The organism is Burkholderia sp. SR8 (assembly GCF_052851275.1).
Window position 1 is genome coordinate 1 of sequence record NZ_JAULUC010000010.1, and the last position, 57671, is coordinate 57671.

The 57671-nt window shown below is 60.9% G+C and carries 54 protein-coding genes (1 of these 54 running past the window's edge); 23 read left to right on the forward strand and 31 right to left on the reverse strand.

Annotated elements, in window-relative coordinates:
- A partial coding sequence (locus Q3A80_RS14850; RefSeq protein WP_446329726.1) for an ABC transporter substrate-binding protein occupies positions 1-574 on the forward strand: 574 nt, incomplete at its 5' end.
- 416 nt (positions 575-990) lie between these two features.
- Positions 991-1122 (forward strand): hypothetical protein, encoded by a 132-nt coding sequence (locus tag Q3A80_RS14855; RefSeq protein WP_446329727.1) that lies wholly within the window; start codon positions 991-993, stop codon positions 1120-1122.
- 517 nt (positions 1123-1639) lie between these two features.
- Here Q3A80_RS14855 and Q3A80_RS14860 read toward each other — a convergent pair.
- The 9 genes from Q3A80_RS14860 to Q3A80_RS14900 all read right to left on the reverse strand — a co-directional run bounded on the left by Q3A80_RS14860 (position 1640) and on the right by Q3A80_RS14900 (position 10760).
- Positions 1640-2860, reverse strand: a complete 1221-nt coding sequence (locus Q3A80_RS14860) for a porin (protein ID WP_446329728.1) — start codon at positions 2858-2860, stop codon at positions 1640-1642.
- A gap of 951 nt (positions 2861-3811) precedes the next feature.
- On the reverse strand, positions 3812-4258 hold the full coding sequence (locus tag Q3A80_RS14865; RefSeq protein ID WP_446329729.1) for a hypothetical protein: 447 nt from the start codon (positions 4256-4258) through the stop codon (positions 3812-3814).
- A 232-nt stretch (positions 4259-4490) separates the two neighbouring features.
- Positions 4491-5273 (reverse strand): class II aldolase/adducin family protein, encoded by a 783-nt coding sequence (locus Q3A80_RS14870; protein WP_446329730.1) that lies wholly within the window; start codon positions 5271-5273, stop codon positions 4491-4493.
- 103 nt (positions 5274-5376) lie between these two features.
- The gene (locus tag Q3A80_RS14875; protein ID WP_446329731.1) at positions 5377-6309 is read right to left on the reverse strand and encodes an electron transfer flavoprotein subunit alpha/FixB family protein; all 933 of its coding nucleotides are present in this window, start codon (positions 6307-6309) and stop codon (positions 5377-5379) included.
- A gap of 16 nt (positions 6310-6325) precedes the next feature.
- Positions 6326-7075, reverse strand: a complete 750-nt coding sequence (locus Q3A80_RS14880; protein ID WP_175929678.1) for an electron transfer flavoprotein subunit beta/FixA family protein — start codon at positions 7073-7075, stop codon at positions 6326-6328.
- Between the two features lie 38 nt (positions 7076-7113).
- Positions 7114-7830, reverse strand: coding sequence for an ABC transporter ATP-binding protein (locus Q3A80_RS14885; protein ID WP_006478054.1), 717 nt, complete (start codon positions 7828-7830; stop codon positions 7114-7116).
- The gene (locus Q3A80_RS14890) at positions 7830-8606 is read right to left on the reverse strand and encodes an ABC transporter ATP-binding protein (RefSeq protein WP_006478053.1); all 777 of its coding nucleotides are present in this window, start codon (positions 8604-8606) and stop codon (positions 7830-7832) included. The genes Q3A80_RS14885 and Q3A80_RS14890 overlap by 1 nt, the downstream gene beginning before the upstream one ends.
- A 23-nt stretch (positions 8607-8629) precedes the next feature.
- A complete protein-coding gene (locus Q3A80_RS14895) occupies positions 8630-9799 on the reverse strand; it encodes an ABC transporter permease subunit (RefSeq protein ID WP_446329732.1) in 1170 nt (389 codons plus the stop codon).
- Between the two features lie 10 nt (positions 9800-9809).
- The gene (locus tag Q3A80_RS14900) at positions 9810-10760 is read right to left on the reverse strand and encodes a branched-chain amino acid ABC transporter permease (RefSeq protein WP_446329911.1); all 951 of its coding nucleotides are present in this window, start codon (positions 10758-10760) and stop codon (positions 9810-9812) included.
- Between the two features lie 533 nt (positions 10761-11293).
- Here Q3A80_RS14900 and Q3A80_RS14905 point away from each other — a divergent pair.
- The 7 genes from Q3A80_RS14905 to Q3A80_RS14935 all read left to right on the forward strand — a co-directional run bounded on the left by Q3A80_RS14905 (position 11294) and on the right by Q3A80_RS14935 (position 19671).
- Positions 11294-13405 (forward strand): hydantoinase/oxoprolinase family protein, encoded by a 2112-nt coding sequence (locus tag Q3A80_RS14905; protein WP_446329733.1) that lies wholly within the window; start codon positions 11294-11296, stop codon positions 13403-13405.
- Positions 13406-13407: 2 nt separating this feature from the next.
- Positions 13408-15090: a hydantoinase B/oxoprolinase family protein gene (locus Q3A80_RS14910; RefSeq protein ID WP_446329734.1), complete on the forward strand. Its 1683-nt coding sequence runs from the start codon at positions 13408-13410 to the stop codon at positions 15088-15090.
- Between the two features lie 11 nt (positions 15091-15101).
- Positions 15102-15932 carry an NAD-dependent epimerase/dehydratase family protein gene (locus Q3A80_RS14915; protein ID WP_446329735.1) on the forward strand — a complete coding sequence of 277 codons (831 nt, stop codon included), beginning with the start codon at positions 15102-15104 and terminating at the stop codon, positions 15930-15932.
- Between the two features lie 39 nt (positions 15933-15971).
- Entirely contained in the window at positions 15972-17168 is a 1197-nt protein-coding gene (locus Q3A80_RS14920; RefSeq protein WP_446329736.1) for an NAD(P)/FAD-dependent oxidoreductase, read from the forward strand.
- A gap of 37 nt (positions 17169-17205) precedes the next feature.
- Positions 17206-17946: an SDR family oxidoreductase gene (locus Q3A80_RS14925; RefSeq protein ID WP_446329737.1), complete on the forward strand. Its 741-nt coding sequence runs from the start codon at positions 17206-17208 to the stop codon at positions 17944-17946.
- A gap of 35 nt (positions 17947-17981) precedes the next feature.
- On the forward strand, positions 17982-18734 hold the full coding sequence (locus Q3A80_RS14930) for an SDR family NAD(P)-dependent oxidoreductase (RefSeq protein ID WP_446329738.1): 753 nt from the start codon (positions 17982-17984) through the stop codon (positions 18732-18734).
- Positions 18735-18918: 184 nt separating this feature from the next.
- Complete coding sequence (locus Q3A80_RS14935; RefSeq protein WP_446329739.1) at positions 18919-19671, forward strand: FadR/GntR family transcriptional regulator; 753 nt, start codon at positions 18919-18921, stop codon at positions 19669-19671.
- Between the two features lie 362 nt (positions 19672-20033).
- Here Q3A80_RS14935 and Q3A80_RS14940 read toward each other — a convergent pair whose 3' ends face one another.
- From Q3A80_RS14940 to Q3A80_RS14990, 11 genes are all read right to left on the reverse strand, one after another.
- Positions 20034-21170 carry a porin gene (locus Q3A80_RS14940; protein WP_446329740.1) on the reverse strand — a complete coding sequence of 379 codons (1137 nt, stop codon included), beginning with the start codon at positions 21168-21170 and terminating at the stop codon, positions 20034-20036.
- Between the two features lie 118 nt (positions 21171-21288).
- Positions 21289-22461, reverse strand: coding sequence for a branched-chain amino acid ABC transporter substrate-binding protein (locus tag Q3A80_RS14945; RefSeq protein ID WP_446329741.1), 1173 nt, complete (start codon positions 22459-22461; stop codon positions 21289-21291).
- Positions 22462-22700: 239 nt separating this feature from the next.
- The gene (locus tag Q3A80_RS14950) at positions 22701-22967 is read right to left on the reverse strand and encodes a hypothetical protein (protein ID WP_446329742.1); all 267 of its coding nucleotides are present in this window, start codon (positions 22965-22967) and stop codon (positions 22701-22703) included.
- Between the two features lie 149 nt (positions 22968-23116).
- Positions 23117-23995, reverse strand: coding sequence for a shikimate dehydrogenase family protein (locus Q3A80_RS14955; RefSeq protein ID WP_446329743.1), 879 nt, complete (start codon positions 23993-23995; stop codon positions 23117-23119).
- Between the two features lie 79 nt (positions 23996-24074).
- Positions 24075-25106 (reverse strand): proline racemase family protein, encoded by a 1032-nt coding sequence (locus Q3A80_RS14960; RefSeq protein WP_446329744.1) that lies wholly within the window; start codon positions 25104-25106, stop codon positions 24075-24077.
- A gap of 64 nt (positions 25107-25170) precedes the next feature.
- Entirely contained in the window at positions 25171-26460 is a 1290-nt protein-coding gene (locus Q3A80_RS14965; protein ID WP_446329745.1) for an NAD(P)/FAD-dependent oxidoreductase, read from the reverse strand.
- Positions 26457-27473 (reverse strand): 4-hydroxyproline epimerase, encoded by a 1017-nt coding sequence (locus tag Q3A80_RS14970; protein WP_446329912.1) that lies wholly within the window; start codon positions 27471-27473, stop codon positions 26457-26459. The genes Q3A80_RS14965 and Q3A80_RS14970 overlap by 4 nt, the downstream gene beginning before the upstream one ends.
- A gap of 13 nt (positions 27474-27486) precedes the next feature.
- Complete coding sequence (locus tag Q3A80_RS14975) at positions 27487-28152, reverse strand: amino acid ABC transporter permease (protein WP_446329746.1); 666 nt, start codon at positions 28150-28152, stop codon at positions 27487-27489.
- A gap of 10 nt (positions 28153-28162) precedes the next feature.
- On the reverse strand, positions 28163-28834 hold the full coding sequence (locus tag Q3A80_RS14980) for an amino acid ABC transporter permease (protein WP_446329747.1): 672 nt from the start codon (positions 28832-28834) through the stop codon (positions 28163-28165).
- Positions 28835-28844: 10 nt separating this feature from the next.
- A complete protein-coding gene (locus tag Q3A80_RS14985; RefSeq protein ID WP_446329913.1) occupies positions 28845-29546 on the reverse strand; it encodes an amino acid ABC transporter ATP-binding protein in 702 nt (233 codons plus the stop codon).
- Positions 29547-29807: 261 nt separating this feature from the next.
- Complete coding sequence (locus Q3A80_RS14990; RefSeq protein ID WP_446329748.1) at positions 29808-30641, reverse strand: substrate-binding periplasmic protein; 834 nt, start codon at positions 30639-30641, stop codon at positions 29808-29810.
- 323 nt (positions 30642-30964) lie between these two features.
- Here Q3A80_RS14990 and Q3A80_RS14995 point away from each other — a divergent pair, with 323 nt between their 5' ends.
- On the forward strand, positions 30965-31186 hold the full coding sequence (locus tag Q3A80_RS14995) for a tautomerase family protein (RefSeq protein WP_446329749.1): 222 nt from the start codon (positions 30965-30967) through the stop codon (positions 31184-31186).
- A gap of 68 nt (positions 31187-31254) precedes the next feature.
- Here Q3A80_RS14995 and Q3A80_RS15000 read toward each other — a convergent pair whose 3' ends face one another.
- Positions 31255-31992, reverse strand: coding sequence for a GntR family transcriptional regulator (locus tag Q3A80_RS15000; RefSeq protein WP_446329914.1), 738 nt, complete (start codon positions 31990-31992; stop codon positions 31255-31257).
- A 185-nt stretch (positions 31993-32177) separates the two neighbouring features.
- Positions 32178-32960, reverse strand: coding sequence for an SDR family NAD(P)-dependent oxidoreductase (locus tag Q3A80_RS15005; RefSeq protein ID WP_446329750.1), 783 nt, complete (start codon positions 32958-32960; stop codon positions 32178-32180).
- A 608-nt stretch (positions 32961-33568) separates the two neighbouring features.
- Here Q3A80_RS15005 and Q3A80_RS15010 point away from each other — a divergent pair.
- From Q3A80_RS15010 to Q3A80_RS15045, 8 genes are all read left to right on the forward strand, one after another.
- Entirely contained in the window at positions 33569-35650 is a 2082-nt protein-coding gene (locus Q3A80_RS15010) for a hydantoinase/oxoprolinase family protein (RefSeq protein ID WP_446329751.1), read from the forward strand.
- An 18-nt stretch (positions 35651-35668) separates the two neighbouring features.
- Positions 35669-37390, forward strand: a complete 1722-nt coding sequence (locus Q3A80_RS15015; protein WP_446329752.1) for a hydantoinase B/oxoprolinase family protein — start codon at positions 35669-35671, stop codon at positions 37388-37390.
- A 68-nt stretch (positions 37391-37458) separates the two neighbouring features.
- Positions 37459-38250: a sugar phosphate isomerase/epimerase family protein gene (locus tag Q3A80_RS15020; protein WP_446329753.1), complete on the forward strand. Its 792-nt coding sequence runs from the start codon at positions 37459-37461 to the stop codon at positions 38248-38250.
- On the forward strand, positions 38250-38723 hold the full coding sequence (locus Q3A80_RS15025) for a RidA family protein (RefSeq protein ID WP_446329754.1): 474 nt from the start codon (positions 38250-38252) through the stop codon (positions 38721-38723). Before Q3A80_RS15020 ends, Q3A80_RS15025 begins: the two co-directional genes overlap by 1 nt.
- A 127-nt stretch (positions 38724-38850) precedes the next feature.
- Positions 38851-40134, forward strand: a complete 1284-nt coding sequence (locus Q3A80_RS15030; protein ID WP_446329915.1) for a glycerate kinase type-2 family protein — start codon at positions 38851-38853, stop codon at positions 40132-40134.
- Positions 40134-41408, forward strand: a complete 1275-nt coding sequence (gene eno, locus Q3A80_RS15035) for a phosphopyruvate hydratase (RefSeq protein ID WP_446329755.1) — start codon at positions 40134-40136, stop codon at positions 41406-41408. Before Q3A80_RS15030 ends, eno begins: the two co-directional genes overlap by 1 nt.
- A 58-nt stretch (positions 41409-41466) precedes the next feature.
- Positions 41467-42585 carry a tyramine oxidase subunit B gene (locus Q3A80_RS15040; RefSeq protein WP_446329756.1) on the forward strand — a complete coding sequence of 373 codons (1119 nt, stop codon included), beginning with the start codon at positions 41467-41469 and terminating at the stop codon, positions 42583-42585.
- Between the two features lie 118 nt (positions 42586-42703).
- Positions 42704-44026, forward strand: a complete 1323-nt coding sequence (locus tag Q3A80_RS15045; protein ID WP_446329757.1) for an MFS transporter — start codon at positions 42704-42706, stop codon at positions 44024-44026.
- Between the two features lie 201 nt (positions 44027-44227).
- On the opposite strand, the gene Q3A80_RS15050 is transcribed toward Q3A80_RS15045, so the two are convergent.
- A complete protein-coding gene (locus tag Q3A80_RS15050; RefSeq protein ID WP_446329758.1) occupies positions 44228-44653 on the reverse strand; it encodes a VOC family protein in 426 nt (141 codons plus the stop codon).
- A 584-nt stretch (positions 44654-45237) separates the two neighbouring features.
- Between Q3A80_RS15050 and Q3A80_RS15055 the strand changes: the two genes are divergently transcribed.
- A complete protein-coding gene (locus Q3A80_RS15055) occupies positions 45238-46128 on the forward strand; it encodes a LysR family transcriptional regulator (RefSeq protein WP_446329759.1) in 891 nt (296 codons plus the stop codon).
- A gap of 175 nt (positions 46129-46303) precedes the next feature.
- Here the strand turns inward: Q3A80_RS15055 and Q3A80_RS15060 are convergent, their stop codons facing one another.
- The 5 genes from Q3A80_RS15060 to ribA form a co-directional block, all read right to left on the reverse strand.
- A complete protein-coding gene (locus tag Q3A80_RS15060) occupies positions 46304-46828 on the reverse strand; it encodes a DUF4411 family protein (RefSeq protein WP_446329760.1) in 525 nt (174 codons plus the stop codon).
- Positions 46825-48039, reverse strand: coding sequence for an ImmA/IrrE family metallo-endopeptidase (locus Q3A80_RS15065; RefSeq protein WP_446329761.1), 1215 nt, complete (start codon positions 48037-48039; stop codon positions 46825-46827). The genes Q3A80_RS15060 and Q3A80_RS15065 overlap by 4 nt, the downstream gene beginning before the upstream one ends.
- 619 nt (positions 48040-48658) lie before the next feature.
- Positions 48659-48874 (reverse strand): helix-turn-helix transcriptional regulator, encoded by a 216-nt coding sequence (locus Q3A80_RS15070; RefSeq protein WP_446329762.1) that lies wholly within the window; start codon positions 48872-48874, stop codon positions 48659-48661.
- A gap of 470 nt (positions 48875-49344) precedes the next feature.
- Complete coding sequence (locus tag Q3A80_RS15075; protein WP_446329763.1) at positions 49345-50619, reverse strand: tyrosine-type recombinase/integrase; 1275 nt, start codon at positions 50617-50619, stop codon at positions 49345-49347.
- Between the two features lie 222 nt (positions 50620-50841).
- Positions 50842-51492, reverse strand: a complete 651-nt coding sequence (gene ribA, locus Q3A80_RS15080; protein WP_446329764.1) for a GTP cyclohydrolase II — start codon at positions 51490-51492, stop codon at positions 50842-50844.
- Between the two features lie 177 nt (positions 51493-51669).
- On the opposite strand from ribA, the gene Q3A80_RS15085 reads away from it, so the two are divergent.
- Positions 51670-52131 carry a CBS domain-containing protein gene (locus Q3A80_RS15085; RefSeq protein WP_446329765.1) on the forward strand — a complete coding sequence of 154 codons (462 nt, stop codon included), beginning with the start codon at positions 51670-51672 and terminating at the stop codon, positions 52129-52131.
- A gap of 150 nt (positions 52132-52281) precedes the next feature.
- Here Q3A80_RS15085 and Q3A80_RS15090 read toward each other — a convergent pair whose 3' ends face one another.
- Entirely contained in the window at positions 52282-52611 is a 330-nt protein-coding gene (locus tag Q3A80_RS15090; RefSeq protein ID WP_446329766.1) for a DUF4148 domain-containing protein, read from the reverse strand.
- A gap of 514 nt (positions 52612-53125) precedes the next feature.
- On the opposite strand from Q3A80_RS15090, the gene Q3A80_RS15095 reads away from it, so the two are divergent.
- A complete protein-coding gene (locus Q3A80_RS15095) occupies positions 53126-53524 on the forward strand; it encodes a GreA/GreB family elongation factor (protein ID WP_446329767.1) in 399 nt (132 codons plus the stop codon).
- Positions 53525-53726: 202 nt separating this feature from the next.
- Here Q3A80_RS15095 and Q3A80_RS15100 read toward each other — a convergent pair whose 3' ends face one another.
- Positions 53727-54827: a porin gene (locus tag Q3A80_RS15100; RefSeq protein WP_446329768.1), complete on the reverse strand. Its 1101-nt coding sequence runs from the start codon at positions 54825-54827 to the stop codon at positions 53727-53729.
- A gap of 618 nt (positions 54828-55445) precedes the next feature.
- Between Q3A80_RS15100 and Q3A80_RS15105 the strand changes: the two genes are divergently transcribed.
- Positions 55446-55823, forward strand: coding sequence for a hypothetical protein (locus Q3A80_RS15105; RefSeq protein WP_446329769.1), 378 nt, complete (start codon positions 55446-55448; stop codon positions 55821-55823).
- Positions 55824-56001: 178 nt separating this feature from the next.
- On the opposite strand, the gene Q3A80_RS15110 is transcribed toward Q3A80_RS15105, so the two are convergent.
- The gene (locus tag Q3A80_RS15110) at positions 56002-56613 is read right to left on the reverse strand and encodes a cysteine hydrolase family protein (protein WP_446329770.1); all 612 of its coding nucleotides are present in this window, start codon (positions 56611-56613) and stop codon (positions 56002-56004) included.
- A gap of 738 nt (positions 56614-57351) precedes the next feature.
- Here Q3A80_RS15110 and Q3A80_RS15115 point away from each other — a divergent pair.
- Positions 57352-57671: the 5' portion of a VOC family protein gene (locus Q3A80_RS15115; protein ID WP_446329771.1), read on the forward strand. The gene runs 214 nt beyond the window's last position; the window shows 320 of its 534 coding nt (coding positions 1-320); it begins with the start codon at positions 57352-57354; its stop codon lies off the right edge, out of view.

The following is a 57671-nucleotide window of genomic DNA, read 5'->3' on the forward strand; positions in this document are numbered from 1 at the left end:
GCTTTCCGCCGAGCTCGAGCTGGTGGTGTTCGATGCGGCCCGCAAGTCCGTGCAGGCGTTGACCGACGAGCGGGCCGATTTCGGGTTCTTCGCGGTCGATCCGCTACGCGGCGAAACGGTCGCGTTCACCGAGCCGTACGTGCTGATCGAAGGGTTCTATCTGGTGCGCGACGACTCGCCGATCCGAAGCAATGCGGACGTCGATCAGCCGCACAACCGCGTGGCCGTCGGCAAGGGCAGTGCGTACGACCTGTTCCTCACGCGCGAACTGAAGGCCGCGCAGATCGTGCGCGCGCCGACGTCGCCGGCCGTCGTGCCGACGTTCGTCGAACAGCAGCTCGAAGTCGCCGCGGGCGTAAAACAGCAACTGGAAGCCGATGCGTCGAAGACGCCAGGCCTGCGTCTGCTCGACGAGCGTTTCATGGTGATCCGTCAGGCAATGGGTGTGCCGAAGAGCCGCGGCGCAGCGGCGGCCGCGTTCCTCGGCGATTTCGTCGAAGAGATGAAGGCGTCAGGCTTCGTCGCGGATTGTCTGCGGCGGCACGGCATCACGGGCGCATCGGTCGCGCCGTAAGGTTAATGGCGACCTACGGCGATGCAATCTATCAACTTAGCGGTACCTAGGTCAGTCAACAAAGCGGTGCTGCCCTTCGGCTAACCGGTTTTCACGCGCTTCAATCTCGTACCGACGTTCATCATGTGCGTCGCGATGCCGTTCGTGCTGGCGTGGCTGCGTCCGCGTGATATCGATGCTGTGTCACTCGATACCGACCGCCATCCCGACGAGCCTATCCGCAAGAAACCCGGAGGCGGGCTGAACTTCGCAACAAAGTGCAGCATTCGTGGATCGGTAGCGCGTTCATCGTGCGGTGCGCGTCGGTCTGATCGTGTTGACGCAATTTCAGCACGTCGCGTTTTCCGGCGCGAATGCGGTGATCTTCTTGATGTTGATCGCAGGCGTGATCCTGCTCGGCTATCCGGTGGCGTATGATGCAGTCGTTCTGGGCCGCGCCCGTCTTCACGTTGGCGGGTGTCGGCATGCAACGGATGCTCGGCTTTACGGTCATGATCTTCGCCGCAGATCATGTCGTGTACCACGCGGTGCTGCTGATTTTTGACTAAACAGACAAACGATAATGGTAACTGCAACGCATTAAGTCCGCCGCGACAAGACCACCTCAAGGAGCGGTGTTGGCGTGTATTCGACTTGCGTGTCGGCGCCCCGCCGCTGCCTGCGCATCTGCTTGTGATCGCGGTGCTTGGATTGATTACGGCACACGGCAAGCGCGCGTCGAAGTAGCCGACGGGCATCGCACTCGTGGCCGTTGGCGGCCTCGCACGCGCCGAGCTCGCGCAGCGAATTCCGTGGACCCGGCACATCAACCCGACGCCGATCTTCGCGGCCTTTACCCCGTCGATGCTGCTCCGCACCAAACCTTGGGTCGGCGCCATTAACATGGCGGGCGACCGGATGGGGATCTGGCACGCAAGCGCACGTCCGACATCGGATCGTGGAACGCCGTCCAGCTTCGATCCATGGTAGACATGCAAGTCATCTCGTTAAGCGGCCGCGCCACGCTCCCAGCAGGGTGCCGGTAATCGTAGCTTGACCGGTCCGTCATATGACCGCGGGGTATTTTCAGAAAGAGTGCTTGATGCCGACGGAAGCCGCAATCTGCGACGACGTGTTCGAGCCGAGCTGATAGCCAATCTGTGCGTAATTCTCGAAGGCGCCGGTTTCCGGATTGATGCCAAGCCCCGCACCGGTCATCTTTTCCAGACTGCCGAGCACATAAAGTTGAGTACGTTTCGACAAGCTGTAGATTGCGCCCACCGACAGCTTGTGGATGTTCGTTTTCGAATCCAGCGCCCGGATCTTCGCCTGCGTATAGCTATAACCGAGACCCAACTGGAACGCTGACGTAACGTTGTACAACCCGCCGAGCTCTGCGGTATCGAAACGCACGTCGCTCACCGGCCCGCCCGAAGAAGCGAGATACCGGCTATCGACCAGGATGGAGCGCGTCAGCATCGCATTGAGCGCCAGCGCGCCCATCGTATAACCGGCGCCGAGACCGAACGTGCGCACCTCGCTTGCATCCTGCAGACCGCAGTAGTTAGCCGCAGGCTGCCCGCAGCTGAGCTCGCCGATATACCCCGAACTGCCGCCTAGGGCCGCCGTGAGCGGGTTGCGCAGCGATAGGTATCCCGCGCCCAATGAAAACGGCCCGTTCGTATAATTGACCGCCGCCGCCCACGCGCGATCGGTGGAAAACGCACCGGCGTGATTGCCAAAACCGAAGGTGCCGCTCACGTTGAGCCCGTGAAATGTCGGGCTCGTATATTGAACACCGTTGTTGAGGCTGAAGGCACCATTGACGTTGTCGATGTCCCCGAAGTGCGCTCCTGCCGCCCCGGCCCAGGTATTGCTGATCGCAAAGGGCGCCAGCGCATTGGTATACGAATCGAACTGCCGCCCTGCGGTCAGCATGCCCCAGGCATCGGATTTCAAGCCCACCATCGCGGTCGCATCGAACAGATTATTCGCCTGGAACAGCGCGCCGTTGTTCGACGGGAAATAACTCTGCAGGTTGAACACCACGCTCGCGCCCCCACCCAGATCTTCCGAGCCGCGAAGGCCGAGACTGGTCGGCGACAAGTTACCTGTACTCATCGACCACGCGCCCTTCCCCGAGACCCCGCCGGCAGGCGATGCAACCTGCTGGTTGCTCACATAGGTCACGCCCGTATCGATAATGCCATACAGAGTCACACTGCTCTGCGCATAACTGACCGGCGAACACAGTACCGTCATCGCGCCAACCATCCACCCTGCCTTCGTCGCACTATTGTTGAACACCGCTGTCTCCTCAAATGATCAAAACACACCGACTCGAGCAACGGTCCCTTTCCGGTCCTGCCAATTAATTCGGAGTACGATGATTTTTATCGGATGACTCGCACGTGAAATCAGTCGTTCGGATGAATTCGCGAAACTCGAGGGAAAGCACCAATCACCCCAGCGTTCTGACAATATCGTCAGTTGCGCGGCAAGACCAAACACATCTGCGCGCGAATATGGCGCATATGCAGGCCCGCCATCCGACGTCCCGCACGCGGCCGATGCCATGCACCCTGTGAGTGATCGCACCGGCTCGGGCACGGCATCGTCCGCTCAGCCGCCTGCATCACACGGTGCAGCGCGCGCCCCGCATCACGCAATTCGCCCTCGTCAAACATGCTCGGCGAGGGCGAATATCGTCGCACTACGCGGCGTCACGCTTCATCGAGCAGCCGGCCCATACCCTTGTACAGTTCAGGACGAGCGGCTTTCAGCCAGCATGCGAATCCCGCGCCGAACACGCCGACAGCAAGCGTTATCCACGGAAGCGATTCCGAGAACCACGAGTTCGTCCCGGTGAGCAGCGATACATTGCCCGTGATTTCGCAGACACAGAAAAACTGGTTCGCCGCTCAACACGGAAGGGCCGCGTAAATCTCTCAGCTATGGGATTCGCGAAACAGGGGCAAGGTCAGATCACGCCTGGCATATGCCCCGCTTGCCTCACTCGAACTAATATCAGCTTTTGGAAACATAGCCATCACCACTCGCCGCCGCCGAATACGGCAACATAGATCTTTCTCGAGAAGCAACAGAAATTTTGATTCCTGCCGATCCGGTCACCCTCGTCATTCAAAGCAGTTTCGCGCCCCGCATCATAATCGCTTCATACTGCCTTTATTACCAAAGTCCGTACGTTCTAAGCAGGCAGGAAATCGCCTCGCGATCCAAGGGAACGTTCTAGTTGACCTAACGCGCCGTGCCACACGCCATTGCCGCCGTCAAGGAATACCTGTCGCTGGCCTTCCCGGCGAAATGAAGCGGGGAATCGCCACTGGTCAAGAGGTGGTTCAATGCGCGACACCGCCGAAGCGCTGATTCGAAGCTGTACGATTCGCGGAAAAGGGCCATTTGCAGGAAACGTCGGCTCACGCCGAGTTTCATTGCCGTCGCTTCGATTGCCCAAGGGTAAGTCGGAAGGTTGAACATGCTTTGTGTAAGCGCAAGACCGAAACCAAACTTCGAACACATCAAAAGTTGCGCAAGATGGTTCCAGTCGGGTTCGGTCGACGCAACGTTGTCGGGCGCGTCGACTAAAAGCGACCCTGTTGCAGCACCCGACTCATCCGGTATCACTTCGACGTCAAACAGGCATTCTAACGGTACTTCGGTACGGGTTTTCCATTCGTTGATCAATCTTGGATTCCCTGCCACGCCGAGGAATCCCCTTTCCGTATTCCATACAACGGGGAAGGGAAAGCGCAACGCTCGGAAAAAAAATCCTCGAGTCGAGGCGAATTGGTACCGTTTCACTTCTCACCTAGAACGAGTTCGTCAATGCAAAAAACCATGGCTGCCCATTGACCTTGGGAGCGAGAGACATCCCTGTCCAGGACGGCTTCTCGCTCGCACACGTCTCGATGCAGCCTCAGGAGCGGTAATCCGACCCGTCACGCTCCAACAAACGCAGCAACGCAGTCCATTCCCGATCCAGATGAACGGTATCTAGGTACGCATAGTCGTCGTGTTGTTTGGCAGCGTGCTCACAGACCTCGGGCGAGGGTACCGTCACTTTCTGACCGGCCGACAAGGTAACCACCTGGATCTCGCAAGCCTTGTTCAAGTAATACATCCGCGTGAATGCCTCGGCCACGGAGCGCCCTGTGGTCAGCAAACCATGGTTGCGCAGAATAAGGTAGTCCTTTTCGCCGATCGACTTAACGATGCGCTCACGTTCGTCGAGTTCGAGTGAAATCCCTTCGTACTCGTGGTAAGCGACACGGTTGTAGAACTGCATGCTGATTTGGTTCAGTGGAAGCAGACCGCACTCCATCGCTGCAACGGCCATTCCGTGCGTCGTATGAAGGTGAACAACGCATTCGACATCATGTCGCGCCGTGTGCAGCGCGCTATGGATCGTGAAGCCCGCCGCGTTGACTTCGAAGCGATCATCGCCGATCGGATTGCCGTTGACGTCGATCTTCACCAACGACGACGCCGTGATTTCATCGAAGAACCAGCCGTGCGGGTTGATCAGGAATTGATCGTCAGTATCCGGCACTCGCGCCGAGATGTGCGTATAAATCAGATCGGTGAGACCAAATTTGGCGGCAAGGCGATACGCCGCCGCGACCTGTACTCGGGTGTCCCACTCCGCCTGCGAAATGTTGCGCGGCTTGCGATTGATATGAGGATCGGTCGTGGAAATCATAAGGGGTACTCTCCGTTAATGGAAGCAACTATCAAGGATTGTGATGCGGCTGCGTTACAGCAGGTGTCTGCATCACCGTGTTGTGATTCGCTCAGAATTTGGATTACAGGGTCCCGGCCAGTGTCGGAACGACTTCGAACAGATCGCCGACGAGGCCGTAATCGGCCACGCTGAAGATCGGTGCTTCCGGATCCTTGTTGATCGCGACGATCACCTTCGAATCCTTCATCCCGGCCAGGTGCTGGATCGCCCCCGAGATGCCCACCGCGATGTACAACTGCGGCGCGACGATCTTGCCGGTCTGGCCGACCTGATAGTCGTTCGGCACGTAGCCGGCGTCCACTGCCGCGCGCGATGCGCCGAGGGCTGCCGACAGCTTGTCGGCCAGCGGCTCCAGCACCTTCGTGTAATTTTCACCGCTGCCCAGACCGCGGCCGCCCGACACGATGATGTTCGCGCTGGTGAGTTCCGGACGGTCGAGCTTCGTCACCTCACGGCTCACGAACTGCGACTTGCCGGCGTCGGCCGCCGCTTCGATCTTCTCGACCGCCGCGCTGCCGCCTTCGGCTGCCACCGGATCGAAACCCGTCGCACGCACCGTGATGACCTTGATCGGATCGCTCGACTGCACCGTCGCGATCGCGTTGCCCGCGTAGATCGGACGCTCGAACGTGTCGGCCGAATCGACCGCCGTGATGTCCGAGATCTGCGCGACGTCCAGCTTCGCGGCGATGCGCGGCGCGACGTTCTTGCCGTAGGCGGTGGCCGGCGCGAGGATGTGCGAGTAGTCCTTCGCGATGTTCAGCGCGGTCGCCTCGACGTTTTCCGCGAGGCCTTCGGCCAGTTGCGGCGCGTCGGCGAGCAGCACCTTCGATACACCTGCGATCTTCGCCGCCGCGTCGGCCGCCGCTTGCGCGTTGTGGCCCGCGACCAGCACGTGGATGTCACCGCCGATCTTCGCAGCCGCCGCCACCGTGTTCAGCGTCGCGGCCTTGATCGACGCGTTGTCGTGTTCTGCAATCACCAGAATCGTCATTTCTTTGCGCTCCCTCTTACAGCACCTTGGCTTCGGTCTTCAGCTTCTCGACCAGCGTCTTCACGTCCGGCACCTTCACGCCGGCTGCGCGCTTCGGCGGCTCGGCCACCTTCAGCGTCTTCAGACGCGGCGTGACGTCCACGCCGAGGTCTTCCGGCTTCACCGTTTCCAGCGGCTTCTTCTTCGCCTTCATGATGTTCGGCAGCGTCACGTAGCGCGGCTCGTTCAGGCGCAGGTCGGTCGTCACGACCGCCGGCAGCGTCAGCGACAGCGTTTCCGCGCCGCCGTCGACTTCGCGCGCAACCGTCGCACGGCCGTCGGCGATCGTCACCTTCGACGCGAACGTCGCTTGCGGGAGACCTGCCAGCGCAGCCAGCATCTGGCCCGTCTGGTTCGAATCGTCGTCGATCGCCTGCTTGCCGAGGATCACCAGCTGCGGTTGCTCCTTGTCGACCAGCGCTTTCAGGATCTTCGCGACGGCCAGCGGCTCGACGCTGTCGTTCGACTCGACGAGGATCGCGCGATCCGCGCCGATCGCGAGCGCCGTGCGCAGCGTTTCCTGCGCTTGCGTCACGCCCACCGACACCGCGATCACTTCGGTCGCGACGCCCGCTTCCTTCAGGCGCACGGCTTCTTCAACGGCGATTTCGTCGAACGGGTTCATCGACATCTTCACGTTCGCGATGTCGACGCCCGTGTTGTCCGACTTCACGCGGACCTTCACGTTGTAATCGACCACTCTTTTCACTGGCACCAGGATTTTCATTTTCTGTCCTTTCGCAAAACAAAATCAATTAAAGCAATCTATTCGCCCAGATACGCGGCCCGCACCTTCGGATCGTCGAGCATCTGCTTCGCGTCGCCTTCCATCGTGACCGTGCCCGAATCCATCACGTAGCCGCGGTCGGCCGCCTGCAGCGCGAGGCGTGCGTTCTGCTCGACCAGCAGCACCGTGATGCCTTCCTTCGAGATCTCGCGCACCACTTCGAAGATCTTCTCGACCATGATCGGCGACAGCCCCATCGACGGTTCGTCGAGCAGCAGCAGCTTCGGCTTGGACAGGATCGCGCGCGACATCGCCAGCATCTGCTGCTCGCCGCCCGACAGCGTGCCCGCGAGCTGCGTCGCCCGTTCCTTCAGGCGCGGGAAGAAGCCGAACATGCGGTCGACGTCCTTCTTGATCTGCTCGTTGTCGTTGCGCAGGTACGCGCCCATCTGCATGTTCTCGATGATCGACATGCGCGCGAAGATCCCGCGGCCTTCCGGCACCATCGCGAGGCCGCGCTTGAGCAGCTCGTGCGACGGGATGCCCTTGATCGACTTGCCTTCGTACTCGATGTCGCCCGCCGAGTACGGCTTCAGGCCGGTGATCGCCTTCATCGTCGTGGTCTTGCCGGCGCCGTTCGCACCGATCAGCGTCACGAGCTCGCCCTGACGGACTTCCATGTCAACGCCCTTGACGGCCTGGATGCCGCCGTAGTTGACCTGCAAGCCCTTGATTTTCAACATTGCCGCTGCCATCAGTGCACCCCTGCGCCGAGATATGCCTCAATCACCTTCGGATTCTTCTGCACGTCCTGCGGCAGACCTTCGGCGATCACCTTGCCGTAATCGAGCACCGTCATCCGGTTGCACAGCCCCATCACGAGCTTCACGTCGTGCTCGATCAGGAGAATCGTGCGGCCGTCCGAGCGGATCTTGTCGAGCAGGCGCGTGAGTTCGACCTTCTCGGTCGCGTTCATCCCGGCTGCCGGCTCGTCGAGCGCGAGCAGCTTCGGGTCGGTCGCGAGGGCCCGGGCGATTTCCAGCCGACGCTGGTGACCGTACGACAGGTTGCGCGACGTGTAGTCCGCGTACTGCAGCACGCCGACGTATTCGAGCAGCTCGATCGCGCGTTCCTTGATCTCGCGCTCTTCCTGGCGTTCGGCCGGCGTCTGGAACACCGCGCCGAGCAGCCCGTGCTTGGTGCGCACGTGGCGGCCCACCATCACGTTCTCGAGCGCCGTCATCCCGCCGAACAGGCGGATGTTCTGGAACGTGCGCGCGATGCCAGCCTTGGCCACCTGGTGCACGGCCGTCGGCGTGTAGTTCGTGCCGTCCAGCTTGAAGTCGCCGGAGTCGGGCGTGTAGAGGCCCGTGATCACGTTGAAGAACGTCGTCTTGCCGGCGCCGTTCGGGCCGATCAGACCGTAGATCTCGCCTTCGCGGATCTGCAGGCCGACGTCGGACAGCGCCTGCAGCCCGCCGAAGCGCTTGTTCACGCCCGAGACGGACAGTCGGATTTGCTTGTCGCTCATGTGTGTATCCCCTTGTCCGTAGGTTAAGCGCGCACCGGCTTCTTGCTGTTGCGCTTCGCCAGTTTCGCGATCTTGTCCTCATGCTTCGGCGCGGGCCACAGGCCTTCCGAGCGGTACAGCATGATGATCACCATCGCGAGGCCGTACAGCGCCTGACGGATCACTTCGGTGTCGACGATGTCATGACCGAACAGCGCGTGCTGCAGCGGGCTCATCGTCGAGCGCAGGAATTCCGGGAAGATCGCGAGCAGCACCGCGCCCAGGATCACGCCCGGGATGTGGCCCATGCCGCCGAGCACCACGCAGGCGAGCACGACGATCGATTCCCAGAACGTGAACGACTCGGGCGACACGAAGCCCTGGAACGCACCGAACATCGAGCCCGACAGGCCGCCGAACGACGCGCCCATCGCGAACGCGAGCAGCTTCACGTTACGGGTGTTGATGCCCATCGCCTTCGCGGCGATCTCGTCTTCGCGGATCGCGGCCCACGCGCGGCCGATACGCGAGTGCTGCAGACGCGTACACACCCAGATCACCAGCAGCGAGCAGAGCACGAACAGGTAGTAGTACATGTACACCGACGGCAGCTGGAAGCCGAACAGCGTATGCGTCTGCGACAGGTTGAAGCCGCCGACGTGCACCGGATCGATGCCCGTGATCCCCTTCGGGCCGTTGGTGATGTTCACCGGACGGTCGAGGTTGTTCATGAAGATCCGGACGATTTCACCGAAGCCGAGCGTGACGATCGCCAGGTAGTCGCCGCGCAGGCGCAGCGTCGGCGCGCCGAGCAGGATCCCGAAGGTCGCCGCCAGCGCCATCGCGATCGGCACGATCAGCAGGAACGGCACGTGCAGCCCGTTCGGCGCGAACGCCGCGATCCACTCGAACTGCGAGGTCAGGTGCGGCGAGCTCAGGAGCGCCGCCGTGTAGGCGCCCACCGCGTAGAACGCGATGTAGCCGAGGTCGAGCAGGCCGGCGAAGCCGACCACCACGTTCAGGCCCAGCGCGAGCATCACGTACAGCATCGCGAAGTCGAGCACGCGGACCCAGTAGTTGCCGCCGGCCGAGCCGATGATGATCGGCGCGGCGATCACGAACGCGGCGGTCAGGATGCCGATGATGATGGTCTTCGTCGTGTTGCGCTCTTCAACGAGGGTCAGCGAAGGTTCGATCTGTTGGGTGGAATTCATCTCATTCTCCTTATGCGCGATCGGCCACACGCTCGCCCAACAGGCCGGACGGACGGAACACCAGCACGATGATCAGCACGATGAATGCGAACACGTCCTGGTAGTTGCTGCCGAACACGCCGCCTGTCAGATCGCCGATATAGCCAGCGCCCAGCTGCTCAATCAGACCCAACACCACACCACCGACCATTGCGCCGCCGAGGTTGCCGATCCCGCCCAGCACCGCTGCAGTGAACGCCTTGATCCCTGGGATGAAGCCCATATAGAAGTGCACGTTGCCGTATTCCGACGCCACCATGACGCCGGCAAGTGCCGCAAGCGCCGAACCGATCATGAACGTCGCCGAGATCACGAAGTTCGGGTTCACGCCCATCAGGCTCGCGTTATTGGGGTTCTCCGCAATCGAGCGCATTGCGCGTCCGAGCTTGGTCTTGTGCACGAGCAGCAGAAGGCCGGCCATCACGATGAACGCGACCGCGATGATCACAATTTCGGTCAACGAGATCACGGCGCCGGGCGTCGTGTCGGTGGCCTTGATCACGTTGATCGGGTCGGTCGGCAGCAATTGCGGAAACGGCAGCGGATTGCGCGACCAGATGATCATCGCGGCCGTCTGCAGCAGGATCGACACGCCGATCGCGGTGATCAGCGGGGCGAGACGCGGTGCGCGGCGCAGCGGCCGATACGCTACCCGCTCGATCGTGTAGCCCACGCAGGCGCAGACGATCGCGGCGATGCCAAGGCCGATCGTCAGCGTCGCGACGTTGCCCAGCTGCGGGAAGTGGTTCTGCAACACGGTAATGGCGGATAGCGCGACCATCGCGCCCACCATCAATACATCCGCATGCGCAAAGTTGATGATGCCGAGAATGCCGTACACCATCGTGTAGCCCAACGCGATGATGGCGTAGACACTGCCGAGCACCAGCCCGTTGAGGATCTGCTGTATGAAAATATCCACCGACACTCCATGACGCCCCACTTACCGGGGGCAAATTGAACGAACTCACCAGCGCCAATCGCTGACACAACAACGCAAGAAGAACCCACCCGGGGAAGCACGCCTACGGGTTTGCCCGAACACCTCCCGCCCTCGGCCGCGTCACATCTCACCGCCCTCAAAAATCTCCGAAAAAAATAGTTTTTGCAAATTTTGTGCGTCGCGTATAGTTACATGCCGAGGTTGTCGCGGGTCGCCATCCGCCACAACGCACAACAACAAATACCTTATAAAACATTGGTTTAAGTAGAAAAAGCAGCGCGCGCCGAGGTGCTTTAGCCGGAAATTTATTTGTCTCTGTTGACATTACTGTAAGACGTCACTCATCATATGTCAACGAGCAAAACAGCAGCTCAGCACGCTTTGATCGTCGTGTGCGGGGTCGGCAAGGATCGTGACGGGCAGCCACTGCGCCACCCCGCGATCCGGTGTTCGTGAATCGCGAATCTGCCAGGCGTACGCCAGGCGCATGCAATGGTTTAAACAGGAGAGTCATGGTGGCCAGTCACGACAAGGCACGAGTCGGTGTTGATATCGGCGGGACCTTTACCGATGTCGCGCTCGAGCTCGGTGGAAAGCTCTTTTCCACCAAGGTCCTTACGGATTACACCGCGCCCGAACGCGCGATCATCAAAGGCGTCAGCATCGTTGCAGGCAAGGCTGGCATCGAACTGAAGGACATCGGCGTCATCATTCACGGCACGACGCTCGCGACGAACGCCCTCATCGAGCGGCGAGGGGCAAAAACCGCCTTCGTCACGACGGAAGGCTTCCGCGACACGATCGAGATGCGAACCGAAAATCGGTTCGAGCAATACGATCTGAACATCAAGCTGCCGCCGCCGCTCATCGAGCGTTGCGACCGCTTCACGCTGAGCGAGCGCATCGATGCGCAAGGCGGCATTCTGCTGGCCCCGACGGAAGCTCAGGTCGACCGCGTCGTGGACCACATCGAGCAAGGCGGCTATGAGAGCGTCGCCATCGGCTTCATTCACGCCTACGTCAACGGCGTGCACGAGCGCATGATGCGCGACGCAATCGAAAGGCGGCTGCCACATGTCTCCGTGTCGATCTCGAGCGAAGTTTCGCCGCAGATTCGCGAGTTCGAGCGTTTCAACACGGTCTGCGCAAACGCCTATGTCCGTCCGATCATGAAGTCGTATCTGGACCGCCTGCTCGGCCAGGTGCGTGCGGCCGGCGCCGTGTGCCCGATCTTCATCATCCACTCCGGCGGCGGCATCGTGTCGATCGACAGCGCATCGGAATTCCCGGTGCGCCTCGTGGAGTCGGGTCCCGCAGGCGGCGCCATCTTCGCCGCGCATATCGCTGCGCGATACAGCCTCGACACCGTGCTGTCGTTCGACATGGGCGGCACGACGGCGAAGATCTGCCTGATCGACGATTTCACGCCCAAGACCGCCAACACGTTCGAAGTCGCGCGCACCTACCGCTTCAAAAAAGGTAGCGGTATGCCGATTTCGATCCCGGTCGTCGAGATGGTGGAAATCGGTGCGGGCGGCGGTTCCATCGCCTCGCTCGACGTGATGCGGCAAATCCGCGTCGGCCCGCATAGCGCCGCATCCGAGCCCGGTCCTGCGTGTTACCAGCGCGGCGGCACGCAGCCGACCGTGACGGACGCTGACCTTCTGCTCGGCCGCCTCGATCCGAACAATTTCGCCGGCGGCTCCATTCCGCTGTCGAACGCTAATGCGTCACGCGCAATGCTGGATGACGTCGGTGCCGCGCTGTCGCTCAGTGCGGAAGAAGCTGCATACGGCGTTGCGGAAGTCGTCGACGAGAACATGAGCAATGCCGCCCGCGTGCACGCAGTCGAAAGCGGCAAGGACATCAGCGACTACACGATGATCACGTTCGGTGGAGCCGGCCCGCTGCATGCCGCGCGACTGTGCGAGAAGAGCGGCATCCGGAAGTTCATCGTGCCGCCCGGCGCTGGCGTCGGCTCCGCGATCGGCTTCCTGCGCGCGCCGTTCGGCTACGAGAGCGTCCGTAGTGCGAGCATGCGGTTCAACGACTTCGACGCGCGTGCGCTCAACGAGATCGTCGAGCAGCTCAGCACCGAGGCCATCCACTTTGCGCGCCAGGGATCGGGCGATGTCGAGCCGGTGGTCGAGGTGAAGGCGTTTATGCGGTACGTCGGTCAGGGCTGGGAAATTCCTATCGCAATTCCCTATCGCCCGTTCGTGGCGGAGGATCGTGTCACCTTCTCCGAGTTGTTCACGAAAGCCTATACGCAATTCTTCGGTCGTCCGATCGACGGGCTGGATGTCGAGATCGTGAGTTGGGCAGTCAAGGCGAGCTCCCCGCTTCCGCCGGTCGAACGGTTGCAACTGGTCGATAGTCTCGATCCGGTCCGCGCCCCGAAGACCCGCGAGATTTTCGACGCAGCACTGCATCAATTCGTTGAAGCAGCCATCGTCGAGCGCGAAACGCTCGGCGTGGGTGAGACCGTCGTCGGCCCGGCGATCATAGTCGAACCCGAGACCTCGACCCTCATCACGTCCTCGTTCAACGCGACCGTCCAGCCCGACGGTTGCCTGCTCGTAACGTCCAAAGAATTGACCGCTGCTATCGCGAATCAGGAGTAACCATGTCACTCAACAACATTGACACCATCCGCATGCAGGTGATGTGGAACCGCCTGATCTCCGTCGTCGAGGAGCAGGCGATGGCCCTGATCCGCACGGCGTTCAGCACCAGCGTGCGCGAAGCGGGCGATTTGTCAGCCGGAATCTTCGACAAGAGCGGACGGATGCTCGCGCAGGCGGTGACCGGTACGCCCGGTCACGTCAACACGATGGCGGAAGCCGTCGAGCACTTCATGAACGAGATCGGTGTCGACCGGATGTACGAAGGCGATGTCTACCTGACCAACGATCCGTGGCGAGGGACTGGCCACCTGCACGACTTCACGGTCGTCTCCCCTTCGTTCCTCGATGGTGAATTGATCGGCTACTTCGCCAGCACCGCGCACGTGGTAGACATCGGCGGCCGTGGGTTCGGCCCGGATTCGCGGGAAATCTACGAGGAAGGCCTCTTCGTCCCGATCATGAAGTTGATCGAGCGAGGTGAAGTCAATCGCGATCTCATCAACATCCTGCGCAACAACGTTCGTGAAGCGGACAAGGTCGTCGGCGACCTCTACGCACTGGCTTCGTGCAACGAAACGGGACACAAGCGCCTGCTTGAAATGTTGAAGGAATTCGGGCTCCGAGATGTCGAAGGCATCGGCGAGTTCATTCTCGCGCGCAGCCGCGAAGCCACGCTCGAACGGATCGCCGCGCTGCCGAAGGGTACGAAGACGAACGACATGACGCTCGACGGCTACGACTCGCCGGTCAAGTTGAACGTCACGCTGACGGTTGCCGACGATCACCTGTTGGCCGACTTTGCCGGTTCGTCGCCTGCCAGCCCGTTCGGGATCAACGTTCCTCTGCTGTATGCGAAGGCCTATGCATGCTATGGGCTGAAGTGCATCATTGCACCCGAGGTGCCCAACAACGCGGCGTCGCTCGAGCCGTTCCGCGTACAGGCGCCGACTGGCTGCATTCTGAACGCGCAGCGCCCGAGCCCTGTCGCTGTCCGGCATGTGCTGGGACACTTCGTTCCGGACTTGGTCCTGGGCGCGCTCGATAAGATCCTGCCGAACCGCGCGCCAACCGAAGGCGCAGGCGCACTATGGAATCTGCATGTCAGCGCACGGCCGGCACGTGAGGACTCCGGCCTCAAGGGTGCCGAGATCCTGATGTTCAACAGCGGCGGCACCGGCGCACGTGCCGAACTCGACGGCCTGTCGGCGACGGCGTTTCCGAGCGGCGTCCATGCGATGTCGGTCGAGGCCACCGAACAGGTCGGGCCGATCGTCGTGTGGCGCAAGGAAATGCGCTCCGGCTCCGGTGGCGCGGGCAAACACCGCGGCGGTCTCGGCCAGATCGTTGAGATCGGCCCGCGCGCCGGTTATCAATTCCGCTTCAATGCGATGTTCGACCGTATCGACCACCCTGCCCGCGGCCACGCCGGCGGCAAACCCGGCGCGGCCGGACAGGTCGAGCTGTCCGACGGTACGAAGATGAAGGGCAAAGGCACGCAGGCTGTCGGCGACTATCAGCGCGTCGTGCTATCGCTGCCCGGTGGAGGCGGAGTCGGTTCGCCGGAACAACGCAGCAAGGAAGAGCTGCTGCGCGACATCCGCAACGAATACATCTCCGAAGCGCAACTGCGCGACGACTACGGCATCACGCTCGACGCCCTCGATGCGTCGGTCACCCGATAAGGAGCATCCCCATGACTGACATCACCAAACCGCCGTTCAAGAACATCCTAATCACGGGCGCCGGCGGTGCGCTGGGCTCCGTCCTGCGTGAATCGTTGCGCCCCTATGCCGAGACGCTCAGCCTGAACGGCCGTCAGTCGCTCGGCGAAGTGCGGGAAAACGAAAAGCACTTTATTTGCGACCTCGCCGATCGCGACGCGGTGTTCGAGATGCTGAAAGGCGTCGACATGGTCATCCACATGGGTGGCGCGCCTCGCGAGAACACGTTCCAGGTCATTCTCGACTCGAACATCGTCGGCAGCTACAACATCTATGAAGGCGCCCGTCAGGCAGGTGTGAAGCGCGTCATCTATGCGAGCTCCGTGCATGCGATCGGCTTCTACGAATGCACGCAGACGATCGACGCGAACGCGCCGCAGCGCCCGGACAGCCTGTACGGTGTCAGCAAGACGTTCGTCGAGAACCTGTCGCGCTACTACTTCGACAAATTCGGCATCGAATCCGTCTGCCTGCGGATTGGGTCGTGTTTCCCGAAGCCGGTCGACCGCCGCATGCTGGCCACTTGGCTTTCCTATGACGATTTTTCGCATCTGTGCATCCAGTCGCTGATGACGCCGAGCGTCGGCCACATGATCGTGTACGGCAACTCGAATAACAGCGCCAACTTCTGGGACAACACGCAGGCGGCCTATCTGGGATATCGACCGAAGGACACGGCCGACCTCTACCGCGCCGAGGTCTACGCGAACACAGGCACGCCCGACCCGCGCCATCCGGCGGTGCGGTTCCAGGGCGGCCAGTTCGTCGCCGACGGCCATTTCGAGGATCCGAAGGTCGATTGAGCACCCCAACCCGGCACGACACTTTTGGAAGGAATAGAGATGGCACAGCAAGCAGCAAAGACTCACTATGACGTTGTCATAGTAGGTGGCGCCGTAGTCGGGAGCGCGACCGCGTATTTCCTCGCGAAGAATCCCGACTTCAAGGGTTCGGTGCTCGTCGTCGAGCGCGACTGGACCTACGCGCAGTCCGCGACGGCATTGTCGAGCGCATCGATCCGGCAACAGTTCTCGAACCCGCTGAATATCAAGATCTCGCAGTTCGGAACGGAGTTCATTCGCAACTTCCACGAACGGGTCGAGGTTGACGGCGAAGCCCCGGAGCTCGGCTTCAAGGAAAACGGCTACCTGTACCTCGGCGACGCGGCCGGTGCACCGATGCTTGAGCGCAACTACCAGACGCAACGGGAAAACGGCGCCGACGTCGTACTCCTTGATCCGGAACAGCTCAAGCAGCGCTTCCCGTGGCTCAATACCGATCAACTGGCCAGCGGCGTTTACGGGCAAAGTGGCGAAGGCTGGTTCGACAGCTATGGTCTGCTACAGGGCATGCGCCGCAAGGCGCGATCGCTTGGCATCGAATACATCGAAAACGAAGTGGTTGACCTCGTCCGCGAAGGCTCGCGGATCACCGGAGTGAAGCTCAAGAGCGGCGAGACGATCGGGTGCGGAACGATGGTGAACGCCGCGGGCACGCGCGGGCCGGCCATGGCGCGTCTTGCCGGCCTCGATATTCCGGTTGAGCCGCGCAAGCGCTGCCTGTTCGTATTCGACTGCCGCACACCCCTCACGGGCACCGTGCCGATGCTTATCGACGCGACCGGGATCTTTTTCCGACCGGAAGGGAAATACTATCTGACCGGCTGCTATCCAGATCCGGATCCGCTCGCCGACGCCAACGACTTCGAAGTCATCCATTCCGAATTCGACGAAGTGATCTGGCCTGCGCTCGCCGATCGCATCCCGGCATTCGAAGCCATCAAGGTCGTCAGTTCATGGGCAGGACATTACGACTTCTGCGTGCTCGATCACAACGCCGTCATCGGACCGCATCCGGAAGTCACGAACTTCTTGTTCGCCAACGGTTTCAGCGGCCATGGTCTGCAGCAGTCGCCCGCCGTCGGCCGTGGCCTCAGTGAGTTGATCACCTACGGCGAATACCGGTCACTCGATCTCGGGCCGCTGGGCTACGAGCGCGTAGTCGAAAATCGGCCCTTCATCGAGGAAGGCGTGATCTGAATTTGCCGGGATATACGGCACAACGAAAGGCAACACCATGAATGTTCAACCGTACAAAGCTGCGCTCGTCACCGGCGCATCAAGCGGTATCGGACGTGCGATCGCACACCGACTGGCCAAGGAAGGCTTAAAGATCTATGCGCTCGGACGCGACGCGACGGCACTCGACACTCTAGCGGACGAATGCGACGCGACACCGATTGCCGTGGATTTGCAGGACACGTCGTCGTTGCAGATGTTGTTCGATCGCGTCGAGATCGACGTCGTCGTCAACAATGCCGGACTGCTGCCGGCGATCGCGAAATTCGGCGAATGTTCACCCACCGACATCGACAGCATGATCGACGTCAATTTGCGGGCGCCACTCCGCATCGCCCACATGGCCCTCGACGGCATGCAGAAGCGAAAGCGCGGCCACCTGTTTTTCGTCGGCTCTAGCGCCGGGCGCTTTCCGCATCCGAACACCGCGGTATACGGCGCAACGAAAGCAGCAATCAGCATGTTTTGCGATTCGCTGCGTTGCGACCTGCTCGGCAGCAAGGTTCGCGTGACGGAGATCGCTCCGGGGCGCGTACAGACAAGCCTGTATCGCACGGCGCTCGGCGAGACCGGCGCGAACGAGAAACTGTACGACGCTTACCGTTCGATTCAGCCTGAACACATCGCCGAGTTGATCGCGACCGCCATCGCGCTTCCCGACTACGTCGACGTGTCGAGGATGGAAGTCTTTCCGACGGACCAGGCGGCCGGCGGTTCGCAAATCGTGTCAGTCAGCTAGTCACCAAAGTCTTTCGGTACGGAGAAATCTGAATCATGAAGAATCAACGCGTTGTGATCGTCGGCGGCGCATCCGGCCTCGGTCTGTCCGTCGCAAAACTAATGCTCGCAGACGGCGCCGAGCGTATCGCACTCATCGACAAGAACGGCCCTCTGCTCGCAGAGACGGTCAGCAACCTGAGGGCAGAAGGCCACCAGGTCTTTGGCGCCGAAGGCGACATTACCCGCAAGGACTCCGCTCATGCGGTGTTCAAGCGGGCACTGGAAGCGCTCGATCGTGTCGATTCCCTCGTCAACAGCGCGGCAATCTATCCGCGACGTCCGCTGCTCGAAATTTCGGACGACGAGTGGGATCTCGAAAACGCGGTCAACATCAAGGGTACCTATCACATGATGGTGGCCGCGATCGAGCATATGCGCGCTCGCTCGAAGGTTGAAACCCACGTGGCCGGCCGCATTGTGAACATCACGTCGGTCGACGCGTTCAAGGCACATCCGCAAAATGGACACTATGCCGCCACGAAGGCCGCCGTTGTCAGCCTGACCAAGTCGTTTGCTCAGGAAGTAGCAAAGGACGGCATCCTGGTCAATTCCGTCGCACCCGCGGGCTTCGCAACCGAACGAGCAAAGAAGCTCGGCTTCCTCGGTGAGCTCGCGTCAGCCAACCCGCTGGGCCGAGCGGCGGAACCCGAAGAAATCGCGCAATGGGTGGTGATGATGGCAAGCACCCGCAATACCTACGCGACCGGCGAGAACGTGATCGTCAGCGGCGGCTATATCTACGCATGACGTAAGTCAGGGAACTCACACCCGCCTCGCATGCCTCTGCGACGCGGGCGTGAGTCCGCCTGCGAGTATGTTAAAGTCATAATATGTCATACGGCGCAGGTCACACACCGACGACCGGGCGCCAGCGCGGTACGCCTGCATCCGACAATTGCAGAGCCTTCCTATCCTGTGTGGAGTACACGGAATGTCTCTGGACGCTGAAACTCTCCTGAAGAATGCCGCCAGCTCCGGCCGGCGGCGCAGCCTGACCGAACTCGTCATTCAGGCGCTGAACGACAAGATCGACCGCGGGGAATATCCCCGCGGCTCCAAGATGCCGACCGAGCCCGAACTCTGCGCCGAATTCGGCGTCAGCCGGACCGTTGTTCGCGAAGCGGTCGCGTCGCTGAAGCTCGGTCGCCGCCTGATTGCGCGCCATGGTGTCGGCGTGTTCGTCACCGATGAAACCGATCAGGCATCGGAGCTGAATTTCATCGATTCGACGACGCTGAACAACTCGATGCACGTGCTCGAGCTCCGGACCGGGGTCGAAACGGAAGGCGCCGCGTATGCGGCCCGTCGGCGATCGGAGCCGCACCTGAAGGCGCTCAAGGAAGTCTATGCGCGGATGGAGATCGTCGCGATCGACAACGACGCTGAATGCGCTCGCGCGGACTTCGAATTCCACCTGGCCGTCGCAACGTGCTCGGAGAATCCTCACTTCGTGTCGATCCTGCGGTCGCTGGGCCAGGAAATCATCGGCGATCTGCGACTGAAGCACGCGAAAGCAAATCTGAAAGAGCGCAAGACGTACATCAAGCGCATTCAGAGGGAGCACGGCGACATCCTCGAAGCCATCGAGAACCAGGATGACAGCGGCGCCCGCCGCGCGATGCGACGCCATCTCAACGAAAGCCTCGAGCGCTACCATCATTTGACGAGCGCACGCTCGGAATAGGCAAGTCAATGGCGATGCGGCAGCGATGAATCCGGACTGCTTGCGCATCGCCGGTGCTGCTGCCGCGTCGCTTGCGACGTACCCGCCATCGGCACATCCGCAACCGCTCCAGTCATCTGCATGCACGCCAAGTCCAGTTTCGTTTGGGACTCGCGGGCCCTCATTCGGTACTGACGAGATACTGACAAGCGCGAGAACGACCACCATGAGCGGATGCATCACGCCAGCGCCGATCGTCCGTGGCATCCAACACATGTATGTCCGGGTACTTCCCCGGAAGTCGGCTTACAGAAAAAGCGGCTCCCGGACCACTCGCCCGGGAGCCGTTCAATGTCGCCTGGAGGACATCGTCGGAAGCGGTGTCAGAACCGGTGACGCAGACCCACCGTCACGATCGCTTGAGAACGCTTGCCGGCATCGATATCCATCGACCCGATCACGGCCTGTGCAGCACCGGCGCCATTCTCGCCCGTCGCATGCCCGTATGACGCAACCGTATAGACGTCCGTGCGCTTGCTCAGGTTGTAGTCGGCCCCGATGCTGAATTGGTGATACTTCGCCGACGAATCGCCTAACGACCGCAGGTAGTTGTAGCCGACTTCGGTCAATAGCGCCGGCGTGACCTGCCATACCCCATAGACCGAGCCATTGTGATATTTCTCGGAACGGCTGAACGCCGATGACGCATCCGGGTTGTACTGCGAATAGCTGTAGTAGCCACCCAGAGTGAAAGCGCCAAGTGTGTACCGGCCGCCTGCACGCGCGATGTTGACGGAACGCGCGGAAGCATAGAACGCGTTGACACTGCTGTTGAACAGCGAGTCCGCGGAGGTCTTCGCCCGTTGCGCCACCGAGCCGTTGCCATTGTCTACGTGTAGGAAGCCCGCCGCCACCGCAAGCGGACCGTTAGTGTACGCGGCCGCACCACTGTATGTCTGGCCGGAGCCGACCGCACCGGCGACGCCCCCGAACGAATACATCGCGGCGAATTGCAAGCCGGACCAGTTCGGGCTCGACCACTTGATGGCGTTGTTGACCCGAACGCTGTTGTCGGCGTTGTCGATATCGCCCGGCGACGAAAAGAACCCGCCGAGGTAGTTGTCGCCTTGCACCGGTTGCACGAGATCGATGAGCGGATCGTACTGGCGGCCGAGCGTCACCGTACCCCAGCCACTCCCGCTCGACAGCCCGACGTAGGCCTGCCGCCCAAACATGCGGCTGCCTTGACCGAGGCTGCCTGATGTCGAGCTGAATCCATTCTCGATCTGGAAAATCGCCTTCAGCCCCCCGCCAAGGTCTTCACTGCCCTTCAGCCCCCAGCGCGAACCCGATTCCGTTCCGCTTGCCATCATCAGCTGCGTCGATTTCCCGCCGCTGTTATGGACGTACATCAATCCCGTATCGACGATACCGTACAGCGTGACCGTACTTTGCGCATACGCATGCGAAGCGATCACGCCTGCGGAAATCGCCGCTAGTCTGAAATATGGATTCCTCATTATATCTTCCAAATTCCTGTTTCGTTTGTATTGTGGTCCGAGCGCTCACGCGTGAGAATCGGCGTCAGCGCGCGCCGGACCGTCGCCTCGAAGTGTCACCCTTACCGAGCCAATCCCATCAGTTCTTGATCGGTTCGACCTTGTCGCCAGTTGCAATGGCTTGCGGCACCCACTTTCCACCGATCACCTTGTAGAACGTCGCAGCGGGATCCTTCATGTCACCGTTCGGCATGAACGCGATGTTTCCGGAGACGCCTTCGAATGACACCGATTTGATGAGCGGCGCATAGATCTTGGGATCGGTCGAATTTGCCTTCTGCATCGCACTGATCAGCACCCAGGTAGCGTCATACGCGGACGGCGAATAGGCAACGACACCCTCGTTGTACTTGGCCTTCATTTTCTGGTCGAATGCCTTGCCTGCCTTCAGCTTGGTCAACGGCACACCATAGTCCCACGACATGGCACTTTCGGCACTTTCGCCCGCCACCTTCAGGAACGTTTCGTTTTCGAAGCTGCCACCACCCAACAGCGTCGCCCGGATGCCCAACTGGCGCATCTGCTTCATCACCATACCGGCCTGCTGGTCCAGCCCCGCCCAGAAGACCACGTCCGGATTGAACGACTTAATCCGGGTCAGCTGCGCGCGGAAATCCACCGCCTTGTCGGTCGTGAATTCGCGGTCAGCGACTTTCCCGCCCGCGGCCTTCACACCTTTGACGAACTCGTCGGCCATGCCCTGGCCGAACGCGGTGCGATCGTCTATTACCGCAATGCTTTTGCCCTTCAGTGCCTCGACGGCCGAGTGGCCAGCAAGCTGTCCCATCTGAGCGTCCGAATTCGTCACGCGAAACACGGTATTGAAGCCTTGCGATGTCAGTGTCGGATTGGTCGCCGTAGGGGAAACCATCGGAATTCCGGCGTTGTAGTAGATCCGCGAGGCGGGCACGCTGGTGCCCGAGTTGAAATGCCCGACAATTCCAGCGACCTTGGAGTCCACCAGCTTCTGCGCGACTTGTGACCCCATCCGCGGGTCACCTTGGTCGTCCTCTGCATCCAGGACAAAACGCACGGGCTGACCGCCGATCACGAGCTTCTTCGCATTCGCGTCATCGATCGCCAGCTCAACGCCTCGCTTCAGGTCGGCCCCGTAATGTGCCGACGCTCCGGTCAGCGGTGCGGCGAATCCGATCGTGACATCTGCAGCGCTGGCCACATGACTAAACGTCAGTCCGGTTGCAGTCAAGGACGCCGCTATCGCAATGTGCTGTACAGAAAACGATTTCTTCATTTGACACCTCTATGAGTTTGACTAGGCCAACGCCGCCACGTCGACGCACTTGACCAGGCAAATGCTCATTGACGCGTCGCATACAGGCCGGACTGGGACAGTCCCCTCATTCCGCGACACCGAGTTGGCGTGGATTGGGGAGCCCAAAATCAAGCCGCGCGGGCAGCTCAGCCATCAAGGTATTAGGTGAGACGTCATATGTCAACAACTCAAAATATCGCAGATAGTAAGGGTTTCCATCAGTGGAGACTGCCCCGAATATGGGCGGAATTCGAGACATTCACGCCGGAGGCGGCCACCTGAACCGCACACATCCGGGGGCCAAAGCTTACCGTCGATATTTCATTTGCGGCGACCTGCAGGCTGAATTCGTTTGCTGCGCGCGCTATTTCCAGCAGCAGCTCGAACTCGTAACTGCAGCCGGTAGTCCGATGGAAACAAGCAAACGATTCCGCGAGCGCCGGGCTCGGCATCCCCGGCGCGCGCCGCATCGAGGCGTTCTTCACCGCAATCCGGCGCGGACCGAACGCGCACGAGCATTGATCGTCGCCGCTCCGTCCGGCGGCATCGAGCCGAGAGAACAGCTACGCGCGCATGCGGTCGAGGGTTCGCGCGTAAACGTGGTAATGCGCGCCCAAAAGGAAAATCTCCACGCTCAAGCCGTGCGTCGCACCATATCCATGAGTTCCGGCGGAAAGAGCATTTCGCGCACGACCGAGTCGTCCCGGCGCAGCATCTCTGCCGCCTCAGTGATACCAAAGAATTCGAAGAACAGCGGTGTTTGCAGGATCAGCATGTCAAAACCTGGCAGAACGGCATTGCCACGCGACATGGCTGCTTGAAGCAACGGCGTAGGTTGGTTTTTCATCAGGATGTCGCAGACCTGGGCGTCGGGGCCCAGCCTCTCAGGCGATACCGGCAAAGGATCCGATGCCTTCAAGCCGAGCGGCGATGCATTGATGACCAGGTCGAAGCCCACCGGATCATTGCTCGACCGCGCCGATGATGGAATGTCGTACTGTCGCCTGATCGACTGTGCCAGTTCCCCCGCCTTCACCATGTCCGGATCAAAAATGACGAGCTCAGACACATCTCCCGCAGCCAGCGCGGTTGCGATCGCACAACCCGCACCACCCGCGCCGATCAACAGGACGCGCTTGCTGCGGTATTCCATCGAGTAGCGGTCCATGGATTTCACGAAACCCAGCCCGTCGAACAGCTCGCCCTCGAGTTCGCCAGCGGCATTTCTCCTGATCGCGTTGACCGCATTCGCTGTGGCCGCCCCCTTCGAGCACCGATCCGACAAAGCTGCCGCAGCAGCCTTGTGTGGAATTGACAATACGATTCCGCGCGTCGTGGGCGACTGAAAGAGAGCGCGAATGGTGCTGACCAAATTGGCCGACGTGACGTGAAGCGGAACCATCACTGCATCGACACCGCACTGCGGAAGTACTTTGTTGAAAATTTCAGGCGTGCGCACCTGCTCGATCGGGTCGGCGATCATGAAGAACACGCCGGTCTTTCCGGTAATCATAGAAACTCACTGTCAAAGTAACGGAATCGCATCGACGACGGGGCGGCTGCGCCGAAGAATGGGCGCGACACACTGGCCGTCATGCTTTCGGAAAGCCCTCGCCCCACGTATCGCTCAACATGAATCCGGCGGCGAGCGGATCGTCCGGGTCGACACCCACCTGCTCGACGCTGTAAATCCACGCCCGCCCCGTCACACGCGTCAGCACGGCAGCTTTGTTCCCGACTTCGGCATGCCCCAGCATCTCCACCTTGAATTCACTGCCGATCGTCGAACGGGACATCAACTGGCTACCCACGTCGACGACGCCACGCGCGGCCAGCGCCGCCAGATTCGCAGAACTTCCCGTCCCGCATGGCGAGCGGTCGATCCGTCCGGGCGGAAGCGTCGTGCAGGTCTGATAAGTCGTGTCATTGACGCGATTGCGGAACATCACGTAGGCGATCTGATTTATCTTTGGGTAAAGTGGGTGCTGGATGTCGATTTGCTCGTCGATGATGCCGCGCAGGCTCACCCCGAGATCGGCCAGCCTGCGCGCGCTCTGCGGCGCGATCTCAAGCCCCAGTTGGGTCACGTCGACCAGCGCGTAATAGACACCGCCGAACGCGATGTCCACTTTGATCTCGCCATACTCCTCGATCTGCACCGGCACATCCAGCTTTTCGACGAAGGCAGGCACCATATCGAGCGACACGCCAACGCAACGGCCGTCCCGGCAAGTCGCCCGCGCCGTCACGAGACCGGCGGGCGTATCCAGCACCACCGTCGTTTCCGGCTCCTGCATCGGCACCATCCCGAGTTCGAGTAGCGCCGTCACCACGCAAATCGAATTGCTGCCGGACATCGGATGCGCCTTGTCCGACTGCAGCACGATAAAGCCCGCATCGGCTTCCGGACGCGTCGGCGGAATCAGCAGATTCACGGACATCTGCAGGCAGCCGCGCGGCTCAAGCACGACGAGCCGCCGCAGACTGTCGTCAACTTCGTTGATGTAGTTCATCTTGTCGAGCATCGTCTCGCCGGGGATGTCGACGACGCCGCCGGTGATGACCTTGCCGATCTCGCCTTCGCAATGCACGCCGACCATCTGCAAACTTCTTTTCCAACGCATGTTTCACCCGATTCAGTTGATTAATGTGTCGACTGCACGCCGCATATCCCGGAGCGTTTCCCCGCTAACCAAAGCGATAAGCGCTGAACGGCGTCAAGTCCAGCCCGGACGAACGGCTCGCGGCCAGATCGGCAATCAAGCGCCCGGTCGTGGCGCCGAGCGTCAGGCCGAGTTGTCCGTGGCCGATCGCGATCAAGACGTTCGGCAACCGCCGCGAGCGGTCGATGATCGGCTTCGTGTCGGGCAGCAAAGGCCGATAGCCGACGCCGAATTCCCGCTCGATGGTTTGCAGTTTCGGCAGAATCCGTTTCGCCTTGTTCAAAACAGTTTCGGCCCGCTTGAAATTCGGCTCGGCATTGCGTCCCGCGAACTCGATCGTCCCGCCGATCTGCAGACCGCGCGTCATCGGCGCGAAGCAAAATCCGCCGTCCGCATAAATCACTGAATGCCGGAACTCGACGCCAGGATTCGCCAACAGCGTCTGATAGCCCGCGACGCCTTCCAGCGGCACGTCGATGCCCAATTGATTGAAGAACCGGCGCGATCCCACCCCGGCCGAGACCACTACGTGCGATGCCGCGATCCGTTCGCCGTTCAACAGCGTGACCCCGGTCGCGCGGCCGGACGCTTCGTCGATCCGGTCGGCCCCGATGCGAATGCGGCGCCCGCCTTGCGACAGAAAGCTGCCGGTCAGCGCGCGAATGAATCCTTCGGTATCGCTCACAAAGCGCCATTGCGACAGCAGCAGCCCATGCGAGAATCGCCCGGCCAGCGACGGTTCGAGATCGGCGATGTCGGCCGCGCCGAGCACCTCGGACGTAAAACCAAGCGACTGCCGAATCTCGTTGTAGCCGCGCTCGTGCTCGATCCCCGCAGCGCTGTCGAATACCTCCAAGATCGGTCGCTGCACGAGCAGCGCCTTGTCGTCGCACGCGTCGAGCAACTGTGCGTAATCCGAAAACACGTTCTGCGTCAACGATGCCATCGCCTGCGCGATCTCGCCAATTCGTGCTTGACTCGCGAACGACAGGAAGCGCAGAAACCACGGCAGTATTCGCGGCAACGCGCTCGGGCGGAGTGCGAGCGGTCCGGTCTGATCCATCAGCCAGCCGGGTACCTTCTTCAGAGTTCCGGGCTTCGACAGCGGAATGATTTCCCCGACCGCTATCTGGCCGCAACTCCACTTCGCGGTGCTGTCCCCAGCCTCCGCGGGATCGACGAGCGTGACAGAGTAGCCGTTGCGCTGCAGATAGAGCGCGCAGCATGTCCCGACGATGCCGCCGCCAATTACGACGGCGGTTTCCTTCTCGGCCGACTGCGCATCCGGATTGACGCATTGGGGAATCGCGTTCACTTGACGAGTTCCATCAGGTCGAAGCCGTGTGCGTAAGGTTGCGACTCGTCGACGTAATGCTCGCTGCGCCCCGTGATCCACGCGCGCCCCTCTACACTCGGGAATACTGCATCCCGTCCGCTCTTCAAGCGGGTGATCGCTTCGACACGCCCGATGAAATGACTGCCGATGATGCTCTCATGCTTGAACGTCTGCCCTTCGATGAGCAGCCCTCTCGCGTGCCGTTGCGCGACCCGCGCGGAGGTGCCGGTGCCGCACGGCGAGCGATCGACGATACTGTTGCCGGCGATAACCACCGCGCGCGCGTCGGAATCGGCCGCCAACGGCTTCCCGGTCCACATACAATGCTTGACGCCGCGAATCAGCGGATTGTCGGGATGCGCGACGTCGATCGTGTCGTTCACGCACTTTTGCGTCGCACGTCCCCATTCGAGCAATTGGTCCGGCGTGAAGTGCTCGCAGCCCGGAAAGTTCGGCTGCACTTCGACGATCGGATAGAAATTCCCGCCATACGCGATATCGAGGACCAGCTTCCCGAAATGCGGATGCTCGATCTCGACGTCGCGGTGCAGCAGAAAACTCGGCACATTCGTGAACCGTACCGAAGTCACGCGTTGACCCGTCTGCACATAGCGCGCGGTCAACTGCCCAGCCGGCACGTCGACGATGACGGTGCCCGGCTGTTTTGGAACAATGAGACCGGATTCGATCGCAAACGTGACCGAGCCGATCGACGCGTGGCCGCACATCGGCAGGCATCCGGACGTCTCGGCGAACAGCAGGCTCATGTCCGCATTGTCGCTGACAGGTGGATACAGCAGTGTGCCTGACATGTTTGCGTGACCACGTGGCTCGAGCATCAGCGCGCGACGGATCCAGTCGTAATGCTCGATGAAGTAGTGCCGGCGCTCGTTCATCGTCGAGCCGTGCAATTCGGGCACGCCGTCAATGGCCATCCGGACCGGCATCCCCTCTGTATGACCTTCGATGCACTTGAAAACGTGTGTCGTCATGTCTGTCCTCCTGTTAATAGGCAAAGCGCCTGAGCAGCCGCGACTCCACCACGCCGACGAGACGCGTCAGCGGAAAGGCAACGGCGAAATAAATCAGCGCGACGGTCGTCAGGAACTCGACTGGATGCGCGGTGCTGTTCGAGATGTTCTGTCCGACAAACATCAGGTCCGCGATACCGACCGACGAGATAAGCGCGCTCTCCTTGAACAGGCTTACGACGTTCGACAGCAGCGGCGGAACCGCGCGCAGCAAAGCCTGCGGAAAAATCACATACAGGATCTTCACGTGCGGCGACAGGCTCAGCGCGATGCACGCGTCGTGCTGCTCGCCTGCGATCGACTTCAGTGCCCCTCGGAATGTCTCGCTCGTAATCGCGATCATGTACAGCGTCAGCGAGATCAGCACCGACAGGTACGGCGGAATCGGCAGCCGGAACACCACCGGAAAGCAGAAGAACACCCAGAACAGCTGGATCAAGAGCGGCGTACCTCGGAAAAATTCCACGTAAAGCGTTGTCAGCTTCTTCAGCCAGCCCGACGGCGACATCCGCAGTAAGCTCAGTACGAAGCCGCCGAGACTGCCGACCACCGCGCACGTACTCGTGAACGCGAGCGTCAGCCCGAGCCCTTTTAGCAACACCGACCAGTACGGCAGGACGATCGAAAAATCGAGTAACATGTTGAACTCCTCAACGCTGCATCGCGACGTCCTGACGACGCTCGATCACGTGTACCAGCCGCGCGATTGGCAGCGACAGCGCGAAATAAATCAGCGCGACGACCGAGTACGTCTCGAGTGGCCGGTACGCTTCGGTCGCCAGGCTCTTGCCAACGTACATCAGGTCCGCAACCGCGACGATCGCGACCAGCGCGCTTTGCTGCAGCGTGCCGATGCCGTTTGTCATCAACACTGGCATGGCGGTGCGCAGCGCCTGCGGCAGTACCACGTACAGCGTGCGCTGCCACGGCTTCAGCCCGAGCGCGACGCATGCATCGAGATGTTCCTTCGGAACCGCCTGCACACCGGCGCGATACGCCTCGGCGTTGAACGCGGTCAGGTTCAGGCCGAGTGCGAGCACACCCATCGCGATCGGATCGACGAACACATCGACCATCATCGGAATGCAGTAGAAGAACCAGACGATCTGCAACAGCGCCGGAGTGCAGCGGAAGAATTCGATGAACAACTGCGCCGACCACCGCACGATCGTCCAGCGGCTCATCACCATGAGGCACAACAGGAAGCCAAGCACGATGCCCATCACGTTCGCCGCCAGCGCGAGTTCGAGCGTGACCCACAAGCCGTCCAGCAGCTTGCCAACGTTGCCGGTCAGAAAAGAGAAATCGAAGTGATAGTTCATGGCTTCGTCCTCAGTCGAGATGCAGCACTTTCTCGAGGAACTCGCGCGTGCGCGCTTCCTTCGGCGACTTGAACATCTCGGCCGGTGCGCCCTGCTCGACGATCTTGCCGCCCGCGCAGAACACCACGCGCGTCGCGATGTCGCGCGCAAAGTGCATGTCGTGTGTGACGATGATCATCGCCATCTTCTGCTCGGCAAGCTTCAGCATCACGTTCTGCACTTCGACCACCATCTCCGGATCGAGCGCCGACGTGACTTCGTCGAACAGCATCAGCTTCGGCTCGAGCATCAGCGCGCGGGCAATCGCGACGCGCTGCTTCTGGCCACCGGACAGCTGGCTCGGGTACGCGTTCAGTTTGCTTTCGAGGCCGAGGCGGGCCAGATATTTCCGTGCGCGCTCAGTCGCCTCCACCCTCGACAAGCCGCCGACCTTGACTGGCGCGAGGATCAGGTTGCCGAGCACCGACAGATGCGGGAACAACGTATAGTGCTGGAATACCATGCCGATCTGCTTTTGCAGCTTCGCGTCGATACGGTTCGTGCGCCTGGAATTGCCGCCATAGATGTACGGCTTGCCCTGGAACGAGATCTCGCCGCCCTGAACCCCCTCGAGGCCCATCATCACGCGTAGCAGCGAGCTCTTGCCGCTTCCGCTCGGGCCGATGATCACGAGCCGGTCGTCGGCGCGCATGTCCAGGTCCATCTTGTCCATCACGACCAGATGCTCACCGTACGATTTATAGACCTGGCGAAGCTGGACGAAATCGCCTCTGTACTCGGCTCGAATGGGACCGGCCGGGGGAGCAGAAGTTTGCACGATGTTCACGGGTGTTGACGACATGAGACCATCCTCTTTCGGAACGCCATACAGGCGCTCCCGATTTGAATCGAACCCGATGACCCGGGTTCGGGACTGCGGCTTGTGTCACATGACGCGGCGTAGCGCTCTTTCCACGCCGCCCACTCGCGATCGTTACTTGCCTTGCGTGAGCGTTTCCTTGATCGATGCCTTGGCCAGGCGCTCCGCATCGCCGGACTTGATTTCATCGTCGATGAACTTGTTCAGAACTGCGATATCAGGCGCGGGAGTGTCTTTCCGAATACCAAAGCAGATGCCCTGCGGAGCGAGCGTCGGATTCGGATTGAGGACGGCGGCCCAGTCCGGGTGGGCCTCGGTCAGAAGCCGGTTCGTCATGACGTCGTCGGCCAGCATGTCGGCACGTTTCGACATCAGCGCAAGCCGCGTCTCGTCAAAACCCGGCAACCGCATGATCTGCGCCTGCTTCAACGCGCCCGAAATAGCCTTGTCCTGCGCCGTCCCAGACATGACCGTCACGATCACACCGGGTTTGTCGATATCGGAAATGGCGTGAATGGTCTTCGGCAGTTTCGGGTTGTTCTTGTTGTACGTGAGCGTCACACTGTAGTCGGTCGCAGCCTTCGAAAAGGCGATGGCCTTCTCACGCTCGGGCGTGTCGTTGAGCGCCAGCGACATATCCCACTTGTCGGACTGAAGGCCGGCAACGATGTTGTCCCACGTGGTATCCACGAATTCGACCCTGACCTTCAGGACTTTTTCCCCAAACGCCTTGCAAAGCTGCGAGAACATGCCACTGTACTGGCCCGTCTTCGGATCGCGCATGACATAAGGCGGCGAGGTCGCGGCACCGCAGCGCAGCACCCCTGCCTTCTTCACGCTTTGCCATGTTGAGCTGTCCTGCGCATGGGAAGGCACGCTCGCAACCAGCGACGTGAACGCGGCGCCACAGAGGGCCGCATGACGCAAAAACATAGACGTCCGAATCATCTTGAACTCCTCAGTCGAAAGTAGTCCCCAAACTGCCCAGCAACGAACGGCACACCGCACCGCAAATGTCATCGTCCATCACACACATATTGTCGACCGAATGACGACATTGTCAACCGAGAAAAAAAGTTCCTCGTGCCAGAAACGGCCGGCTAGCCTTTCTGGTTAAGCCTTCTCAGTTGAAGATAGGGAGATACCCGATACAAGAATGGCGTCGGATCGCGGCCCTACGCTTGACTCTTTTAAGACCCGATGCAACCATATGTCGACATTTCGTCGACTATAAATCGCAATCTGAGCTGCTGCTTGCAGCAAAACGTCACATGAACCAAGGAGGCTACATGCCCATCATTCGCGTTGAAATGCTGAGCGGCAGAACACACGCGCAGAAGTCCGAACTCGCAGAGGTGTTGACCCGCGAGATGGCGCGCGTTGCGAAATGCTCGCTCGCGGATGTGCAACTCGTGATTACGGAGGTCGATCGCTCGATGTGGTCGGTGGGAGGAAGGCTGGCCGAACCAAAAGAGATCAGTCCGGCGAACTGATGTCACGAACAAAGCCACGCCGCTGTCATGAATGACAGCGGCGCGCGCATTCCTCAGCCGTTGTCGCGTTAAGCGGCGGTGCCGTAGGTGAGGGGTACGCTGGCGGTTAGGTTACGATCCATGAACTGCATGAATCGCCCTTTGAACTGCACTGCGTGCCGATGGGCACACTCTTCCGCCTGGTCTGCGTCGCCTCGCTCGATCGCCTCAACCATCTCGGTATGGTCGCTCGCCATCTCATCCACATTGATATTCGGATCCAGCGCCTTGAACTCGAAGTGAAGGTGCAGCATTCGCCGCCCTTCGTCGAGCAGCCGCCGGTAGAGGTCGACGAAATAGGTATTCCGTCCGGCCCGCGCGATCGCCATGTGAAATTCGTAATTGCTTTCGATCATCGGCAGGCTGTCACCCTGTTTGATGCTCGCTGCGATGCCTTTCTCGTAGGCTTTTTGTGCTTGCCGAATTTTTGCGAGATCGGCCGTCGTCCGGTGCAGCGCGGCAAGACGTGTCGTAACGCGCTGCAATAGATCGAGTGCGTCGAGATATTCGGGAACCCGAGCGAAATCCATCGGTGTCACGACGGTACTACGATTGGCCAAGATCGTGACCAACCCGTCCGCGGAAAGCCGAACCAATGCCTCGCGAACGGGCGAGCGCGACATGTCGAAGCGCTCGGCCAACCCAACCTCGTCCAGAGGCATGCCCGGAGCGAGCTTCATCGTAAGAATCTCGTTTCGCAGGGTCGTATAAACGCGGGCAGCCCCCGTTTCCTTACCCGTCTGAATCTGGACTGATGACCTAGCCATATCGCGTTCCCTTAAATTCAGCTCCGATGCAGTGATGTTGCGAACACAGGATGTGGATGTTCGCCCCTCTAAACCTCGAAAGCAATTCATTGAAGCCATCACCGAATCGAGCCGACCATCCTACCACATCGCCCTCTGCCTCCCGGATGACGACAAGCCCAAACCCGCTGTCCGCAATCGCCGCCTCAGGGCTGGGAAGCGAACGCCGAGTAGGCCGTCGTGACAAGCCAGCCACAATCGATCGGAAGGGTCACGCCGGTAATCGCGGACGCCTGCTCGGAACACAGGAAGAAGATAGCATCGGCAACTTCCGAGGGGCTGACGAAACGGCGCAACGCCGATTTCTCGATTACTGCTTTCGGATCGCGCTCGCCCGAATCGATACGCGCCTGCATCGCGGGCGTCAGCGTATAACCCGGCGCGACCGCATTGACACGCACTCCTTTCGGGCCCCATTCCGCCGCCATCACCTCCGTCAGCGTCTTGAGCCCCGCCTTACCGACCGCGTAGCCGATCTGCGCAGATGGCCTGTACGTCGTCATCGAACACAGGTTGATGATCGCCCCCTTACCGCTGTCGCACATGGCCGCGCCGAATGCGCGCGATACCAGCAGGGTTCCGCGGACATTGATATCCATCAGCCGATCAAACTCGGCCACGTTCATCTCGAGCAGACGCACCGCGTTCTGCAGGATACCGCCCGAATTGACCAACGCATCGGGCACCCCGAGAGATTCGAGAATCGCACCAGCGAACTGCTCGATTGATTGATCGCTCGCGACGTCGACCGGAAGGAAAACGACGTTCTGCCCTGCCTCACGCAATTCGCTTGCGACGGATTCCCCACGTTCCGCGTTCAGGTCGCCGATCACGACCCTCCAGCCAGCCGCCGCAAAGCGACGGGCAGCCGCTTCGCCAATGCCGCTGGCACCGCCGGTCACAACGATCAGATTCGAATGGGTGCTCATGTTTGAACCTTTGCAAAAAAGGAGTTTCGCGGCCGCAACGTCGACCACATGTCGACAATGATCAATTTCCGATCCCAGGAAGTCAAGAAAAACGGCAGATCATCGAGAAAATCTCGGACGTGGTTTACCACTAAATCGTCCCCCAATCCCTTTAACCACGGGCATTCCAGCTCGCCCGACTGAGCCTGTCGAATTTTTTCTGGTTGACACTGTCGGCATTTAGTCGACAATGTATCCACAACGCAATCAGTTACATGGAAGGCGATCGTGACGATTTTTCAGTGGCCACTGACTTCACCGGATGCGGCACCGTCAGCCAGTGAAGGCGGGAGATTCAAGGCCCTTTGCCGTCGATTCAGCGCGCATGACATCGGCAGAAAAGCTGACATGGTTCGCATCCGCTGCGCACGCTCGATGGCGGATCTGCTGTCCGTCCACGAGACAGCCGTGACTTATACGCGCCCAGCCTGGCACTACGACACTGACGTATTTCGAGACGGCTGGACGAGGTAACCCAAGACGCTCGCACCAGCGCCCATTTGACGATCGGGACGCCAAGCGAGCGACCTATTGCATCAACACCGCGCAATCACTGGACGGATGAAACTATGGCAAGCGCACGCATCGGCGTAGATATCGGCGGCACGTTTACTGACCTCGTACTGCTCGACGACAAAGGTCAGATCGCCTTCACAAAGGTTTCGTCGACCCCGGCGGCACCTGAAGAGGCCGTTCTGACGGGCGTCCAACGCATCCTGAAACAGGCAGGCCTCAAGACGGACGACGTCACGGAAATTCTCCACGGCACCACGGTCGGCTCGAACACCATGCTGCAGAAGGTCGGCGCGAAGTGTGGCCTGATCACCACGAGGGGATTTCGTGACGTGCTGGAAATCGGCCGCGTCCGCACGCCGACGATGTTCGATCTGACGTGGGACAAGCCCGTTCCTCTGGTTGAGCGCCGCTATCGGCTCGAAGTAGACGAGCGCACGCTCGCATCGGGCGAAGTGGAACGGGCGACGCCGATCGGCGAAGTGCTGAAGGCTGGCGAATTTTTCCGAAGCGAAGGCGTCGAGTCTGTCGCGATCTGCTTTATTAACTCGTACAAGAATCGCGACAACGAGGCAGCCGCGCTCGCCGCATTCCAGGCGCATTTTCCTGAGATCAGCGTCACGGCGTCGATCTCCGTGCTGCCCGAGCTGCGCGAGTACGAGCGCACGTCCACCACGGTCGTGAACGCTTATGTTCTGCCCGCGCTGCGCACCTATCTTCAGCGCCTCGAGAGCGGCCTCAAGCGCATCGGCGTGAACGCGCCGCTGCTGGTGAGCAATTCGAACGGCGGCCTGTCCAGCGCGCGCGTCGCGCAGGATACGCCGGTGTTCTTCATCTCGTCTGGCCGCTCTGCAGGCGTGGTCGGCGCCGGGCGCCTCGGCGAAGCGCGTCACGATACCGATCTCGTCGTGTTCGACATGGGCGGCACGACCGCGTCGGCGTCGCTCATTCATGACGGCCAGCTCGCGCGGACCAACGAATACGAGTTTCGTGCCGGCATCTCCACACCGAGCCGATTCATCAAGGCAGGTGGCTACATGATGCGCGTGCCGACGATCGACGTCGCCGAGGTCGGCAGCGGCGCCGGCTCGATCGCGTGGATCGATGCGGGCGGGCTCCTGAACGTCGGCCCGATTTCGGCCGGCGCGTATCCGGGCCCGGTGTGCTACGGCATCGGCGGCGATCGCACGACCGTGACCGACGCGAACGCCGTCCTCGGCTTCCTGCCGCAGCGGCTCGCCGGCGGCACGATGGAACTCAATCTGACGGCCGCGCGCGACGCGATCGGCGAGACGCTCGCCAAGCCGCTCGGTATCTCGATCGAAGAGGCGGCGGTCGGCATCCGCGAAGTCGTCAACGTCAACATGGCGCGCACCATCAAGGCGGTCACGGTGGAACGCGGCGTGGATCCGCGCGACTTCACGCTGATGGCCTTCGGCGGGTCCGGCCCGGTTCACGCGTGCGACCTTGCCCGCACGCTCGAGATGAAGCGCGTCGCGTTCCCCGCCGCGCCCGGCGTGTTCACCGCGATGGGCATGCTGGCCGGCTCGGTGGAGCGCTACTTCGTGCGCCCGTTCCTCGATCCGCTCGACACGCTCGATCTGGATGCGCTGGCGCTGAACATCTCGGGGATGCGCGACGAAGCGGCGAAGGCGCTCGCGGACGAAGGCTACACCGCCGATCGCATCCAGTACGTGTTTGAACTCGACATGCACTTCCGCGGCCAGGATTACGAAATTCCGGTGCAAGTGCCCGCCGCGCTCGACGAAGGCGCGCGGGAGCAATTCCGCAAGGGTTTCCGCGACGCTTACACGGCGATGTACGGCTACGCGTCGCACGACGCAATCGAATGCGCGAACGTCCGCCTTCTCGCCCGCGGCCTCGCGACCAAGACACTAGACTTCCTCGACATCCGGAGCGCAGCAAACTCGACCGCCGAGCATGCCCGCACCACCCGCCGCGTGTACTTCAGCCGCGCATCGGGGTGGGTCGATACGCCGGTCGTTCCGCGCGCCCTGCTCGACACGGAAATCGTCGGCCCGGTCGTTCTCGAAAGCTCGGATACGACCATCGTCATTCCGCCAGGCTGGCGCGTCAGCACCGACAAGGTCGGCAGCGTCATCGCATCGCTCGACTGAACTTCATAGGAGTAGAACATGACACAACGTAAGGTCGACCCCATCACTTTTGCCGTCGTCAAAAATGCGCTGGATACAATCGTCGACGACATGGCATTTGCCGTGATGCGCACGGCGCGCTCACCGATCATCCGCGACGTCCTCGACTATTCCGTGACCATGTGCGACGCAGCCGGCCGGATTCTCGCGCAGGCCAAGACGGTCGCGCTGCATCTCGGCGCAGTGCCGGACGCCGTCGACGTCGTCATCAAGAAGTTTTCGAACAATGTTCGGCCCGGCGACGTGATCATCTTCAATGATCCGTACGAAGGCGGCATGCACCTGCCGGACATTTTCATGTTCAAGCCAATCTTCTTCGAAGACAGGCTGCAGGGCTTCTCGGTCGTCATCGCGCACCATTGCGACGTCGGCGGTCGCGTGCCAGGTTCCAACGCGGCCGATTCCACCGAAATCTTCCAGGAAGGCTTGCGGATTCCGCCGACGAAGCTGTATGCGCGCGGCGAAGTGAACGAGACGCTGGTCGACATCATCAAGAAGAACGTGCGTCTGCCGGATCTGGTGCTCGGCGATCTGGACGCCCAGCTCGCCACCTGCAATATCGGCGAGCGCGAGCTGGTGAAGATGATCCAGCGCTACAGCGAAGACGATCTCCGCCAGTATTTCGACGAATTGTTGGACTACGGCGAACGTCTGACGCGCCAGGCGATTACGGCGTGGCCGGATGGCGTCTACGAATTCACGGACTACATTGACAACGACGGCTTTACCCCGGACGCGATTCCGATCAAGTGCGCGATAACGGTGAAAGGATCGAGCGTGTCGGTGGATTTCGCCGGCTCGTCGCCGCAGGTGCGAGGCGCGATCAACTCGACGCTGTCGTTCGTGAAGTCAGCAACCTATCTTGCGATCCGCTGCGCACTCGAAGCGGACGTGCCGAACAATGCCGGCGTCTATCGCTGCATCGACATCACGGCACCCGAAGGCTCGATTCTGAATCCGCGTCTGCCCGCGCCGGTTGCCGCGCGCGCGCTGACCGGCTACCGCGTGGTCGACTGCGTGTTCGGCGCGCTGTCACAAATCGCACCGACCAAGGTGATGGCGGCCGGTGAAGGCGGCAACACGGTCATCGCACTCAGCGGGTACGACAAGGACACCAGCGAGCCGTTCATCCTGGTGGACATGATCAACGGCGCGTGGGGCGGACGCTTCAACAAGGACGGCATCGAAGGCGTGACGAATCCGTCGCAAAACATGTCGAACATGCCGATCGAAACGCTGGAAGCGCGCTATCCGATCGTCATGGACGCGTATGGCTTTGCCGACGATTCCGGCGGCGCAGGCGAGTATCGCGGCGGCCTCGGCCTCGTCCGGGAATACCGGATTCTTGCCGAAGAGGTCGTAGCGCAGATCCGCTCCGATCGTAGCGACCACGCGCCCTATGGCCTCTTCGGTGGCGCCACCGGTGCACCGTCGAAGAATTTCCTGCGCAAGGAGGGCAAGACGGAGCCGCTGCCGAGCAAGTTCACGATGACGCTTCATCGCGGCGCGACGATCCGCCACGAACAGGCCGGCGGCGGCGGCTACGGCGACCCGATGAAGCGCTCGCTCGATCTGATCGAGGCCGATCTGGCGAACGGGAAAATTACGCGCGAGTATGCGCAGAAATTCCACGAAGTCGTATTCACCGGCGACAAGCTCGATCGCGATGCATCCGCGAAACAGCGCGGCACGCAGGCCTAACGAGGTCCGACATGAAGTTTGATCTTTCGCGATTCGCAATCAACCAGATCACGACGCCGAAGTGGTCGATGCCCGAGGCAATCGAAGGATACAAGCGCCAGGGCGTGAACGGCATCGCCGTCTGGCGTCACTTCCTCGAAGACTACGGCGTGGCCCAGACGCGCAAGCATCTTCGGGAGCTGGACATGTGGGTGCCGTCGCTGTGTACGAGCGAATGGTTCAACGTCTCAGTCGCCAGCAGCATGTCCGCAGCAATCGATACCAACCGGCGATTGCTCGATGCGGCAGCCGAAATCGGCGCCGGCTGCCTGATGATGGTCGTCGGCGGGATGCCGCCGGACAGCAAAGACATCGCGGGCCAGCGCGCACGGGTACGCGATGCGCTGTTCGAGCTTGCTCCGCATGCGCGGAGAGTCGGCGTCAAGCTGGGCCTCGAACCGCTGCATCCGATGTACGCGGGCGACCGCAGCGTCCTCAACTCGATCAAGGTCGCCAACGACCTTTGCGATGAACTCGGTGACGCAGCAGGACTGGTGCCCGACGTCTACCACTGCTGGTGGGATCCGATGTTCGAGGCCGAAGTCCGACGCGCAGGCCCCGAGCGGATTCTCACGTTCCACTACTGCGACTGGCTGGTGCCGACGCGAAACCTGCTCGACCGCGGGATGGTCGGCGACGGTGTTGTCGACATTCCACGCATAAAGGGATGGCTCGACGACATCGGTTACACGGGCCCGTTCGAACTCGAGATCTTCTCCGAGCTCGACTGGTGGGAGCGCCCCCCCGAAGAAACCACGCGCATCGCGATCGAGCGGTGCGGTCCGTACGTGCAACAGATCAATACTCATGGAGTTCAATGATGGGCGCGAGTCTCGAACAGCGGTTGCGCAATCTCGGCATCGAACTGCCCCCTGCCGTCACCCCGGGGGGCAATTTCGCCGCGACCAAGCGAGTCGGCAATCTGCTCTACGTATCCGGCCAGGTCCCGGTGTCCGGCGGCGTCGACCAATACGTCGGCAAGCTCGGGGCGGATGTTTCTCTCCAAGACGGACAGGCAGCCGCCCGCATCTGTGCGACCAATATCCTGTCGCAGGTCAATCAGGCAGTCGGCGGCGATTTCGATCAGGTCATCGGCTGCGTCCGGCTCGGCGGGTTCGTCAATGCAGCCGCGGATTTCAAGGACCACCCGAAGGTGCTGAACGGCGCATCGGACCTGATCGTCGCGGTCCTCGGCGAAGCCGGCCGCCATACGCGCGCTGCCGTCGGATGCAACTCCCTGCCTCGCGGCGTCGCCGTCGAGGTCGACGCGATCTTCGAACTGGCGAGCCGGTAGCATGAAGAAAATTCGAAATACGGATGAAATCCTCTCACACGGCGACGCCGCATCCCGCCGCATCGTGCTCGAGATCGCCGACCGGACGCTCGAGCGGCTGGACAGCTATCAGCGGATCCGCGGCATCATGCGCATGGAAGGCAGCGTGCTGCATATCGGCACGCGCTCGTGGGATCTGTCGAAGAAGCGCAACGTCTATCTGATCGGCGCAGGCAAAGCCTGCAATCATATGGCGATGGCCGTCGACCACGTGCTGGGCGAGCGTCTGACGCACGGGATCGCGATCGTCAAGATCCACGAGGAAACCGACCGCTTCAACAAGACCGAAGTGTTCGTCGGCGGCCATCCGCTGCCGAACGAGGAAGGCCATCGCGCGTCGAAGAAGATCATCGAGCTCGTCGATCAGGCCGGCCCCGACGACCTGTTCATCGCGGTGATCAGCGGCGGTAGCTCGGCGCTGATGTCCTGTCCGATCGACGGCATCACGCTGCAGGACGAGATCGACACCACCGACGTGCTGCTGAAATCCGGCGCGGGCATCTACGAAATCAATGCCGTGCGGCGCCATATCTCGGCGCTGAACGGCGGGATGCTGGCAAAGCGCATCCAGGCCGTCGGTGCCGAACTGATCGGTTTCGGCATCAGCGACGCCGTCGGCTCGCCTGCCACCGGCGACATCGCCGTGCCCTATGCAGCGTACAAGAGCACGCCGATCGGCCCGGACATGACGACGCTGGACGATGCGCGGGCCACGATCGTCAACCGCAATGTCGCGGATCGCCTGCCGAAGAGCGTCGTCGACTATCTGATGAACGCCGGCCCGGAAGCGGAAACGCCGAAGGCATTTCCGGACAACACCTATTTCCTGCTCAACACGCTGCCGGATTCCTGCATCTACGCGAAGGAAATCTGTGAAGAGATGGGCATTCCGGCAATGATCGTGTCGTCCTTCCTCGAGGGCGAAAGCCGCGACGCCGGCACGTTCTTCGCATCGATCGCGCGCGAGATCCAGACCTACGGCAACCCGATCAAGCCGCCGTGCGTGCTGCTCAGTTCCGGCGAGGTCACGACGCTGATCGACGACAACAGTGTGATCAAGGGCCACGGCGGCCCGGGTCAGGAAATGGCCGCGAGCTTCGCCATCACGGCAGCCAAGACCAAGGGTGCCTGCCTGATTTCCATCGATAGCGAGGGTACGGACGGGACCGCGACCGTTGCGGGCGGCATCACCGACTCGACCAGTTTCAAGGCCGCGGCCGATACGGGAGTCAGCCTGTATCAGGCGCTGCGTGAACACAGTTGTTTCGAGGCGCTCAGATCCGTTCGTTCTACTGTATTTACGGGAAATACCGGCACCAACCTGTGTGACCTGAACATCCTCTACGTTCCGGATCCGAGGGAGAGCGCGTAATGGAAGACAGAATCGTCTCTGTTCGGGCCCAGCAGATCATCGACTGCAAATGCCGCCCGGCCGTCGAGGTCGAGATACGCACTGCACGCGGCGCGATCGGCCGCGGCGCTGCACCGACCGGCACCTCGGTGGGCATGCACGAGTCATTCGTGCTGCGCGACGGGGATCCGTCGACGTACAAGGGGCTCAGTGTCCATCGAGCCGTCGACAACGCCGTGAATGTCATTGGCCCGGCACTGATCGGCATGAACGTATTCGATCAGCGTGCGATCGACGAAAAGATGATTGCGCTCGATGGCACGCCGGACAAGAAGCGTCTGGGCGGCAATACGATCTACTCGACGTCCATCGCGGTTTTTCGGGCAGCGGCAGACGCACGCTCGATCCCGCTTTACGAACACATCGCAGGACACAACATCCGGACCGTCCCGGTCCCCTGCTTCAACGTGATCAACGGCGGCCGGTACGACGAGCTGACCCAGGCATTCAACGAGTTCCTGATCGTTCCCTACGGCACGGACAGTATCGATTTTTCGATCGAGATGGCCGTGGCCGTATTCCAGAAACTCGCCGATGTCCTGACGGATTACCTGGGTCATAAGCCGAGTACCGCGAGCTCGTATGGCTATGCCGCGCCATCGGACGACCCCGAAATCGTCCTGACGCTGATGCAGAAGGCCATCGATGCCTGCGGCCATACAGGCCGGATCGCCTTCGCGCTCGACTGTGCGTCGAGCGAGATGTTCGACAAGGAGACCGGGACCTACCTGCTGAAGGGCACGCGCGTGTCCTCCGACGAACTGATCGCCTATGCGAAGCACCTGACAGAAAAGTTCAATCTCGTCTTTATCGAGGACCTGCTCGATGAAAACGACTGGGTCGGCTACAGCAAGGCGGTACGCGAACTCGATCGCACCATCGTGCTGGGCGACGACCTCACGGTGACCAATCCGGCATTGCTTCGACGGGCATATGAAACGCGCGCGGTAGACGGCTTCATCCTCAAACCGAATCAGGTCGGCACGATCACCGAGGCGATGGACGCTTACCGATTCGCCGAGCAACACGGGATGGTCGCCGTGCCGTCAGGCCGCTCGGGCGGCGTCGTGGATGACGTCGTGATGGATTTTTCGGTCGGTCTCGAGGTGCCGATTCAGAAAAACGGCGCACCTCGCTCCGGCGAACGCATCGAAAAGCTGAACTTTCTGATGCGGGCGAACGCCCGAAGCCCCGGCTGCCGTCTGCATGACATCTTGCCACTGTTGAGGTTCTGACGCGATAGGCCTGCGTCGCGATTCATACCCAACAACACACTTGAAAGAGGTTAGCCAAATGTACCCGAAGATCGACTTTCTCTACCTTTCTGAGCCGGACATGATTGCGGCCGGCGTGCTGGACGCCGCTCGTTGCGTCTCCGTCTGCGAAGAGACCTTCAGCCTGCTCGGCAAGGGCGACTATCTGATGGGCGGCGCGAACCACAACAATCACGGCATGAACATCGTGTTCCCGAAGGAGACGAAGTTTCCCAACATGCCTGTCGCGGGCCCCGACCGCCGCTTTGCCGCGATGCCCGGTTACCTGGGCGGACGTTTCGACGTCTGCGGGAACAAATGGTACGGATCGAATCATGCCAATGCCGAAAAGGGATTGCCACGCTCGATTCTCACCATGATGCTGAACGACAAAGACACTGGCGCACCGCTGGCACTCATGTCGGCCAACCTCTTGAGCGCCGCACGAACCGGTGCCGTGCCCGGCGTCGGCGCAAAGCACCTGGTCAACAAGGATGCGAAAATTGCGTCCGTCATCGGCTGCGGACCGATCAACAAGGCGTGCTTCACCGCAATCATGACCCAGCTCGGGTCCATTGAGGAGGTGATCTGCTTTGACGTGTTCCTGGACAAGGCGAACGAGTTTGCCCGCTGGGTCGAGGAGAAATATGGTATCCGCGCGGTCGGCGTCGACGAATCCGAGAAGGGCTTCCGCGATGCCGACGTCATCACCGTCGCGGCGTCGCGTCTGAAGCCCCTTTACTTCAAGGACGAATGGATCAAGGAAGGGGCGACGATTCTGGTATCGGGTCCGTTCAACACCGACGAATCCTTCCTGACCAGTTGCAAGATCGTCTTCGACCACACCCCGCTCCAAGAAGCGTATGTCGAGGACGCCATCGCGTCGGGCAACAAGGACGCGTACTACAACGGTGTAATCGGTGGCCCGTTCTACCGTCTGATCGATGCCGGGAAGTTGCCCGCGCTGGCCGATTCGACCGGCTTGGGCGATGTCGTCAACGGTGTGAAGCCGGGCCGCGAAAACGCGAAAGAGCGCGTGATTTTCATTGCCTGCGGCATGTCCGTTTTCGACATCAGCTGGGGCTTCGAAACGTACAAAAACGCCATTCAATACGGGATCGGTCAATCCCTGAATCTGTGGGAAAAACCCAGCCTGTGACCCGATTTACCCGGCGGTTTCCGGCTCTGCCGGCGGCCGCCGGGCTTGCCGATGCACGACATCCCTGCGGGCGGCGCCGCCCACCGCAATTCGCGTCCCCTTTCGAATGAGCGACCTCATGTCAACCGAGCATGCCGGCCAAACCTGTGTGGTCGAGATCGACCGCATCCAGCACGACACCCTGTATCGAAAGGTCAGCGCCCGATTGAGTACGCTGTTCCTGCTCTGCTTTTTTGCTGCCTATCTCGACCGGATCAACATCGGTCTGGCCAAGCTGCAGATGCTCGATGCCCTCGGCTTCAGCGACAGCATCTACGGCCTTGGCGCGGGACTCTTCTTCGCAGGCTACATCGCATTTGAAATACCGAGCAACCTGGTCCTCGAGAAGGTCGGCGCAAAGATCTGGATCGCGCGCGTCATGATCACGTGGGGCGTGCTGTCCGGCGCGACGATGCTGGTGAAAACGCCGCTGCAGTTCTACATCGTCCGCTTCCTGCTGGGCGTCGCGGAGGCCGGATTCGTTCCCGGCATCCTGCTGTATCTGTCGCAGTGGTTTCCCTACAACCGGAGAGCCCGCATCATGGCAATGTTCATGATCGCGATGCCACTATCGAGCATGATCGGCACCCCGGTCTCCGGGTGGATCATGAACAGCATGAACGGCTTGAGCAGCCTCGAGGGCTGGCAATGGCTCTTCCTTCTGGAAGCGCTGCCTTCGATAGCGCTGGGCTGTTTCGTTCTATGGTGGCTCCCAAACGATATTGCACGGACTTCCTGGCTCGACGCGAACGAGAAGGAGATTCTCGTCGCCAATCTCGATCGCGATGCCGCCACGGAGAAACTCTCGTCGGTGCTCCAGGTGTTCACGGACAGGCGGCTGTGGACGCTCGGGCTCATCGATGTATGCGTGATGATCGGCGTGTACGCCACGGGCTTCTGGTTGCCCTCGATACTGCACGACACCGGCGTGCACGATCCGCTTCGGATCGGACTGTGGATGGCCATTCCGAACGCGGCAGCCGTGGTCAGCATGCTGCTTTGCGGCCGCAGTTCCGATCGCGCACGCGAACGCCGGTGGCACATGGCCATTCCGTGCGTCGTTGCGGCCTCCGGACTTTTCCTGGCAGCCGTTGCACCTCACTCGACTGGCATCACGGTGCTTCTGTTCACACTGATCAATGCGGGTGCGGCCGCGACGATACCTGTCCTCTGGACCTTGCCGCCGACCTTCCTCAGGGGCACCGCAGCCGCCGCAGGCATCGCCATGATCACCTCGCTCGCGAACCTCGGCGGATTCATAGGCACATATATCCTCGGCTGGCTGAAAGACGTGTTCCATTCCCCGAGCGTCGGGCTATGCGGGTTCGGCGTCTGCTTGCTGATCGGCTGCGCGATGGCGCTTTCGTATCCCGAACGAACGCGCCGGACTGAGCTTCAGTGAGCAACCGGAGCGCCATCACATGAGATCATCCTCCGCATCGGGACGAAGTCGGGCGAAAAGCCTGCTGCTGCAGTTCGTCGGGAAGATGGTTCAAGCCCTTGGGCACGGCCAGTTGCATGACAGTGCGCACGATGCGCCCAGCACTGCGGGGTTAGCCGCGCGAGGCCTGGCGCAGCAATTCGATCGGTACAAGACTATCCGTTACTTGGCGAAAAGCTGCCCCATGTCCTTGAACGCCTTGAACTCCAGTGCGTTACCGCACGGATCGAAGAAGAACATCGTTGCTTGCTCACCAACCTGCCCTTGGAAGCGAATGTACGGCTCAATCACGAACTTCGTCCCGAACGACTTGAGGCGTTCGGCCAGCGCTTCCCATTTCGCCCACTCCAGAACGATCCCGAAGTGAGGAACCGGGACATCGTGACCGTCGACGAGATTGGAGTGCGCACTCTCCTGCGGTGCTGTTTTCGGGTGTTCATGGATCACAAGTTGATGTCCATAGAAGTTGAAGTCTACCCATTGCGTGCTAGAACGCCCTTCTTCCAGACCGAATACCTCGCCATAGAAATGTCGTGCGGCAGGAAGGTCATAAACGGGAATTGCCAGATGAAACGGTGAAAGATTCATTCAATACTCCGATTTATCCAATTTCGCGTTTTATACCGATCGTAGGCACACTAAATCTCGTGATGCAACGTGGCAACGTGATCTGTAGCTGCACACCAATTTCTCGTCGACGCTCGCAAACAAAGAAGGAGCCGCGGAAGCACTCCAAACGAGGGGAGTCGAACGCTACATGCCTCGCCGTTCTTTCGACACCCAACCGCGGGTGGGGTGATTTGATCGAAAACGGAGCAACCTCGGCAAGTTCATTGCAGACGCATCTGCGTTGGACAAGTAGCGCTCTCACGAATGTCCAGACAACCAAAATTCCCGTGGCAAGGGAGAGCCCAGGTTCAGCGCGCTTCCTCAGTGCCGTTCGAGGACGGAATTGCGACACTGCCCCCTGATCTCGAGAAGCGATCGAGCACGCATTCTGCCGACGACGTTCGATCACGTAAACCGAACTGACCTGGCCAGTCCGGCAGCACATCGAACAACCAAGCGGCCTCGATTCCGAGATCCTGTCTCGTTACGATTGCAATCGTAAAAGCGACGACAGAAAAATAAAATCAATATATATTTATCAAATCGACAAATATTATTTGTATATGATTCGCGAACTGAAAACATTGGTCGCAGTCGCCCGCGAAGGTACGTTCTCGGCAGCTGGCGACAAGGTCGGCCTTACCCAAGCGGCCGTTAGTGCCCAAATGCAGCGTCTCGAGGCAGAGTTGGGTGTCGATCTATTCGACAGGAAAGGCCGCACGGCTCATCTCAACAAGATGGGCCAGCAGATCCTCCTTCAGGCCCGAGAGGTAATCAAGCTTTACGACAAGCTGGGATCCACCCCGGTAGGAATGCCAGCGACTGCTTTAGTCAGTGTCGGTGCCATTGCGTCATTGCAACGATCGCTTTTACCGGACGCGCTGGCGAAATTTCACCGCGAATATCCGGGAGCCCGCACACGTGTCATTCCAGGACTATCAATGGAGCTGGTCAACCTTGTCGATGCTGGTGAGATCGACATGGCGGCCGTGATCAGACCGCCATTTTCATTGCAAAGCGACCTGCGATGGACGACGTTGGCTCGCGAACCGTTCCGCCTCATCGTCCCTCGCAACGTCCCGGGTGACGACTGGGCGGAACTCTTGTCGTCGCACCCCTTCATTCGCTATGACCGCTCGTCGTTCGGTGGCCGCCTGGTCGACCGGTTTTTGCGCGGGATGCATTTCAGTCTTCGTGAAATCTTTGAAGTCGATAAACTCGAAGCGATCGTCAAGCTGGTATCAAACGGGGTTGGCATCGCGCTGATTCCGCAAACCGCAACTTACCGCCGCTGGCCTGTCGCGATTCGCGCGATCGATCTTGCCGAACATACATTTCACCGTGATGTTGGGCTAGTTCATCGGGCCTATCTTCATATGACGGAGCCGGCTAGACTGCTGGCACGATCGATCGGCGCATTGGCTGAAGGCGCGCGGACCCAAACGAGAAGCTGAACGTTTTCCGGGCAAGGCTGCGAGGAGGATGGGGGCGGTGTTCAGCTCTTCTGGTGCGCCGGCGCCGTGCACTGCCTCGGAAACCGGTCTAGAAATCAGGACGTTACCGCCGCAACACGAGAATTCTGGAATGACGCAACTATTTTGCCCTAAGCCCGAAAAAGGCCACATGTGGCTATGCCGCCGGCTTGATCCACGTGGTCGTGAAGCCAAGCTCTCTCAACATTGTGAATGTGTTGCAGACAGAAACACCATTGTCCCGGCACACGTCCGGCACGCGGCGATTTGCCCGTTTTTTGGCTGGCGCAGATACCTCGATCGACACGACGACACGGTGACCCGGGTCGGTTACCGCGTACGCGATCAGGAATGGGTCCCTCCCGACTTCTTCGAGCTCCGTTTCGTCGAGGTCGGGAGCGTAGCCCTTCGCTAAGACAGAAGCCACGATTTGCGGGTCGGCCTCTTCTTGCAAAACAAGCGTCTCGTATACATCGGCGCGATTGAGCCATGTAACCAGGGCGTCTTTTTTTGCCTTGCCACCACCGTCGCGCACTTCGTCCAACGTCTCAATCGGCATCTTCACGTGCCCGAGTTCTGCCATGTGCAGCAGCCAATCCCAGAATACCGGAACCATCTCCATCGAGTAGTAGTCACGGTTGGCAGTGATCAGTACGTTAGCGTCGAGGAGATAAAGCTTCATGCCACCCCTACCAACGCCTGAACATTGGTGGGCCGAACGCCCAGGATGCGGCCGGCTTTCGTCGGTGTCACAAAGCCTTCGGCGATCGCTCTGCGTGTTACTTCAACAAGAGCGTTGCCAACCCTGTGTCGCTTTACCACGTAGTAATTCGGGCCTCCTGCGGCGTCCGCTGCTTGCTCCTTCTTTTTGGCTCGTTCTTCCTCCCAGCTTCGGCGGAACTCGCCAGTAAGATCGGCCCACTGTTTGCGATCGATCTGGCGGCGCTTGAGCAGTCGATAAGCAACCAGAGCCCGGCTGACCTTACGACGGCTCGCGAAATCGCTGATCGCCGCTATCAATTCGTGCCGCTCACCGCCGAACTGCCGAAGCTCGTTCATCTCGGCCTCTGGCAGTAGCATTTCGCTTGCGATGTCATTACAGAACTGTTCGATCTTCTGCTCGAAGTCAGCGCCGCTCACACCAGTGCGTCCAAGCCAGATATGCGCCAACTCGTGGAGCAGCGTGAACGACCACGCAACTTTCGCATCCTGATCGTTAACGACGATGAACGGCGCGACTCTTTCTGCTAGCGCGAAACCACGGAAAATATCTGTGCTTAGTGGGGTGTGATGTGTGCCAAGGTTGCCAATAAGGAGAACAAACACACCAAGCTTCTCTGTTAGTCCGCGTAGGTAGTTGAACGATTCCTCAACGCTTTTTTTGCGCCGAAATTCATCCAGATCGAACGAGAGCCGTTCACTGATTACCTTGGCAGCGTGCTCCACTGGTTGAGCCAACGTGATACTGCCGACGAACTTCAACGGCTGCGCCTCGTCCGAGTCCTCGAGAATCGACCTGACTAGACGCTGGCGGACGAACACATCGCGAACGAGGGCATCCAACTTGGGAGCACTCTCTAGTTCGCGGCCGCCAGGAAGCGTTCGGAAGTCTTCTCCCCGTTCGGCTTTCACAGGGGGGTGTTGAAGATAGAACGTCAGAAGTGGCCGCCGATAGGCCTTTGCCATCTTCAAGAGCAAGGGTCGGCTTGGGGCCTTCACTCCCTGTTCATACGCCTCGAGCGTTTCCGCGCCGCTTTGCCTGGCGCCCCCGAGCTGCAACGTCGTGGCGGCCTCATCGATGCCGAGGCCAGCAGCTTCTCTGGCCCATATGAGGATGCGGGGGTTGACCTGCGGCATTTTGGCTGAATTCGAGATGTAGTAGGACCGGTTCATTATAGACGTACCGCCCCTGAAAACGGTCCCGAAAAACAAGGGGGACCCACTTTCCTGGAGGCGAAAAGCAACGTGGCCCGCCCCGTTCAATCCTGAGAAGTCGTATTGCCAGAATTGACTCATTGGGACGAGCCTCACTGCTATGCCACTGGGGGCGTCGGGACTGGGGTCCCGAGCCATGGCCCAGTTTGCCGCGGAATGCGAAGGCGTTCGCCGTCTGCGTGGCCAGCATGCGATGTCGTCGATTGACCGGATCCCGTACGTCATCCCGGTGGCTGGGCTGGCTTGGGTGGCACCCTCGCGCCGGGCATGCAGTTTGGCTATCGATTAACAATGCTTGATAGCTTCATGGATCTGCTCGGCCGCGCCGCACGGAACACGGTATCGGTTCGCACCGTCCCTCCCGCCCCACCGCGCCTGCCCGGGGATGCCCCGGGCCGCACGGCCAGCAACCGATCCGCGCGCTCGTTGGGATGTCCGGAAATGAAGGGTAACATAGCCCTTACTATGTTCCCCTTCAGTTCTCACGATTGAACGCTTCGATGTCGAAGGTACGTACATGCTGCCGTCGATGTATCGCCATTCCAAGTTTTTGATTAGTCTGGGCATCTCGACGACCTTACCGCCTTCTCCTCCCCGTATTTTCCGGTGGCAGCAAGTCAGCAACCGGGCAAGTCTCCGCCCACGTCTGAACCTCATGTACGAGCCATCCCACCCTTCTGCCCGAAAGCAGTCGCGGTTCAGGGAAGCTCTTGTCACGCACGAGCTTTTGTACCGTCGCCGGTGATAGCGAGAGCGCCTCTGCCACTTCTTTCAGCGAAAAACAGATCTTCATCGCGACGTAGCCTTCAGCTCAATACCCTTGATTCCTTGTCTGCGCGGCGGCGTTGTCAACGTGAACAACAGGGGAATCGATGATGTACGGCAAGCCTTTCATGCTTACGCTTGACCGCGCATATCCAAATTTAATGGGTAATACCACGTGCAGCAAACGCGCTGATAGGAACCAAATTCTATTTGGTGGTGCGTCCATTGGACGATTGATTTCCCCGAGGTTCCGTTGCAGTCCTCCACCAAAAGAGGCTGAGCCAAACCTTCTTGCAGTCCTGCTCCGTTGGGTCGATTCCTCTCGATTCAAGAACGACGGAATTCCAATAGACTCAGTATGTCAGGAGGCCAGTACCATATCGCGCCATACTTGTCGCTATATCTCTGGATACAGTTCCTAGCCGACTGCCGAGGTTATTCTCTGCGTCGACGTCCTGCCACCCTGGAAGACCAGCCACTACAATCGGCATCGCCCGCCTACTTTTTCGCGGGATACGTCTCAGCAGTCAACTCCAATCGACGAGATAATTGCGTCAGCCACTCTCGCCGCTCCCTATCATAGGTGTGTCGGTTGTAGACGCCGATGATTCCGGGTTGCACATGGCCGAGGACTGCTTCGGCAATATCATTGGGACATCCCATCATTGCAAGCAATGTCCGGGCTGTTCGTCGAAGATCGTGGGCTGACCAGTGCGTGACTGGCAAACGCGGCCGGTCATGTTTCGGCGCGATCTTGCAATATGGTTGATGGTAGTAGACGCCGTGCTGGACCACTGTCTGGTCCATCGACGTTCCGCGCGAAGACGGGAACAAAAAGGTTCCCTTAGCCTGATCGAGGCGCCGTCGCACAACAACCTCTGCACGACCGATGAGCGGCACCCGCAGATCCGTTGCTCTCTCGTTTTGCAACCCCTTGGTCTTGTGTTTCGGGATAGTCCACCAGAGGCCGTCGGATTCCTCCGTCACCTCGGCGCACTCCATGGCGACGATCTCGCCCCCTCTCGTGCCAGTCCAAAGATAGAGCGTCAGCGCATCAGCGACAGTCAAACTGAAATTCGGCAGCCAGCGGATCAATGTGCCGAGTTCATCCACCGACAGCACTCGTTTCTGCGTCCCGGTGTATTTTCCCTCGATCTTGCGGCCTTTGCTCTTCAATCGCCCCCTTAAAACATCCTTCCACCAATTCGCAGTGGTGTCGGGAAGGCGCCCGGCATCCAGCGCATAGTTCCAGGCACCTCCGAGCTCCATGCGAAGGCGCGCCGCGAGCACCGGCGTCGAGCGATATGAATCCAGGAAATCGAACGCCTGGGCGCGCGTGATGGTCACCGCGCTGGTGTCCGCAATAGGCCCCAGCATCGCCTTGAATATACGGGCGACTTCGACTGCTCCCTTCGTCTTCCGATTTGGTTCTACGTGGCCTTCCAGATAGTCGCGGCACAGCTCCCTGACAGTGTAGCTGGTTGGTGATGGACGAGCGGCCGCCTCTTCCCGCTTTCGACGTGGAACGGAAAGCTCGGCGCCAGAATCGCGCTCGGCGCGACTCTTTTCCCACGCGGAGATCGCTGTAGCAAATGCCATCGCGGGCCACTCGCCGAGCTTCACCTGCCTCATGCGGCCGTCGACCTGCGACTTGTAGCGATACGTCCACGATTTACGACTCGCCGAAGCCTGAAGGCGAAGCCCCGGAAATCCCTCAAAGATCATGTGCTCGCCGCTCGGCAGCTTGGCGACGATACGAGCATCGAAGCGCATTCTTCCCTCGGCGTAGGTTTTTCCCAAGAAAAGCATACGCGGCGTAGGTTTCGTGCGCAACGCCACGGAAACCTACGCCAGGGCGGCAAGTTTAGCTAAGCGTAGACAAGCGTCGAAGCAGCGATAGGGGCGCGGCAAGCCCCATAATTGTCGTTATATTTCACCCACTTAATGAACCTCTCGGATCGGCTCGGACCAGCCCGGACCTGTCCGAAATTTCCCCTATTCGTTCTCCTCGAAGTAATGCCCGAACTTCGCCTGCTTGGTCCGGATATAACGCTCGTTTTCCTCGCGCACGGGCACCGCGAGCGCCACGCGTTCGCACACGGGAATACCGTGCTTCACGAGCGTATCGAACTTCTTCGGGTTGTTGCTCATCAGACGCACCGACGTCACGCCGAGGATGCGCAGGATCGCGGCGGCCGAGTCGTATTCGCGCGCGTCGTCGGGCAAGCCGAGGTCGAGATTCGCCTCGACCGTATCGCGCCCCTGCTCCTGCAGCGCATATGCGCGGATCTTGTTGCTCAGGCCGATTCCGCGCCCTTCGTGACCGCGCAGATACAGCAGCACGCCGCGGCCTTCCGCCGCGATGTAACGCAGCGCGAGATCGAGCTGCTCGCCGCAATCGCAGCGGTACGAGCCGAACACGTCGCCGGTCAGGCACTCGGAATGCAGCCGGGTCAGCACGGACTGCTCGCCGGTGACGTCACCCATCACGAGCGCGAGATGTTCGGCATCGCTGCCCGATACGCGGAAAGCGTACGACGTGAACGTACCGTAGCGCGTGGGCAGCGACGCGGTGGCGACGAGCGTCACGCACTCGTCGGCCTGGCCATTGCCCGGCGTGGGCGATTGGGGACGCGAAGACATCATGAATTCAGTCGAAACGATCAGGAATGTAGGAATTGTGTGGATAGTGCGTGACCGGAGTTTACCGCTAATCTGGAAACGTCACGCGACTGCCGCCGCCGGCCCGGCTATACTGGGCCCATCGGGTGCCGCGCATCACGCCCTGCCTTCCCTGCATCGTCCTGCACACGGAGAAAGCAAATGAGCACGACTGTCGCGCAAATTCTCAAAGCCAAGCCGGATTCCGGCCGCACCATCTACACCGTCACGAAAACCGACTTCGTCTACGATGCCATCAAGCTGATGGCGGAAAAGGGCATCGGCGCACTGCTGGTCATGGACGGCGATGAAATCGCGGGCATCGTCACCGAGCGCGACTACGCGCGCAAGGTCGTGCTGCAGGAGCGTTCGTCGAAGGCCACGCGCGTCGACGAAATCATGACGACCAAGGTGCGCTACGTCGAACCGTCACAATCCACCGATGAGTGCATGGCGCTGATGACCGAGCACCGGATGCGCCACCTGCCCGTTCTGGACGGGGGCAAGTTGATCGGCCTGATCTCGATCGGCGACCTCGTGAAGAGCGTGATTGCCGACCAGCAATTCACGATCAGCCAGTTGGAGCACTATATCCACGGCACCCCGGCCGTCACGTCCGCCTAGCCACGCAGCAAAAAAGGCCCAAACGCGCGAGCGTCTGGGCGGTAAAGCCGCCGGAATGCGGCGACGGAGGTTCTGCTCTGCTGACGCAGACGCGCGCTAGTGGCGCGCGTCCGGTCGGTCACATGCTGTGCGCGGGCAGACCCGGAGTGTTCAGTTGCCGAAGTAGACCGAATTCACGGGATTCGGTGCTTCGCGCGTCATGCGGCGGCCCGACTGGCCTGCGGCCGTCGCCACCGCACCATAGCCGCTCGTATCGGCATGGGCGAGCATCGGCTGGTTCGGCTGGATTCGTTGTTCCGCGGCCTGGATGTTCTGCGGATATTGCGCGTCGCTGGCGAGCGGCTTGTAGCCGTTCTGTTCGAGCTGCACGAGATCGGCCCGGACCTGGTCGCGGGTCAAGCCCTGCTCGGACTGTGCGAACGATGCGATCGGGGCGGCAAGGACGGATGCAGCGATCGCTGCGTAGATGATCGACTTCATGATGGACCTCCGAAATGTGTTCTGTTTTGGCGTCGCTCCCGGCAGAACTGTCTGAAGCGATGGATCAAGTGTAGTGCGCGCCATACCAAGGGGAAACCCTTGGTTTGAACATACAGCGTTGCATTTTTGGAAAATATCCAGCGCGGTTCATCGATGAGATTGCCGTCACTTGAATCATTTTGACAACAATACCTGACGAACGGCCGACGGCCGAATCACCGATCCGGAAGGTTGTGTTGTAGAATCGTAAGACTTTCTTCACCCGTCGGTACTCCGCCTCCCATGTTCGCGCCCACGCTCATTTCGGTTTCGCCGTCCGGCCCGGCCGGCGTGCGCGCGCACACCGGCCATCCCGCGCACCTCTACGTTCGACGCACGGCCCAGGCGCCGCTCGCCCCTGCCCGGCGCCTGATCTGACGGCTCGGTCTCCTCCCGGAGCCAGGTCAGACAGGCTCCGGGCGATCCTCATAGGCACTGCCACGCCTGCCCCTTGCCGATCATTTGGAGAACCACCATGAAACAACGCCTTTATCAGTTGACCGAACTCGACGTCGCTCGCCTCGAGAAGCACGCCGAGCACAACCCGCGCTTCCAGACGATGCTCGACACGCTGCTCGAGCGCGCCGACATCGTGCAGCCCGACGCCATCAAGGCGAACGTCGTCACGATGAACTCGCAGATCACGCTGCTCGACGAAGGCTCGCAGGAGCAGACCACCTGGACGATTGTTTATCCGGATGCCGCCAATCTCGAACTCGGCCGCCTGAACGTGTTCTCGCCGGTCGGGATGGCGCTACTCGGTACGCAACGCGGTCAATCGGTGAAGGTGCGGCAGCCGAGCGGCGCCGAAAAACTGATGAAGGTCGCGGCGATCGTGTTTCAGCCGGAAGCCAACGGCGAATACACGCGCTGACGCCGCTGCCGGTTCACCGCGCGGCATCGGCTGCAGACGACAAAAAAGCGAGGCGCAGGCCTCGCTTTTTTGCGTCCGGACGATACACACCCCGGCCGCGGCGTTCGTCATCGGCTTCCACCAGCGAAATCCACATGCGAAAAAAAAGGCGCCCGAAGGCGCCTTTTCCGATGCTGCGAAGCTGGTTACCCAGCTGTCACGCTTAGAAGCGGTGACGCAGACCAACCGTTGCTGCGGTTTGGTTGATCGACGAGCTCGGAGCCGTCGTGATGTCGCCGTTGTAGATCGAAGCGCCGCCGGCGTTCTTCGATGCACGCTGGTACACAGCCTGTGCGTAGACGTCCGTGCGCTTCGACAGCGAGTAGTCAGCTTGCAGGCCGAACTGGTTCCAGTGAGCGCTCGAACCGTCAACCTTCGCGTTCGTGTACGTGTAAGCAGCGCCCAGGCCGAGAGCCGGCGTCAGGTTGTACTTTGCGTTGACTTCGTAGTTGTCAGCGCGCAGCGAGCCAGCGCCGTTAGCCTGGTTGTCCAGACGCGATTGCGTCCATGCTGCACCGACTTGTGCCGGGCCGAATGCGTATGCAGCTGCTGCACCGAACGTACGGTTGCGGCCTTGTGCTGCGAATGCGTTGACTGCACCAGCCGTGTTCAGCGGATCGCCGATGTTAGCTTGCGAGTACGCTGCACCCAGCTTCAGGCCCTGGAACTGGTACGACACGCCGCCGCTGTATGCGCGGTTGTTGCCGAAGTTCGTGTTGTTCGAGAACGAGTACGTGCCGCCGAATTGCAGGCCAGCGTAGTTAGCGCTCGTGTACTTGACCGTGTTGTTCAGCGCGACGTCGCCGTTCGTGCTCAGACGGTCGTTGTTCAGAACGTGTGCGAAGTACGTGCCGCCCCACGAACCCGTTGCCGTCAGCGGCGCCAGGTAGTCTTGCGTTGCGTCGTATTGCTTACCCAGCGTGACCGTGCCGTACTGGCTCGACAGGCCGACGAATGCTTGACGGTTGAACATGCCGCCGTTGCCGTTCGCGAACTTGCCGTTACCGATGTTGAAGCCGCTCTCCAACGTGAAGATCGCCTTCAGGCCGCCGCCGAGGTCTTCCGAACCACGCAGGCCGAAGCGGCTCTGGTCAATGCCCGAACCCAGCGACCACAGCGACTTGCCTTGGCCAGCTGCGTTCTGGACGTTGCTTTGGTAGGTGATGCCTGCGTCCAGCACGCCGTACAGCGTGACGCTGCTTTGCGCGTGAGCGACGGTAGCGAACGATGCTGCAGCTGCTGCAACGATCAGAGTCTTGTTCATTCGTGGAGCTCCCTTCTAAAAAGAGGCAGGTCTCGCGACCTTGTTCATAAACGGTCTGCAACCGCCCGGAAACGCCATCGGTACTGCTGGCTGCGCCCGGATAGTTGCCCGTTTGGGAACCGTGAGTTTAGGGGTGTACCCTAGGGGAGCGATCTGCAAATAAAGAAATAAGCTTTTCCAAAACTAGAAATAATGAAAGTGGGGACGAGTTATAAGTATTTGTTTTAACGCCTTTTTTTGACTTCTTGACGGCCGCTTTTTGGAGGCTTTCATGCCACCATTCTTTCATGTCAGCGTCTTGACGGTTGCATAGAAACAACAAGCAGAAACGTTGAAGCCGCTCAGAAACGGTAATTTTTACGTGAATCCATCTCAAATACTGGGTCTCGTCGCCTAAAACCCGCGGCGCGAGCAGTAAACATGGGGCCGCCCCGGTGTGCCCGGCTCTGCCGGCCCCGCCGCTCATTGCAGCGGGCGAGCGCAACCCGAACCGCCACCCGAGTACCCGCGCGTCGTGACATGCGGTAACAAGGCTTGACGACTCGCGTAACCCGGCCACGCGGCCGGCAGGCTAATGTAAGGCAGCCCCGATCACGTTCATCTATAAGAGGATCCGCGATGAATCGACGCTCGTTATTGCGCGCCATCGGACTGACCGCCGCCCTCGTCGGCACGGGCGGCTGGCTGCGCGCCGCCTCGGCGCAGCCCGTCCCGCCGCCAGGATACCGACCGCCCGGATCGAACCAGGGGCCTGGCCGGCCGCCCTATTCCGATCGTCCGCGCTTCGCGCCGCCGGCCCCGCGCCGCGATCGCCGGCCGCCGCCGCCGCGGCCGCACGGCTATGTCTGGACCGACGGCTACTGGCGCTGGCAGCGCGGCCACTATATATGGGTGCCGGGCCGCTGGCTCGCGCGGCGCCCCGGACATCGGTGGGTGCCGGGCTACTGGCGCCGCCAGGGGCAAGTGTGGGTCTATGTCGACGGCGCGTGGCGGTAGATAGACAGGCTGGCAGACGCACGCGCCGGCCGCATGGCCGGCGCGAATCCATAAAGCAGCCATCCGCCCCATTCGGCTGAACGCATGAACGCCGTGCGCGACCGAGTCAATATGGGCGTCAATTGAACGCCCCACGCACGCACACGCGAGCGCGGCTCGAGCACCGGCCGCGCGTACCTCAGGCGATGCCGAGCGCGAGCACCTGCTCGGTCGTCAGCACGTCGCCGAAGGTATCGGACAGTGCGGCAAGCGTCGCGCGATGGAGATCGCGGTGCGGCACCGTGCCGCCGTCCGCGACGTCGAGGTCGCGCGTCGCACACGCGTCATCGACGACGATCACCGCATAGCCGAGCGGCACCGCATCGCGCGCCGCTCCGGCGACGCACGCATGCGTCATCAGCCCGGTGACGATCAGCGTGTCGATGCCGGCCGCCTTCAGGCGCGCGTCGAGGTCCGTCGTCGGAAACACGCTCACCGACGTCTTCTTCACGACTGCGTGATGCGGCGCCGGTTGCAGGTCCGGATGAAAGCGGAAGCCGTCGCTGCCGTCGGCGAAGAGCGGGCCGTCGGCCGCGCCGACATGCTGGACGTGGAACACGGGAATGCCCGCACGATCGGCGAACGCGATCACGCGCTGCGCATTGCCGAGCGCACGCCCCCCTTCCGGAATCGGCAGGCGGCCGCTGAAATATTCGTTCTGGAAATCGATCACCAGCAGCGCGGTGCGGGCGGCGTCGATCGACGTCGGCGCGCTCGCGCCGGCCAGGGTGCGGATGGTCGGATGTTGCATGGTCGCTCTGTACTCCAGGTTGATACATCGAACGGAACGGCGGTCCGGTAACGCCGGCCCCGCCGTACGCGGCCCACGGCAAATTGCTGCCCGGTGGCGAGCCTGCCGTGACTGCGAGGCGCCAGTGTCGGGCCGTGCGGCACCGTGCGACAGCCGGCCGCGGGACAACGTCCGACAGAATCGGGCCAACCTGCACGCAGCCGCGTGCGACAGCGCGGCCGCAGGCCCTCCGTTCTGCCTGCGGCCGTAGCGCACGAGCATCGCGAAGCCGGATCGAAGCCGGACGGGAGCCAACGCCGCCGATCAGCTTCCGTGCACGTGTTCGCCGAGAATGCGCTGGCGCCCCTCGCCGGACCGGCAATCCATCAACGATCGGCCTGAGCTTCCTGCGCCGGCCCGACGCGACTCGACTCGAGCCCGCTCGCGACCGCATGCCGACTGATGGCAAAGAAACCGCATGCGGAGCAGCGTGCGGCTCAGTCCACTCTCATCGCCTTCTTCCCACGCGCCGCGTCGTGCGCCCGCTTTTACGCGCAACACGACTTCAACGCGACACGCGCCTGGTTCCGTCGAATCTTCGCGTGGCGGCGCAACACGTCGCGCCAACCGAAAGACCCGCAGCTAATCCGTTTGGACGGCACCACGCGCCGGCTTTGTTGCGATCATGGCCGTTCACTCACCCCGCGCCGCATGCCGCACGCAACGGCGCCGCGCCTGCGGTCCCGCCACGGAGACACCATGAACGCCCCCGTCCTCGGCCCCATCGACCAGATCGGCTATGTCGTCGCCGATCTCGAGCGCAGCATCGCGCGCTGGCGCGCCCGTCACGATGCGGGCCCGTGGACGGTATTCCGCCACGTGCGGCTCGACGGCCGCTACCGCGGCGAACCGGTGACGGTCACGATGGATGTCGCGCTCGCGTATCGCGGCGAATTGCAGATCGAACTGATCCACGTGACGAACGATGCGCCGTCGCCGTACCGCGACGCGCAAGGCCACGCGCTCGCCGGCCTGCATCACGTCGCATGGGTGGTCGACGATCTCGACGCCGCCGTCGC

Bases quoted from the DNA above. Each gene is read 5' to 3' on its own strand.
- Q3A80_RS14855 (WP_446329727.1), top strand. From the start codon at position 991: ATGCAGTCGTTCTGGGCCGCGCCCGTCTTCACGTTGGCGGGTGTCGGC.
- Q3A80_RS14870 (WP_446329730.1), bottom strand. From the start codon at position 5,273: ATGATTTCCACGACCGATCCTCATATCAATCGCAAGCCGCGCAACATT.
- Q3A80_RS14875 (WP_446329731.1), bottom strand. From the start codon at position 6,309: ATGACGATTCTGGTGATTGCAGAACACGACAACGCGTCGATCAAGGCC.
- Q3A80_RS14880 (WP_175929678.1), bottom strand. From the start codon at position 7,075: ATGAAAATCCTGGTGCCAGTGAAAAGAGTGGTCGATTACAACGTGAAG.
- Q3A80_RS14885 (WP_006478054.1), bottom strand. From the start codon at position 7,830: ATGGCAGCGGCAATGTTGAAAATCAAGGGCTTGCAGGTCAACTACGGC.
- Q3A80_RS14890 (WP_006478053.1), bottom strand. From the start codon at position 8,606: ATGAGCGACAAGCAAATCCGACTGTCCGTCTCGGGCGTGAACAAGCGC.
- Q3A80_RS14895 (WP_446329732.1), bottom strand. From the start codon at position 9,799: ATGAATTCCACCCAACAGATCGAACCTTCGCTGACCCTCGTTGAAGAG.
- Q3A80_RS14905 (WP_446329733.1), top strand. From the start codon at position 11,294: ATGGTGGCCAGTCACGACAAGGCACGAGTCGGTGTTGATATCGGCGGG.
- Q3A80_RS14910 (WP_446329734.1), top strand. From the start codon at position 13,408: ATGTCACTCAACAACATTGACACCATCCGCATGCAGGTGATGTGGAAC.
- Q3A80_RS14915 (WP_446329735.1), top strand. From the start codon at position 15,102: ATGACTGACATCACCAAACCGCCGTTCAAGAACATCCTAATCACGGGC.
- Q3A80_RS14920 (WP_446329736.1), top strand. From the start codon at position 15,972: ATGGCACAGCAAGCAGCAAAGACTCACTATGACGTTGTCATAGTAGGT.
- Q3A80_RS14925 (WP_446329737.1), top strand. From the start codon at position 17,206: ATGAATGTTCAACCGTACAAAGCTGCGCTCGTCACCGGCGCATCAAGC.
- Q3A80_RS14930 (WP_446329738.1), top strand. From the start codon at position 17,982: ATGAAGAATCAACGCGTTGTGATCGTCGGCGGCGCATCCGGCCTCGGT.
- Q3A80_RS14935 (WP_446329739.1), top strand. From the start codon at position 18,919: ATGTCTCTGGACGCTGAAACTCTCCTGAAGAATGCCGCCAGCTCCGGC.
- Q3A80_RS14940 (WP_446329740.1), bottom strand. From the start codon at position 21,170: ATGAGGAATCCATATTTCAGACTAGCGGCGATTTCCGCAGGCGTGATC.
- Q3A80_RS14945 (WP_446329741.1), bottom strand. From the start codon at position 22,461: ATGAAGAAATCGTTTTCTGTACAGCACATTGCGATAGCGGCGTCCTTG.
- Q3A80_RS14955 (WP_446329743.1), bottom strand. From the start codon at position 23,995: ATGATTACCGGAAAGACCGGCGTGTTCTTCATGATCGCCGACCCGATC.
- Q3A80_RS14960 (WP_446329744.1), bottom strand. From the start codon at position 25,106: ATGCGTTGGAAAAGAAGTTTGCAGATGGTCGGCGTGCATTGCGAAGGC.
- Q3A80_RS14970 (WP_446329912.1), bottom strand. From the start codon at position 27,473: ATGACGACACACGTTTTCAAGTGCATCGAAGGTCATACAGAGGGGATG.
- Q3A80_RS14975 (WP_446329746.1), bottom strand. From the start codon at position 28,152: ATGTTACTCGATTTTTCGATCGTCCTGCCGTACTGGTCGGTGTTGCTA.
- Q3A80_RS14980 (WP_446329747.1), bottom strand. From the start codon at position 28,834: ATGAACTATCACTTCGATTTCTCTTTTCTGACCGGCAACGTTGGCAAG.
- Q3A80_RS14985 (WP_446329913.1), bottom strand. From the start codon at position 29,546: ATGGACAAGATGGACCTGGACATGCGCGCCGACGACCGGCTCGTGATC.
- Q3A80_RS14990 (WP_446329748.1), bottom strand. From the start codon at position 30,641: ATGATTCGGACGTCTATGTTTTTGCGTCATGCGGCCCTCTGTGGCGCC.
- Q3A80_RS14995 (WP_446329749.1), top strand. From the start codon at position 30,965: ATGAACCAAGGAGGCTACATGCCCATCATTCGCGTTGAAATGCTGAGC.
- Q3A80_RS15000 (WP_446329914.1), bottom strand. From the start codon at position 31,992: ATGGCTAGGTCATCAGTCCAGATTCAGACGGGTAAGGAAACGGGGGCT.
- Q3A80_RS15005 (WP_446329750.1), bottom strand. From the start codon at position 32,960: ATGAGCACCCATTCGAATCTGATCGTTGTGACCGGCGGTGCCAGCGGC.
- Q3A80_RS15010 (WP_446329751.1), top strand. From the start codon at position 33,569: ATGGCAAGCGCACGCATCGGCGTAGATATCGGCGGCACGTTTACTGAC.
- Q3A80_RS15015 (WP_446329752.1), top strand. From the start codon at position 35,669: ATGACACAACGTAAGGTCGACCCCATCACTTTTGCCGTCGTCAAAAAT.
- Q3A80_RS15020 (WP_446329753.1), top strand. From the start codon at position 37,459: ATGCCCGAGGCAATCGAAGGATACAAGCGCCAGGGCGTGAACGGCATC.
- Q3A80_RS15025 (WP_446329754.1), top strand. From the start codon at position 38,250: ATGGGCGCGAGTCTCGAACAGCGGTTGCGCAATCTCGGCATCGAACTG.
- Q3A80_RS15030 (WP_446329915.1), top strand. From the start codon at position 38,851: ATGCGCATGGAAGGCAGCGTGCTGCATATCGGCACGCGCTCGTGGGAT.
- eno (WP_446329755.1), top strand. From the start codon at position 40,134: ATGGAAGACAGAATCGTCTCTGTTCGGGCCCAGCAGATCATCGACTGC.
- Q3A80_RS15040 (WP_446329756.1), top strand. From the start codon at position 41,467: ATGTACCCGAAGATCGACTTTCTCTACCTTTCTGAGCCGGACATGATT.
- Q3A80_RS15045 (WP_446329757.1), top strand. From the start codon at position 42,704: ATGTCAACCGAGCATGCCGGCCAAACCTGTGTGGTCGAGATCGACCGC.
- Q3A80_RS15050 (WP_446329758.1), bottom strand. From the start codon at position 44,653: ATGAATCTTTCACCGTTTCATCTGGCAATTCCCGTTTATGACCTTCCT.
- Q3A80_RS15055 (WP_446329759.1), top strand. From the start codon at position 45,238: ATGATTCGCGAACTGAAAACATTGGTCGCAGTCGCCCGCGAAGGTACG.
- Q3A80_RS15060 (WP_446329760.1), bottom strand. From the start codon at position 46,828: ATGAAGCTTTATCTCCTCGACGCTAACGTACTGATCACTGCCAACCGT.
- Q3A80_RS15065 (WP_446329761.1), bottom strand. From the start codon at position 48,039: ATGAACCGGTCCTACTACATCTCGAATTCAGCCAAAATGCCGCAGGTC.
- Q3A80_RS15070 (WP_446329762.1), bottom strand. From the start codon at position 48,874: ATGAAGATCTGTTTTTCGCTGAAAGAAGTGGCAGAGGCGCTCTCGCTA.
- Q3A80_RS15075 (WP_446329763.1), bottom strand. From the start codon at position 50,619: ATGCGCTTCGATGCTCGTATCGTCGCCAAGCTGCCGAGCGGCGAGCAC.
- ribA (WP_446329764.1), bottom strand. From the start codon at position 51,492: ATGATGTCTTCGCGTCCCCAATCGCCCACGCCGGGCAATGGCCAGGCC.
- Q3A80_RS15085 (WP_446329765.1), top strand. From the start codon at position 51,670: ATGAGCACGACTGTCGCGCAAATTCTCAAAGCCAAGCCGGATTCCGGC.
- Q3A80_RS15090 (WP_446329766.1), bottom strand. From the start codon at position 52,611: ATGAAGTCGATCATCTACGCAGCGATCGCTGCATCCGTCCTTGCCGCC.
- Q3A80_RS15095 (WP_446329767.1), top strand. From the start codon at position 53,126: ATGAAACAACGCCTTTATCAGTTGACCGAACTCGACGTCGCTCGCCTC.
- Q3A80_RS15100 (WP_446329768.1), bottom strand. From the start codon at position 54,827: ATGAACAAGACTCTGATCGTTGCAGCAGCTGCAGCATCGTTCGCTACC.
- Q3A80_RS15105 (WP_446329769.1), top strand. From the start codon at position 55,446: ATGAATCGACGCTCGTTATTGCGCGCCATCGGACTGACCGCCGCCCTC.
- Q3A80_RS15110 (WP_446329770.1), bottom strand. From the start codon at position 56,613: ATGCAACATCCGACCATCCGCACCCTGGCCGGCGCGAGCGCGCCGACG.